35 protein-coding genes and 1 pseudogene (1 of these 36 cut by a window edge) are annotated in these 57,671 nt (G+C 70.9%); 15 read left to right on the top strand and 21 right to left on the bottom strand.

Annotated features, from left to right (window positions below; all coding sequences use genetic code 11):
* A protein-coding gene (locus tag WMF11_RS12450; RefSeq protein ID WP_437908610.1) for a LysR family transcriptional regulator crosses the window boundary here: on the bottom strand, nt 1-907 show its 5' portion. It extends 2 nt beyond the left edge of the window; 907 of the gene's 909 nt are visible here — the first part of the coding sequence; it begins with the start codon at nt 905-907; its stop codon straddles the left edge of the window (only 1 of its three bases is visible, at nt 1).
* Between the two features lie 106 nt (nt 908-1,013).
* On the opposite strand from WMF11_RS12450, the gene WMF11_RS12445 reads away from it, so the two are divergent.
* Nucleotides 1,014-1,922: an NAD(P)-dependent oxidoreductase gene (locus WMF11_RS12445; RefSeq protein WP_437908609.1), complete on the top strand. Its 909-nt coding sequence runs from the start codon at nt 1,014-1,016 to the stop codon at nt 1,920-1,922.
* On the opposite strand, the gene WMF11_RS12440 is transcribed toward WMF11_RS12445, so the two are convergent.
* Nucleotides 1,907-2,884 carry a LysR family transcriptional regulator gene (locus tag WMF11_RS12440; protein ID WP_437908608.1) on the bottom strand — a complete coding sequence of 326 codons (978 nt, stop codon included), beginning with the start codon at nt 2,882-2,884 and terminating at the stop codon, nt 1,907-1,909. The genes WMF11_RS12445 and WMF11_RS12440 overlap by 16 nt on opposite strands.
* A 39-nt stretch (nt 2,885-2,923) precedes the next feature.
* Here WMF11_RS12440 and WMF11_RS12435 point away from each other — a divergent pair, with 39 nt between their 5' ends.
* Nucleotides 2,924-3,463, top strand: a complete 540-nt coding sequence (locus WMF11_RS12435; protein ID WP_437977622.1) for a peroxiredoxin-like family protein — start codon at nt 2,924-2,926, stop codon at nt 3,461-3,463.
* Between the two features lie 41 nt (nt 3,464-3,504).
* Here WMF11_RS12435 and WMF11_RS12430 read toward each other — a convergent pair.
* The 3 genes and pseudogenes from WMF11_RS12430 to WMF11_RS12420 form a co-directional block, all read right to left on the bottom strand.
* Nucleotides 3,505-3,612: pseudogene (locus tag WMF11_RS12430) on the bottom strand (YciI family protein); the annotation flags it as partial.
* A gap of 10 nt (nt 3,613-3,622) precedes the next feature.
* Nucleotides 3,623-5,176 (bottom strand): M12 family metallopeptidase, encoded by a 1,554-nt coding sequence (locus tag WMF11_RS12425; protein WP_437977621.1) that lies wholly within the window; start codon nt 5,174-5,176, stop codon nt 3,623-3,625.
* Between the two features lie 427 nt (nt 5,177-5,603).
* Entirely contained in the window at nt 5,604-6,518 is a 915-nt protein-coding gene (locus WMF11_RS12420) for an AraC family transcriptional regulator (protein WP_437977620.1), read from the bottom strand.
* A gap of 123 nt (nt 6,519-6,641) precedes the next feature.
* On the opposite strand from WMF11_RS12420, the gene WMF11_RS12415 reads away from it, so the two are divergent.
* Nucleotides 6,642-7,247 (top strand): ATP-dependent Clp protease proteolytic subunit, encoded by a 606-nt coding sequence (locus tag WMF11_RS12415; protein WP_437908604.1) that lies wholly within the window; start codon nt 6,642-6,644, stop codon nt 7,245-7,247.
* Between the two features lie 53 nt (nt 7,248-7,300).
* Here the strand turns inward: WMF11_RS12415 and WMF11_RS12410 are convergent, their stop codons facing one another.
* The 3 genes from WMF11_RS12410 to WMF11_RS12400 all read right to left on the bottom strand — a co-directional run bounded on the left by WMF11_RS12410 (nt 7,301) and on the right by WMF11_RS12400 (nt 12,981).
* Entirely contained in the window at nt 7,301-7,678 is a 378-nt protein-coding gene (locus tag WMF11_RS12410) for a hypothetical protein (RefSeq protein WP_437977619.1), read from the bottom strand.
* Nucleotides 7,679-8,131: 453 nt separating this feature from the next.
* On the bottom strand, nt 8,132-11,530 hold the full coding sequence (locus WMF11_RS12405; protein ID WP_437977618.1) for a DUF7452 domain-containing protein: 3,399 nt from the start codon (nt 11,528-11,530) through the stop codon (nt 8,132-8,134).
* A gap of 11 nt (nt 11,531-11,541) precedes the next feature.
* A complete protein-coding gene (locus tag WMF11_RS12400; protein ID WP_437908601.1) occupies nt 11,542-12,981 on the bottom strand; it encodes a DUF1501 domain-containing protein in 1,440 nt (479 codons plus the stop codon).
* A 639-nt stretch (nt 12,982-13,620) separates the two neighbouring features.
* Here WMF11_RS12400 and WMF11_RS12395 point away from each other — a divergent pair.
* Nucleotides 13,621-14,535 (top strand): nuclear transport factor 2 family protein, encoded by a 915-nt coding sequence (locus WMF11_RS12395; RefSeq protein ID WP_437977617.1) that lies wholly within the window; start codon nt 13,621-13,623, stop codon nt 14,533-14,535.
* A gap of 159 nt (nt 14,536-14,694) precedes the next feature.
* On the opposite strand, the gene WMF11_RS12390 is transcribed toward WMF11_RS12395, so the two are convergent.
* Both WMF11_RS12390 and WMF11_RS12385 read right to left on the bottom strand, forming a co-directional pair.
* On the bottom strand, nt 14,695-16,728 hold the full coding sequence (locus tag WMF11_RS12390) for a bifunctional serine/threonine-protein kinase/formylglycine-generating enzyme family protein (protein WP_437977616.1): 2,034 nt from the start codon (nt 16,726-16,728) through the stop codon (nt 14,695-14,697).
* Between the two features lie 75 nt (nt 16,729-16,803).
* Complete coding sequence (locus tag WMF11_RS12385) at nt 16,804-19,176, bottom strand: glycoside hydrolase family 9 protein (protein WP_437977615.1); 2,373 nt, start codon at nt 19,174-19,176, stop codon at nt 16,804-16,806.
* A gap of 314 nt (nt 19,177-19,490) precedes the next feature.
* Between WMF11_RS12385 and WMF11_RS12380 the strand changes: the two genes are divergently transcribed.
* The 3 genes from WMF11_RS12380 (at nt 19,491) to WMF11_RS12370 (ending at nt 27,699) form a co-directional block, all read left to right on the top strand.
* Nucleotides 19,491-19,757 carry a hypothetical protein gene (locus WMF11_RS12380; RefSeq protein WP_437552019.1) on the top strand — a complete coding sequence of 89 codons (267 nt, stop codon included), beginning with the start codon at nt 19,491-19,493 and terminating at the stop codon, nt 19,755-19,757.
* 219 nt (nt 19,758-19,976) lie between these two features.
* A complete protein-coding gene (locus tag WMF11_RS12375; RefSeq protein WP_437977614.1) occupies nt 19,977-25,850 on the top strand; it encodes an AAA family ATPase in 5,874 nt (1,957 codons plus the stop codon).
* Nucleotides 25,851-25,857: 7 nt separating this feature from the next.
* Nucleotides 25,858-27,699: an ATP-binding protein gene (locus WMF11_RS12370; RefSeq protein ID WP_437977613.1), complete on the top strand. Its 1,842-nt coding sequence runs from the start codon at nt 25,858-25,860 to the stop codon at nt 27,697-27,699.
* Nucleotides 27,700-27,733: 34 nt separating this feature from the next.
* Here WMF11_RS12370 and WMF11_RS12365 read toward each other — a convergent pair whose 3' ends face one another.
* Nucleotides 27,734-28,948 carry a metallophosphoesterase gene (locus WMF11_RS12365; protein ID WP_437977612.1) on the bottom strand — a complete coding sequence of 405 codons (1,215 nt, stop codon included), beginning with the start codon at nt 28,946-28,948 and terminating at the stop codon, nt 27,734-27,736.
* Between the two features lie 278 nt (nt 28,949-29,226).
* Between WMF11_RS12365 and WMF11_RS12360 the strand changes: the two genes are divergently transcribed.
* The 3 genes from WMF11_RS12360 (at nt 29,227) to galK (ending at nt 32,327) form a co-directional block, all read left to right on the top strand.
* On the top strand, nt 29,227-30,129 hold the full coding sequence (locus WMF11_RS12360; protein WP_437908594.1) for a bestrophin family protein: 903 nt from the start codon (nt 29,227-29,229) through the stop codon (nt 30,127-30,129).
* A 131-nt stretch (nt 30,130-30,260) separates the two neighbouring features.
* Complete coding sequence (gene aroE, locus WMF11_RS12355; RefSeq protein WP_437552014.1) at nt 30,261-31,085, top strand: shikimate dehydrogenase; 825 nt, start codon at nt 30,261-30,263, stop codon at nt 31,083-31,085.
* Between the two features lie 129 nt (nt 31,086-31,214).
* Nucleotides 31,215-32,327 carry a galactokinase gene (gene galK, locus WMF11_RS12350; protein ID WP_437977611.1) on the top strand — a complete coding sequence of 371 codons (1,113 nt, stop codon included), beginning with the start codon at nt 31,215-31,217 and terminating at the stop codon, nt 32,325-32,327.
* Between the two features lie 70 nt (nt 32,328-32,397).
* Here the strand turns inward: galK and WMF11_RS12345 are convergent, their stop codons facing one another.
* The 5 genes from WMF11_RS12345 to WMF11_RS12325 all read right to left on the bottom strand — a co-directional run bounded on the left by WMF11_RS12345 (nt 32,398) and on the right by WMF11_RS12325 (nt 38,161).
* A complete protein-coding gene (locus tag WMF11_RS12345) occupies nt 32,398-33,390 on the bottom strand; it encodes an NAD-dependent epimerase/dehydratase family protein (RefSeq protein WP_437552012.1) in 993 nt (330 codons plus the stop codon).
* A 24-nt stretch (nt 33,391-33,414) separates the two neighbouring features.
* Nucleotides 33,415-34,419 carry an ABC transporter permease subunit gene (locus WMF11_RS12340; protein WP_437908592.1) on the bottom strand — a complete coding sequence of 335 codons (1,005 nt, stop codon included), beginning with the start codon at nt 34,417-34,419 and terminating at the stop codon, nt 33,415-33,417.
* Nucleotides 34,420-34,421: 2 nt separating this feature from the next.
* The gene (locus WMF11_RS12335) at nt 34,422-35,504 is read right to left on the bottom strand and encodes an ABC transporter permease (RefSeq protein ID WP_437552010.1); all 1,083 of its coding nucleotides are present in this window, start codon (nt 35,502-35,504) and stop codon (nt 34,422-34,424) included.
* A complete protein-coding gene (locus tag WMF11_RS12330; protein WP_437908591.1) occupies nt 35,497-37,035 on the bottom strand; it encodes a sugar ABC transporter ATP-binding protein in 1,539 nt (512 codons plus the stop codon). Before WMF11_RS12330 ends, WMF11_RS12335 begins: the two co-directional genes overlap by 8 nt.
* Before the next feature lie 97 nt (nt 37,036-37,132).
* Complete coding sequence (locus WMF11_RS12325; RefSeq protein ID WP_437552008.1) at nt 37,133-38,161, bottom strand: ABC transporter substrate-binding protein; 1,029 nt, start codon at nt 38,159-38,161, stop codon at nt 37,133-37,135.
* A gap of 817 nt (nt 38,162-38,978) precedes the next feature.
* On the opposite strand from WMF11_RS12325, the gene WMF11_RS12320 reads away from it, so the two are divergent.
* Together WMF11_RS12320 and WMF11_RS12315 are read left to right on the top strand one after the other, a co-directional pair.
* Entirely contained in the window at nt 38,979-39,299 is a 321-nt protein-coding gene (locus tag WMF11_RS12320; RefSeq protein WP_437977610.1) for a hypothetical protein, read from the top strand.
* A 99-nt stretch (nt 39,300-39,398) separates the two neighbouring features.
* Nucleotides 39,399-40,604 carry a vWA domain-containing protein gene (locus WMF11_RS12315; protein WP_437977609.1) on the top strand — a complete coding sequence of 402 codons (1,206 nt, stop codon included), beginning with the start codon at nt 39,399-39,401 and terminating at the stop codon, nt 40,602-40,604.
* Between the two features lie 44 nt (nt 40,605-40,648).
* On the opposite strand, the gene WMF11_RS12310 is transcribed toward WMF11_RS12315, so the two are convergent.
* The gene (locus WMF11_RS12310) at nt 40,649-43,120 is read right to left on the bottom strand and encodes a DUF3656 domain-containing U32 family peptidase (RefSeq protein ID WP_437977608.1); all 2,472 of its coding nucleotides are present in this window, start codon (nt 43,118-43,120) and stop codon (nt 40,649-40,651) included.
* Between the two features lie 376 nt (nt 43,121-43,496).
* On the opposite strand from WMF11_RS12310, the gene WMF11_RS12305 reads away from it, so the two are divergent.
* Both WMF11_RS12305 and WMF11_RS12300 read left to right on the top strand, forming a co-directional pair.
* The gene (locus WMF11_RS12305) at nt 43,497-46,265 is read left to right on the top strand and encodes an MXAN_6577-like cysteine-rich protein (protein WP_437977607.1); all 2,769 of its coding nucleotides are present in this window, start codon (nt 43,497-43,499) and stop codon (nt 46,263-46,265) included.
* 79 nt (nt 46,266-46,344) lie between these two features.
* Nucleotides 46,345-47,223, top strand: a complete 879-nt coding sequence (locus tag WMF11_RS12300; protein WP_437977606.1) for an alpha/beta fold hydrolase — start codon at nt 46,345-46,347, stop codon at nt 47,221-47,223.
* Between the two features lie 81 nt (nt 47,224-47,304).
* Here the strand turns inward: WMF11_RS12300 and WMF11_RS12295 are convergent, their stop codons facing one another.
* A complete protein-coding gene (locus WMF11_RS12295; protein ID WP_437977605.1) occupies nt 47,305-51,870 on the bottom strand; it encodes a thrombospondin type 3 repeat-containing protein in 4,566 nt (1,521 codons plus the stop codon).
* Between the two features lie 499 nt (nt 51,871-52,369).
* Between WMF11_RS12295 and WMF11_RS12290 the strand changes: the two genes are divergently transcribed.
* Nucleotides 52,370-53,182: a CPBP family intramembrane glutamic endopeptidase gene (locus tag WMF11_RS12290; RefSeq protein ID WP_437977604.1), complete on the top strand. Its 813-nt coding sequence runs from the start codon at nt 52,370-52,372 to the stop codon at nt 53,180-53,182.
* On the opposite strand, the gene WMF11_RS12285 is transcribed toward WMF11_RS12290, so the two are convergent.
* The 3 genes from WMF11_RS12285 to WMF11_RS12275 form a co-directional block, all read right to left on the bottom strand.
* Nucleotides 53,158-54,651 (bottom strand): vWA domain-containing protein, encoded by a 1,494-nt coding sequence (locus WMF11_RS12285; protein ID WP_437977603.1) that lies wholly within the window; start codon nt 54,649-54,651, stop codon nt 53,158-53,160. The genes WMF11_RS12290 and WMF11_RS12285 overlap by 25 nt on opposite strands.
* A 376-nt stretch (nt 54,652-55,027) precedes the next feature.
* Complete coding sequence (locus tag WMF11_RS12280; protein WP_437977602.1) at nt 55,028-55,732, bottom strand: glutathione S-transferase family protein; 705 nt, start codon at nt 55,730-55,732, stop codon at nt 55,028-55,030.
* Complete coding sequence (locus tag WMF11_RS12275) at nt 55,729-57,246, bottom strand: isochorismatase family protein (RefSeq protein WP_437977601.1); 1,518 nt, start codon at nt 57,244-57,246, stop codon at nt 55,729-55,731. The genes WMF11_RS12280 and WMF11_RS12275 overlap by 4 nt, the downstream gene beginning before the upstream one ends.
* Nucleotides 57,247-57,671 lie beyond the last annotated feature (425 nt).

The raw sequence follows: 57,671 nt of genomic DNA, 5'->3' as shown, positions 1-57,671 counted from the left end.
AACCCGTCTTTCGCTCCAGTCGCGCGGCGAGCCCTGCGGCGAGGTGCTCGGTCAGCGCGCGGACCGTCGTCGAGGAGAACCGTCCAGGGGGGCTCAGCGCAAAGACGGGAGCCGGCGGCGTCACGAAGCCCTCGAGCAGCGGGACGAGTCGGCCGCGCTTGATATCGTCGCGCACGAGCCAGTCGGCGAGCAGCGCCACCCCGAGGCCCTGTCGCGCCATGAGCGCCACCGCCTCGCTGTTGTTGGCGGCGAAGCGACCACGGACCGGGACCGGGACGCCTTTGCCAGGCTCCCTCCCGAAGCGCCAGACGGTCGACGCGTTCGCCTCGCCGTGAACGAGGCACTCGTGGGTCCGCAGGTCGCTCGGGGCGTTCGGGCGGCCGCGCGCCCTGAGGTACGACGGCGCGGCGACGAGCACGCGACCGCTGTCGGCGAGCTTCCGCCCGCGGGCGCTCGTGTCAGCGGGGACGCCGACGCGAATCGCCACGTCGAACCCCTCGTCGACGAGGCTCACGTACCTGTCGGTCATCACGAGCTCTGCGCTCACCGCGGGGTGGCGTCTCAGGAAGTCGCCGACCAGAGGGACGATGAAGAGCCGACCAAAGACGACGGGGAGGCTCACGCGGACACGGCCGCGCGGCTCCCGGTCGCCCTCGTTGAACTCGCCGCTCAGCTCGTCGAACGCCGCGAGCAGCTCCCGGGCGCGGGCCATCAGACGCTGACCGGCCTCCGTGACGCGAACCGAGCGCGTCGTGCGCTCGACGAGGCTCGCGCCGAACTGCGCCTCGAGCTCGGCGATCCACTTGCTCGCGGTCGACTGCTTGATCTTGAGGTCCCGGGCGGCGGCCGAAAAGCTGCCTCGCTCGGCGAGGCGCGAGAACAACCGCAGCGCTTCAAGTCGATCCATCCTGCCCCTTTCGGAATAAGTCCTAGCAGAAATGCGACATTTCGTCCCCTCCTGGAATGAGTCATTCCTGTCCCGACGATGACTGCGACCCACCAGGAGGCAATCCGTGGCGACTACTGTTGACGAGCTGGAGGACCCGATGGGCAAGCGCATGAGGGTGGCGTTCCTCGGCCTCGGTGCGATGGGCGGGCGGATGGCCTCCTGCCTCGTGAACGACGACATCGAGCTCAAGGTCTGGAGCCGCTCGGGAGTACCGTCGTGGGCGCCGTCGCTGGGCGCGTTCGCCGCGCGAACGCCGGCCGATGCCGCCAGAGACGCCGATGCCGTCTTCGCGATGGTCACGGACGACGAAGCGTCGCGCTCCGTGTGGCTCGACGACGATGTCGGCGCGCTGCGCGGGATGCGCAGCGGAGCGGTCATCGTCGAGTGCAGCACGCTGAGTCCAGGCTGGGTGTCGACGCTCGCCGGGCGCGCGAGGGACGCCGGGCTCGAGTTCATCGACGCGCCCGTCGTCGGCTCTCGCCCACACGCCGAGAGGGGCAACCTGACCTTCCTCGCCGGCGGAGACGCGGCGGTGCTGGAGCCGCTCCGTCCGATCCTCGGTCGCATGGGCGGCGCGGTGAAGCACGTCGGCGCCTCGCCCGCCGGAGCGTACGCGAAGCTCATCGTGAACACCTTGTTCGGCGTCCAGGTCGCGGCGCTCGCCGAAGTCCTCGGGTTCGCGGCGCGAGCGCGGCTCGACACGGCGGCGCTGATGCAAGCGCTGGAGGGGCTCCCGGTCCTGAGCCCCGCCGCCAGCGGCGCCGCGACGGGGATGCTGGCTCGTCGATTCGAGCCCATGTTCCCGGTGGCGCTCGCCGCCAAGGACCTGCGGTACGCGCTCGAGGCAGCGGAGCGAGTAGGCGGCGACCTGCCGGTGAGCCGGGGCGCGAGCGCGGTGTTCGAACGCGGCCTCGCGGGCGGACTCCGCGACGAGAACCTGACGGCCGTCGCCAAGCTCTACGACGAGGAGTGAACCTCGCGCCCCGCCGCGTCGTCGAGCCCGAGGCGACGGCGCATCGCCGCGGCGACCCGCTCGCGTGCCCAGCGGTGCGCGGGATCGGCCTGGAACCGCTCGTGCCACAGCAGCGCGAAGGGGACCGGCGGCAGGGCGATCGGCGCCTCGCGGACGACGAGCCCCAGGACCCCGGCCACCGCCTGCACGAGGGGCATCGGCGCGTTCATCAGGAGATCCGAGCTGGCGACGATCATCAGGCCGGCGAGGAACGACGGCACCTCGACGCCCACCCGGCGGACCAGCCCGCGCCCCGCGAGCTCGTCGCTGATGACGTTCGGACGCTCGTTGCCGATCCGCACGACCACGTGGGCGTGCGCCAGCCAGCGCGCGACCGTGAGCGGGCGGTCGAGCGCCGGGTGTCCGCGCCGGGCCGCCACGCCGAAGCGCAACTCGCCGAGCGGGCGGGCGATGGCGCTGTCGCCGACGAACCCCGCCGGGGCGAGCGCGAGCGGTGGATCACCCGCCGCGAGCGCCCGCCCGAGGTCGGGCGTGACGCTGGAGACCCGCAGGTCGACACCGGGTGCGTCGGCGGCGAGGTCGGCGAGCAGCCCCGGCACGAGCGGGATGAGCAGGTCCGGCATCGCCAGCGCCAGCGTGTGGCGGCTCGTGGCCGGGTCGAAGGACGACGGCGGCGCGACGGCGGCGTCCAGCGCCCGCAGGGCCGCCGCGAGCGGCCCGGCGATCGCCTCGGCGCGCGGCGTGGGCACCAGCCCTTCGTCGCCGCGCACCAGCAGCGGGTCGGAGAGCGCCTCGCGCAGCCGCCGGAGCCGGTGGCTCATCGACGACTGCGTGAGGCCCATGCGCTGGGCGGCCCGGGTCACGTGGCGCTCCTCCAGGAGAACGTGCAGCGCGTGCAGATGGCTGGGGTCGAGCCCGTCGAACATCCCATCGAGTATTACCATGATCGAGATGAAAAGCATCGATGAGCACCATGACGCCGGCCCGCTAGAGTCGAGTCCATGGCCGAAAACGTTCGCTCTCATCGCCTGCGCCCCGGAGACCTCCTCGCCCCGTCAACTGTCGAGACGCTGTGCCACGGGCCGCTCCAGATCCCGTCGGGGGGCCTCCTCCACCTCCAGTTCCGCCGCTTCGCCGGCTGCCCGGTGTGCAACCTCCACCTCCGCTCGTTCGCCCGGGGGCGCGAGCAGCTCGCGGCGGCGGCGGTGCAGACCGTCGCCTTCTTTCACTCCTCCGCGGAGACGATGCGGCCCTACCACGCCGATCTGCCGTTCCCCGTCGTCCCCGATCCGGAGCGCCGCTGGTACCGGCAATTCGGCGTCGAGCGCTCCGCGCTGGCGGCGGCGCATCCGAAGGTCGCGTGGTCGGCGATCCGCGGCATGGTGAGCGCGCGGTCCAACCCGTTTCACGGAGAAGGGGGCAAGGATGGGCTGCCCGCCGACTTCCTCGTCGGCCCCGACGGCGCGCTCCTCGATGTGCACTACGGAGCTCACGCCGCCGATCACTGGGAGCTCGAGCAGGTGATCGCCCTCGCGCGCTGAAGCGGCGGAGCCGCCCGATCAGCGCGGCGAGCCAGGGGAGCTCACAGGAGCTCTCTGGGGAGCTCGCTCCCGCTCATCACCTGCCGCACCTCGATGGCCATGTTGAGCGGCTCGCCGCCGAGCCCGGGCGCGGCGGACGCCTCCGCGGAGCGTCGCCCGTCAGCGCCAGTGGAAGTCCCACTCCTGGTTGGCCGCGTCCGGCCGGCACGCGTACACGCCGACCTGCGCGCCGGGATACGAAGCGCCGCCGAAGATATCGACGCACTGCCCGAGCGACTTGATAGGACCGTTCAGGTAGAAGTACTCGTTGTAGAGGCCTCGGCCGCAACCGTCCCACAAGATGATGGGGGAGCCCGGCACCGGCATGCCACCGGAGACGTTGAGGCAGCGGTCGACGGCGAACGTCGCCTTGATCTCGCCGGCGAGGAAGCTCAACGTCTGGTAAGATGCGGTGTTGATGCACGGCTTCAACGTCGGCCGCGTGCCGAGGGGCGGGGTGCCGGGCGGCACGTCGACGCACAGATCGGTGCCCGTCAGCTGAAGCCTGCTCGCCGCCGTCGCCGTCCAGCGCTCGCGCGCCGACGGCACCTCGCCGCAGCCGCGCACCTCGAGCATCGAGCCGGCCGTCGTGCCGGTGGCGACGACGCACATGTTGCCCATGGCCCGCAGGCGCATGCCTTCGAACGAGAACAGCTCGTTGGGCGCGCCGTCGGTCAGGCCCCACGAGATGAGCGGCGTTCCGGACGTCGGCGAGACCACGCCGCCGCCGACGTTCATGGCGAGCATCTCTCCGCCGATGGTCGCCCGGAGGTGGTGCCCGCCGGACGAGTGCGACAGCTTCGACCAGGTGTCGTTGGGGGCGTCCATGCACTGCCACGCGACGATGTCCTTGCCCCACTCGGTCGTGCCACCATCGATGTTCAGGCAGCGGCCTCCGAGCCCCACGATCGAGCCGCCGTGCTTGCGCCCATAGACGTTCTGTGCGCCGATGACGTCCCAGGGAGACAGCGTGCGATTCGTGTCGGCCAGGTTGCTGCAGTAGGTGGCCGCCATGATCGAGTCGGTGTCGGCCACCGGCGTCGCGTCGCTGGCCCCCGGGTGGGCCACGCCGCAGTAGCCGCTCGGCAGGCAGACCTTGCCGTCTCCGCTCGCGCACTGGGCATTGGACGTGCATTTCATGCATTGCCCCGTCCAGTCGTCGCGGTCGAACTCGTGCGAGAACCCGAGCGCGTGCCCGAACTCGTGCATGGCGACGACCTCGACGCGGCCGTCGGTGGTGTCGAGCGTCATGTGCTGCGCGCCGCTGGGCCCCGGATAGCCGAACCCGCTGTGGCTGCCGCCTCCCGCGGTGAGGTGGACGATGAGATAGCCGTTCGTGTTCGAGCCGCAGGGGCCCCAGTCTTCGAGCTTGATGTCTGCCGCGCGCTGCCACGAGTTGTCGACAGCGTCGCGGGCCCGGGCGAAGTACTCGAAGCGCCGCTGCCGCTCGGCGCTGGATACCGGATCGTCGATGCGATAACACACCGGCACCCAGCCGCCGGGCCAGGGGGTGCCGACCAGCTGGAGCGCGTCGTGGGTCGACGCGATCAGCTCCTCGTTCGCGGCCGCTTCGTCGCCCGGCTCGCTCGTCCCGCAGCCGGCTATGGCGGCGGAGACCACGGCGATGGAGACAGCGGAATGGCGCAGGACGAGCGATGAGAGTCTTCGTTTCATCGAATAGGCTCCTTCGTTCCAGGTCGAGTTGAATCGCACGGACCAGCGAGCGCCCGGATGCGCTGCGCGCCGCGAGCGCCTCGCCGTCGTCGAGAGAGGCTTATGCGCGCCGCCCGCCGCGGCTGACATCACGTGTCGTCTCGCGCATCGCTCGCTCCCCGGCGGCCGCGCCGCCGCAGGCCCGAGGCGCCCCGTCCGAAGAGGGGTATCCCCGGTGGGCTTGCGCTCGCAGGTCCCCTCACGGCCCCCGGACGCGCGGCTGCCGCAGGCCCCGGGCTCGCGGGTCGCAGCCAGCGCGCTCCGCGCTCCGCCGCCGCGTGGATTCGTACCGCCGGCTCAGCGATCCCTGGCGGGACGGTTCAGCGGCGTAAGTAAGGCGGCCTTCCCTGCACAGCCCGCGGGCTCCCGCTCCGCCCAGGCGAAACGCTCACGCCGCGGCGCGGACCGGCGGCAGGCGGAACGCGGCGCCCTCGGAGCGGCTGCGCCTGCGGAACGCGCCCGGCGCCTCGCCCGTGTGCCGCTTGAACGCGCGGCTGAACGCGAACTCCGAGTCGTACCCGACCTCGGCCGCCACGGCGGCCAGCGAGCCGTCGCCCTCGGCGAGCAGCTCGGCCGCCCGCTGCATGCGGAGCTCGGCGAGGTAGCGGAGCGGCGGGACCCCCAGCTCGGCGAGGAACCGCCGCGCCAGCGCGGCGCGGGACAGGCCCGCCGCCTTCGCGAGCGCCTCGACGCTCCAGCGCTCGGCCGGCTTCTCCTGCATGAGCCGGAGCACGCGCGCGACGCGACGGTCGAAGGCGCACGCCCCGCGCCGGTCGAGCGCGCGCGACGCGCGCCCCTCGCGCGCATGCTCGTGGCAGTGCAGCGCGTAGGCGAGCAGCGGCTCGAGCAGCGAGCGCGCCAGCTGGGCCTGCCCCGGGGAAGCCTCCGCGAGCGCGGCGCGCAGCAGGCCCACGACCGCAGAGAGCCCCGGCGCGCGCCGGACCTCGCCCGCAGGCAGGTGGACCACGGGCGCGAGCGCGGCGAGCCCCCCGCCGGGCGCGGCGGCGTAGGTCGCCGAGATCAGCTCCGCCTCGGCGGGAGCGCGCCCGGGCGGCGGCGCGACGCAGCGGAGGCTCTGCTCGCGGGGCCCCGCGCCGCGCGGGCCGAACCCGAGGAGCACGACGTCGCCGGCGTCGAGCTCCAGCGCGCACACGCCGTCCTGCGAGAGGCGAAAGGCGCCCTGCACGACGACGTGGAGGCTCGGCGGATCACCCGCGCCCGCGCGCCAGGGCGCGCCTGGGTGGCCGAGATGCCGGGAGACCACCACGCCGCGGGGAAGCCGCCCCTCCGTCTCGTCCGCCATGCCCCATCGTTGCCCCCGCCGAGGCCGCTCGTCCAGCGCTCGTTCGCGGATCGAGACGCGCGAGCATGACTCCGCGCCTCGCGGTCATGGCGCGCGGGCGAGGGCCGCCGGAAGCTCGGGGCCATGACGCGCCTCGATTCCACGCCGGATTCCACGCCGAACGAAGAAGCGCTCCCCCGCGCGCTGCCCGACAAGATCCAGAGCAGCCTGCTGAGGAGCCGGACCGTCCTGATCTTCGGGGAGATCACCAGCGAGCTGGCGCAGGCGACCACCGCGCAGCTCCTCGCCCTCGCGAGCGATGACGGCGAAAAGCCCATCCGGATCCTGATCCACTCCCCGGGCGGGCACGTGGAGTCGGGGGACACGATCCACGACGTGATTCGCTTCATCCGGCCCGAGGTCAAGGTGATCGGCACCGGCTGGGTCGCCAGCGCGGGCGCGCTGATCTTCGTCGCCGCGCGGCGGGAGAACCGGTTCGCGCTCCCGAACACGCGCTTCCTCCTGCACCAGCCGCTCGGCGGCGTGCGCGGCCCCGCGTCGGACATCGAGATCGAGGCGGCCCAGATCCTGGCCGCGCGCGAGCGGCTCAACCGCATCTTCGCGGCGGCGACGGGGCAGGCGCCCGCCAAGATCGCGCAGGAGACCGAGCGCAACCTGTGGATGACGGCGCGCGAGGCCCAGGAGTACGGCCTCGTGCATCGCATCGTCGAGAGCGCGCTGGAGGTCTGAGCGCGCCGGGGCGGCCCGCGCCGGCGCGATGACGCCGGGTCGCGCGACGTCCCCTACAGAGGGGCGAACGTGCATGCACCGGCGGCGCAGACGGGCCTGGACGCGAGGCACGCAGGCGTGCCGTAGGGGCAGCCCATCCTCCGATGCTCGCGACATACGGTCGCGTCGAGGTGGACGATGAGGCGCCTCATCTGGTGGACGCCCGCCCGGTTGACCACCTCACCACAGGTGCCGCCGCACTCGGTGCTCGTATCGACCATGACGCAATCGTTGTCGGAAGCGCATGCCCGGTAAGCGGCCCGGACACGCTCCACCTGGCCGGAGGCGCGGGCATGCAGCTGCTGGCAGGCCCTCCAGTCCACGTCTCTCTCGTCCTCCGTGCGTTCCGTCGTGTCGGTGAAGCCCGCGATCGCGAGCCCGAATGAAGCCATGGCAAAGAGCGCAGAGATCCCCAGGCGAGTCCGGTTCGTTTTCATGCTGCCTCCATCGCGTGCGTGCTCGTGGTCGCCGGCGACGCGGGCGCACCGCGCGGCGACTCGCCTGTCATGAGGCTCCCCCCGCGGGAACGGAAGGCGCTCGACGGCGCGTGCCACGGCGCGACCTGGGCGGTACGGAACGCAACGGTTCGCCTGCGCCGCGGCGCAAGGGCGAAGCGAGCCAGCACCGGTGCGCGCTCCGCCGCTTGCTGGACGAGGAGATCCGGGATCGGAGCGATGGCGTTGCTATGAAACGGCCCCATGCGCTCGCCCGGCGTCAGCGTGCCGGCGGGGCGCCCTCAGGTGGTCGGCCCACAGCAGCGGCACCGACTCGGCCTGCTGCAGGGCGCATGGAGGTGCCCTGCAGCAGGCCCTCTTCGCCGCGGAAAGGACCTACGGGAAGGGCCGTCAGTAGCCGCGGTGCACGTGGAAGACCAGGTTGTTCGCGACGGTGGTGCCGTCGCGGTTGATGATCGTCCACTTCTGGAGCGTCGTGTCGTAGCGCAGCGCGCTCCGCTTCGTGTGCAGGGTGCCCGTGCCGCTGAAGCTGTGCGTGAAGAAGAGGCGAGCGTCGGGCACACCGTTGATGTTCGGCTCGTCGATGACGAGGGCGTTACCGACCCGTGTCGCCGGGCTCGATGTCACCTTGAAGTCGCCGCCCAGCTTGACCGCGAACAACGCTCCGGGCGGAAGCGTGCCCTGGTCCTCGTTGTAGACGACCCACTTCTGCACGCTCGTATCATACCGGACACCCACAGGATGGTTGTTGTAAAGGCCCGGTGATCCCGGCAGGTTCCAGAGGCGGCTCACCTGCACGGCGATGGACGAGCGCCCGTTGAGCGCTGGATGATCGATGGTCGAGCTCGAGCCCGTGGGCTTGTTGGCAACCGTGACCTCATGGATGAAGACGCTGTCGCTGGGCGACATCGCGCGGACCGAGAAGCGCACGCCCAGCGGCATCGCGGCGAGGTCCTCGTTGTAGACGGCCCACCGCTGCAACAGTGTGTCGTACCAGACGCCCACGTGGTGGTCGTTGCTGACGGTGCCGGCGACGGGTGCCACGAGGAGGATGAGATTCGGCTTCCCGTTGAGCGCCGGATGATCGATGTGGCTCATGCTACCCGTCGTGGACGTCACGTCGTGGAACAGCGAGACGGACCCCGCCTCCTCGTTGCGCGCCGCCTGGCGCATCGCCTCCTTGATGGTGCTCGCCGTGTTCATGTCGACGGTCGTCGGCGTCATCTCCGTGGGATCGGGCAGGCCGTTCGGGCCGGTGGCCATGAACAGATAGGTCTGCGCGCTCTGATTGGCGGGCATGCCTCCCGTGGGGTTCTCGAATACCTGCCCGTTAGGCGCCACGACCTTGAATTTATCTCCCGCCCACAGCTCCAGGCTGTCGCCGAGCTGGAGCACCATGCCCGGCGCAGCCGGCGTGCTCTGCCCCTGCGCGTAGACGAACCGCGCCTGTCCGCTCACTTGCACGATGGTCGCCCCCTCGGCCCAGGCCAGGAAGACGCCGCCGCGCGCCGGCGTCATCGGCATCGGCAGGTCGGTCACCACACGCGGATCCACCGGCGGCGGGAGCGTCGTGAACCAGTCCGAGTCGAACGAGCAGCTGAGGCAGGGCCACGGCCGCGGCAGATCGGGCAGGACCGCTTCTCGGTAGACGCACCCCCCGGAGGGGCAGATCTTCGACCAGTCGATGTTCTGAGGGAACGACTCGTCCGCGCAGTTGACCGAGATGCCATCGAACGCCGTCTGCGGATCGACCCAGCTCTCGCAGGCATCGGAGGGCGTGTCATCGGCGAGCGTGCCGTTGTTCTGCATGTCTCCCACCTGGAGCTGCGGGGGCGAATCGAAGTCGGTCTCGGAGACCCCGACTCCGTGGGGGACGCCCTCCAGCATGAACTGCGGCGTCTTGACGAACACCTCGCAGAGATCTCGCAGGGCGGCATTCCCCAGCGCCGCCGTCGTGTACGCGCTCGCAAACGTCGCGGTCATCGATTTCCCGAGGAACGTGCTGAGGGCCGTCGCCTCGCCGGAACCGGCCGAGAGGCCGCGCCCGAGGAGGCGGAAGCGCAGCGCCTCGACGGCGCCGCGCACGGTGACCCCTCCGGTCATGGCGCGGTCGGTGAGCGCGTCGATCCAGTCGCGCGAGATCGCCGCCGGTCGATCGCAGCGGCCCGCGGAGGCCTCCCACCCGAGCATGGAGTGTTGCGATGACGTCGGGTTCGCCGTGCTCAGGCGCGAGAGATGAAGGCCCATCGCCCCTGCCTGGGAGGGCGTCGGGTACGTGGTCGATTGGGGGAAGTGAGTGACCCAGAGCTTGCCGCCGACCTTCCACTGGAGCGCCGACGCCTTCATCCGAAAGAGCAGATCCGCGGAGCGTCGATGAACGGCGTCGCCCACGTAGTCCTGGGCCGGCGTATCGATGAACGGCTCGAAGACCTTGGGCATCGTCCCCGAGGATTCAGGCAAGCGGTTGAAGTAGGGCGACGTGACGATCTCGGTGAGCAACCCCTTGAGCGACCAGCCCCGCCCGGCGACGTGGTTCTCGGCGAGGTTCCAGAGCAGTTTGTGCTCGTCCGTAGTGCGGGAGGTGAAGTTCGGGATGGTCAGCGGAGCGCCGAAGAACTCCCTCCAGACGTCGTTGGCGAAGGCGGCCGCGAGCCAGAAAGCGCCGAGCGTGCGGCCTTGATTCGCATGGTTCGCCCCCGTGTCGAGATCACCGGAGTCGTACGATTTACGAAGCGCGAGGAACCCCTCCTTCAGCCGATCATCGAGCGCCCACACCGTCGTGCTGCTCGCGTCAGGGAGCAGGAGGCCGGTCCCGCTCGGTGTCTGGGTCGACGTGTCGTTCGAGAAGCTGCCGCAGCTCGCCCCGTCCCAGCCGGCGAAGGGGACGTTCGTCCCCTGGGACCGACGGAAGGAACCGACCCAGTCGGCGTCCGTCGGCGTCTGGAACGAACCGGCGGTCGCCCATGCCGAGAGGCCCGAGAAGACGCGCCCCTCCTGCCCCATCGCCCAGTCGGAACCGGGAGTGAAATAGGACGCCGACGACGACGACACCGAGCTGAAGTGCGTGCGATGGCACTGCAGGCACTCCATCGATTTGTTCGCATAGACCTGCGTGAAATGCTCCGCGATCTGGCGCTGCTTGACGTACGTCTCTGCATCATCGGTTCCATACTGGCGTACCAGCGCGAAGACGAACCCGCGGTAGGCCGGAAAGACGTTGTCCATGAGGAGCGACCCGCGCACGACATCGGCCATGTTGTACGTGCCCGGGGACGCCGGAACAGGGGGCTCCGCCACGGCATCCGACAGGGAGGTGGCGTTCCCGAGGCGCCGCGTGTAGAGGACGACCTTCGCCGCCCTGATCTTGTCGTTATCGCTCGACAGCAGCGGCTGGGAGAAGCAGTCCGACTGGCTGCGCGCTCCCTCCCGATCCACGCGCATGCGGTCGAGCAGCACGCCGGTCCAGCGATCGACGAAGGCCGGATGCTCCATGAGCGCCTCGGCCATGCGGGCGCGGCCGACGCGCGCGGTCATGACGGTGAGGAACTTGAGCTCGCCGAAGCTGCGCACAGGCCTGCCGAGCAGCGCCGGTACGACCTGCTCGACCCAGGCCGCGTTGCCCGCGTCCACTCCACCAGGAGACGTAGGCTCCGGCGCGAGCGCCGCTTGGCTCACGCCGGGAGGGGCTTCTTGCGGCTGCGGCTCGGTCGTGCTGCAGCCCGCCAGCAAACCACCGGCGAGCAGCACGGCGAGCGCTCCCCGCGCCGACTCCAACCTCTTGAATTTCATACGATCTCCTCTCACGCCTGGAAGAACGGCTGCTCGTACGACGACGGCATCCCCGGCGGCAGCTCTTGGAACGCAAAGTTGTCCGTGACGTGCGGATCGATACCGGCCGCGGTCAGCGCCACGCACGCGAGGTTGGCCGGCGTATACCTGCCGGCCGGAGAACCCGCCGTCCAGTCGATGGAGCCGATCAGCTTCGGCTCCCCCGAGGCCGTGGGCTGGATGGGACCACCGATGAGCACGACCACGTAGCCTCGACCGTAGTGGTTGCGGCCAGTGGTTCCTTGCGGGTCCGGGGTGCGGCCGAACTCCGTGTTGAGGATGATCAGCGTGTCGTCGATGCTGACGCGGCTTGCCGCCGGCGTGGCCGTGCTCGTCACCCGAGACAGCTCCTTGAGGAGAAGAAACAGGTTGCCGAACGTCACGCCGGCGGTATGCCCGTGGCCGTCGTACGCCGCAGCGGTGTCAGTTCCGATGCCGACATCGACCATGCCCACGTAACGCGTGCCCTTCGTGTTGAAGAGCCAGGCCGCCATATCGAGGCATGCCGCCGTGGTGTTGCGCGGCGTTCCAGCGGAGCTCACGTTCGTCGAGCAATGCGCGAGCGACGCGCCCTCGCCGCGGAGGCTCGAGTTGAATACGCCCGTGAGGCTCGGGCTCCCGGGCAGGCTGTCGAGCGCGGCCCTGTAAGCGTCGTACCCGCGAGATCGAGATCCGTCGAGGTTGGTCTCATAGAGGTCGGCGTAGTAGCTCGTCAGCGCATCGGCTCCCGCGTTGACGCCGGTCCGCGAGGCCCAGTCGGCCATCTCGCTCACGCCGGAGCTCATGGGGACGAGCACGGGCCGCGCCGCGGAGCCGTGCCCGCCGACCGAGAGCCACGCGGAGAACGCGTCGTCGTCTCCGGGGAAGAAGCGCCCGTTATCGGGCATCAGGACGTAGGACGTGTGCTGTTCCGGGTAGCGGCGCTTGATCGCGGCGCCGAGGCTCGCCGCGCGCCCATCGCCCAGACGACGTCCCGTGAGCGCGAGCGGGATCGCCACAGGATGCGCGTTGAACTCGTGCGTCATCGTGACGACGCGCGTACGGGCCAGGAGGTCGGGCCGGCTCCACAGGGGGGACGTCGCGACGCTCCATTTCATCCCCCCGAGCGTCTGCACGGTCGCTCCAGTTTGGGTACTTCCGCAGTGCGTCAGCAGCGCCGTCGAATTGAATGCGCTGAGCAGGTTGGCTTTGAACAGGGTATCTCGCAGATCGACATGGAACGACTCCCACGCGGAGAGCCCCCCGTAGAGGAAGATCTCGAGGATCTTCTTCGGCCCACCCCACGTGGCCACGCTCGGATACGGGGCCCAGGACTCCCCCACCGGGCCATCTGCCCAGGCGGGCCGGCCGGGCAACGCCGCTGCGGCGGCGAGCGCGCCGGCGCCCGTCAACAGTTTTCGTCGAGAAATCATGCTCTTCTCCTGCGTCTCAACACGGTACTGAAAGAAGCGCCGCGCCCGGCCGCAATCGCGATCGACGTGCCGGGCTGCGCAGCGGACAACGCGCTCGCGGAGTTGCGAGCGCAGCGAGGCCCAGAGCAAGTTCCATTCCTGGTGGGTGAGCTCGGGACGCGGGGTGGCGATCGCTCAACGAGGGCGCGCGAGCGTGGCTCGTGCTTCGACGACGCCGCGGACGCGAGGGCACGTGCGCACGCGCACGCCGGACGAGAGATGAAGACGGGAGGAGGCGTGACATGTCACGGAGCGAGCGTGACATGTCACGGAGCGAGCGTGACATGTCACGGAGCGAGCGTGACATGTCACGGAGCGAGCGTGCCCCCATGGGGACGAGCGGAGCCCTGGTAACACTTCAGACCGGGAGCCCCGCCGGATGCGGCGGGGAGGACGGCGCAGGCGGCAGTGCGGCGGGGGCGGATCGATGCATTGGCGGTCGCGCTGCCGCCTCCGGCCCACAGGCGAGCGAGGGCGCAGCAAAACAGCGCGCGACGCGCCGCGGAGGCCGCCCGTGGGCTGGCGCGGCGAGGGCGAGATCGATTCGAGGTCCGCGCGCCGCGGATTGCCTCCCGGCGCGCGATGCGATACGCGGTATCAATGCATTTCGCTCCTTGGCTCGGACTGGCAGCAATCTGCTTCTTCGTGGCGTGCTCCGGGGAGCGGGACGACCCTCCGGACGGACGCGGCGGCGCCGCCAGTGACACGATGATGGCGGGGAGCGGCGGCGCGGGCGGCGGCAGCCCAGCCGGCGTCGGTGGGGGCGGTGCGGGGGGAAGCGGCTGTGATCCGGAGCTCGCGCGCGCGAACAAGGCCCTCGTCGGGCAGGCCCTCGACGAGCTGCTCGTCGACAAGGATGTCACGGCGGTCGATCGCTACTGGGCCGACCCGTACCTCCGGCACCATCCGGGGGCGCCGAGCGACCTCGCGGCGTTCAGGACCCTGATGAGCTATGAAGTCGCGTCGCTGGGGTTCGGCTACGAGCGCCTGCGCACGCTGGCCGAGTGCGACCTGGTGGTCGTGCATGGCCGCTACTCGGACGCCGGCGTGATCTTCGACATGTACCGCGTCAAAGACGATAAGATCGTGGAGCACTGGGACTCCAACACGGCCGAGGCTTCGGATGCCGCCGGCCCGACGGAGATCGAGGACGAGGCGCTCACGGCGCAGAACAGAGCGCTCGCGCTGAGCTTCATCGACGCCGTGCTCGTCGACGGGGAGCACGCGCGCGTCTCCGAGTTCCTTGACGCGAGCTACGTCGAGCACCGCTATGCCACGGCGACCGGCCCCGCCGCGCTCATCGAGTACGTGGAGAGGGACTACCTCACCTACTACAAGGTGCATCACGTCGTCGCCGATGGAAACTTCGTATTCACCCTCTCCGAAGTGTCGCGCGGCGGAGGCGCCTACGGTATATATGACCTGTTCCGCGTCGACGACGGCGCCATCGTCGAGCACTGGGACTCACGGCGCATCGTGCCCGCCTCGACCGACAGCGAACTCCCGATCTTCTAGAGCGCTTTTCAGCCGAGCCCAGTACGAGCGTCGCAGAGCGGCGGTCACCCGCACAGGAGACGGGTCCAGATCGGCGTTTTCGGCGCGGAAGCGCACTCCGGTGCGCTGAGCACCGAAAACGTCGAGATGGGCCCGTCTCCGAAGCGGGTGACCGCCGCTCTAGGGGTCCTTGGCGCAGCGGAAGCCGATGCTCCAGCCGCGCGCCGTCGAAGCGCTCGGGCGGCGGTGCGCGGAGCGCACATACTGGCTCTCGACCGTATCCCACCCGCCGCCGCGGAGCACACGGCGGGAGTCGTCGCAATCGTCCCTGTCGTAAGGGCAATAATGGCTCTCGGTCCACTCCCAGACGTTGCCGGCCAGGTCCAGGGCGCCGGCGGGCGATCTCCCGGCCGGCGATCGTCCGACGGGGGCGGTCGCCGGGGCCGCGTCGCCGTCGTTGTACATGCGAGGCCACGGCCCCTTCCCTACCTTCTCCAGCCGCTCCGTCAGCATCCGGCTGCACTCGGGCCCGCAGGCGTTGAGGCGCTCGCCCGAGGGCGGCGCGTGGCCCCAGGGGTAGGTCCGGGCGTCCTCGCCGCGCGCCGCGAGCTCCCACTCCGCCTCGGTGGGCAGCCGCTTGCCGGAGGCGGCGCAATACGCCTTCGCCTGGTACCAGTCGACGCAGTTGATGGGGTGGTCCAGCGCCTCGGGGCCGTTGCAGAACTGGCTCCAGAAGGAGCGGCCGCTGGGCGTGAGCCCCTCCGACTCGACGGTCTTCTGCGGGCGATCGCAGGCCTCGCAGTCCGAGTAGGCCTTCACCGTCACCTCGGTGACGTCGAGGCAGAACCGACCCACGGTCACGCCATGTCGCGGCGTCTCGTCGCTGGGCGTCTCCGCGTCCGCGTCGGAGCCCATCTGGAACTCGGTGCCTTCGACGAGCACCATGCCGGCCGGGCAGCCGCCCGATCCGGCCGACGGCTCGCGCAGGAAGAGGTACCCCCCCGCGCCCGCGGCGCACGCGGCGGCGGCGAGCGGCGCGGCGCGGCGGAGGCGCCTCTCGCGCGCGCGCTCGCCGCCTCCGCGGCCCCGCGCCGCGGGCCGCGGGGGCGGCTCGCGCGCGCGCTGGTGGAGCACGGTGTGGCCAGCCGCGGTGTCAGGGACAGGGGCCGCCGTCACAGGGTCGCCCGCGAGCGCGCCTGAGCTCGCGAGCGTGCCCGAGGTGACAGGCTCTCTCGCGAGCTCGTCGGCGCCGCGGGGCGCGCCCAGAAGAGCGACCGGCGCGGCCACGGTCGTGGCGAACGCGGCCGGGTGATGGCGGCCCGCGGGCGCGTCGACCTCCGCCGTCCGGACCTCCAGGCTCGGAAACGCATCGACCATCTCGCGCGCCGACTGGAATCGGCAGGTCGGATCGACGGAGAGCGCCTTGGAGAACCAGTCGTCGATCGACGCCGGCAGGCCCGGCCTCTGCTCGCTTGCGGGGCGGAACCTCCCCTTCAGGACCGCCGCGCCGACGGAGACGAACGAGCTGCCCTGGAACGGCTGCGCGCCGGTCAGCGCCTCGTAGAGGATGACGCCGAGCGACCAGAGATCGGAGCGGAGATCGACGTCCTTGCTCCCCTCGAGCTGCTCGGGGCTCATGTACGGGGCCGATCCGATCACCATCCCGGTCTCGGTGAGCGCGGGGTTCGCCGCCGGCGCCGCCGCGTCGCCCGCCACCTTCGCGACGCCGAAGTCGAGCACCTTGACGAAGAGCGGGTATCCCTGGCCCCCCTCCGTGATGAAGACGTTGTGGGGCTTGATGTCGCGGTGCACGATGCCGAGCTCGTGGGCGCTCTCGAGCGCGCTCCCCACCTGCCGCGCGAGCGACCTCGCGGTGGCGAAGCTGAGGCGGCCGCCGCGCTCGAGGAGCTCGGCCAGCGAGAAGCCGCGCAGGAGCTCCATCACGAGGTACGGCACGGCGCCGTCGACGACGCCGTAGTCCATGACCTGCACCACGTGCGGGTGCGCGATCCGCGCCGTGGCCCTCGCCTCGCGCTGGAAGCGCGCGACGAGGGCAGGACGCTCCGCCGCCCGCTCGGGGCGGATGAACTTCACCGCGACGTCGGTGTCGAGGGCGAGGTGCCGCGCCGCCCACACGACGCCCATCCCGCCCTGCCCGAGAGGCCTCAGCAGGTGCAGCTTGTCCGCGATGACGGCGTCGGGTCGGAGCTCCACGAGGACGAGGCGGATGGTACCACCGGCGCGCCGGCGGCCGCACCGTGGCCGGCGGGAGCCCTCAGGCCAACGTGGCTACGGCTTCGCCTTCTCGTCGAGGAAGCCGGTCACCCACGCGAGCGGCGCGTTCCAGTTGATCGTGATCTCGTTCACGCTCCAGGCCTCGATGTTGTCCACGAAGCACCGCTGCGCGACGCACCCCTTGAGGCCGGCGCTCTGGACGTAAGGATCCTGGAGCGAGGAGTTCGGGCCGCCGGAGACCGCGCCGGGCGGCGCCTTCGGGTACTTGCTGTTCGCCTGGTGCGCCCAGAACCGGTGGTGCGGGTTCTCGAGCGGCTTGTCGCCGTAGCCGGTCACGTACGACTGCCCGAGCGGGTTGCGCCCGAGGATGTAGTCCATGCCCAGCACCACGCCGTCGAGGTACTTCGGCTGCTTGGTGAAGTCGTGGGCGAGCGCCACCACGAGCATGTTGTTCAGCACGGCCGAGTTCGAGCCCCAGTCGTACTTGCCTTCAGGCGTCCGAGCGACGAGCGTCCGGTACCCCTCCTTGTCCGCGATGGCGAGGTACTGGTCGGCCGCCTTCGCGATGCGGCCGCGGATCTGCTGCTGCCACGCCGCGTCCACGTGGCCGGGCACGATCGCCATCGAGATCTGGCCGAGCCCGTCCGTGACCCCCCAGTAGATCTCCATCGGGAACCGCGCGTTGAGCGGCGAGGCCTGCAGGAACTGCTTATATTCCGGCTTCCCCGTCGTGACGAAGAGCTCCGCCGCGGCCCAGTAGAACTCGTCCTTGGCGTCCTTGTCGTCGTAGGGCCCGCCGCCCTTGTCGCCGCCGGGCGGCGCGTAGAGGGCCGGGTTCTGCTTCGCCGCCGCCCAGGCGCGCTCGGCGGCCTTCAGGCACTTGGCCGAGAACGCCGCGTCCACCGTCTTCCAGATGCGCGCGCACTGCGCCCCCGTGGCCGCGACGTTGAGCGTCGCCGCGGTGCTCGGCTTGTGGAGGAAGCGCGCCTGCTTGTCCTCGTGCGGCGCGAGGCCGAGGCCCGTCCACGACTCGTCGTGCATCTTGTGGTGGACCATGCCGGCGAGCGGCTTGCCTTCCGGCACCTGCATGCCCAGCAGGAACTCGAGCTCCCAGCGCGCCTCGTCGAGGATGTCGGGCACACCGTTCTTGCCCTCGGGGATGTTGAGCTTGCCGTCCGCGAAGTCGGCGCTCGAGGCGCCGATGTGCTTCGTGCGCTCGTACCAGTTGAGCAGCGTCCACACCGAGATGCCGCCGTTGACGACGTACTTGCCGTGGTCGCCGGCGTCGTACCAGCCGCGGGACGCGTCGAGCGAATAGTCGCAGCCGCTGTCCTTCAGGCAGGGCGTGCTCTTGTCGTGGAGGTGCCCCGCCGGGCGCGCCAGCTCGGGCTTGCCGGCGAACGGCATCTTGATCTCGATGCCGCTCCGGTTGTGGTAGAAGTACGCGAGCGCGTCGTACTTGAGCTTCTGGTAAAGGCCAGTTCCGATGTCGAATGGAAAGCTCTTGTCCTCACCCACCTTGAGCACGTAGCCCTGGCCAGGCGCCTTGGCGGCCGTGAAGTCGACGAGGTGGACGTGATCGCCGGAGGCGCCGTCCTTTCCGAAGACCTTGGTCTGGCCGTGGGCGACCGACTTGCCGGAGGCGTCGAGCAGCTCCCACGCGACCGGCGCGGTCGCCGCGCTGTTCACGGTGGCGATCTTGATGGCGCCGGGCAGATACCCGACCTGGTTCACGGCGACCTTCGGCGCCGCCGCCTCGGCCACGGGCGCGGCGGCCTTGAACTGGGGGTCGTCCAGGCGGATGTCGTCGATGCAGACCTCGAACGGCTCCTTGGCCGACGCCATGGCGCCGCCGATGTGGAACGCGAGCTCCGCCGTGGCGTCATCGGCCTTCCCCATCGTGAACTTGCCGGAGAAGGTCTTCGGCTCGGTCCCGAGGATCACGGTGTCCGACCAGTACTCCTCGTAAGGCGGCCCCGACATGCCGACCTTCGGCCGCGCCTTCGTGGGCGAGGACGCCCAGGCCTTGTACTCGAGGGTGTAGCTGTGCCCCTTCTGGATCACCATCTCCCGGTGGCGGAACTGGGCGTCCCAGTTGTTTGACCCCTTGTTCGTCACCGTGACGCAATAGGCCCCCTTCTTCACCTCGGCGCTGCCCGCGCCTGGCGCGGTGAACGAGGTGGTCCAGGGCAGGCTCTTGTTGTCGTCGAAGTTGGATGCCTTGAGCAGGTTGGTCTGCGCGGGCGTGGAGCCGCCCGCGGCGCTCGCGTCACCGCCCGCGCCGGGGCCCGCGCCGCCAGGAGGGGCGGCCCCCGCGCCGGGGCCCTGCGTGACCACGCATCCAGCGCTCAGCCCGAGCGCGAGCGCGAGCGCGGACACCCGCCCCGCTCGGCGGAGGATCGACTGCTTGAGAAAAAGGTCCTTCATAAGTCCTCGGTTCACGACTGGGAGCAATCGGCGCATAGAAAGCGGCGATTCCGCCCGTCTTGTCAAGCGCAATCCTTCCCGACGCGCGGGTTCGAGGCGTCGCGGCGGCCGTCCCGTCGACCTTCGCCAGCCGGCGGCGCGCGGCCTGCCATCACCCGCCATCCCGCGCGGCCCTGCGGCGCGCGGCGATCCCGCGCGATCTGCTGCGCGCGGAAGGCCCAGCAAGTTCGCGCTGGTACCCGTGGCGAGGCCGCACTAACCTCCGCCGCACTCGCGCCGTACCAGGATGGCGATCGAGCACCCCAGGAGACGACATGGCAAAGCACAGCTTCTCAGTCCCCTTCAGCGGATCCTCTCAAGACATCGTCGCGAAGGCCAAGACGGCGATCGAGAAGGCCGGCGGCAAGTTCACGGGCAACGAGGGCAAGGGCGACTTCTCGGTGCCGACGCCGGCGGGGACGGTGAAGGGGACGTATGCCGTCTCGGCTCAGAGCTTCTCCGTGGATATCACGGACAAGCCCTTCATCGTGCCCGGCAGCGCGATCGAGTCCCAGGTGCGCAAGTTCCTCGAGACGGCCTGAGCCCTCTCGGAGCGCCCGGCGTCCTTGGCGCGCCTGGCGGCTCATCATCCCGGCAGGGTGGGGGATTTCCTTCACCCCCCCTGCTGATGGACTCGCTGGCCGGCACAACTCTCTTGTGCGGCGCAGCCATTCCCGACCAGACCCTCGACACCAGCGCGTGCGATCGAGCTCATTCACGATAACGAGTGACAAGCGCCCTCGCGTCGTCGAGAATTCGACATGGACTACGTTACGGGGGAGGTCCTGCACACGGATACGTGCGTCGCGCGAGCGGCCGAGTCCAAGAGCGGCGCGCCAGCGATGCCGAAAGCTCCCTGCGGCGAGCCGCCGATTCCGCGCTCGCTCGCGAAGCCGGTCCCCGTGCTGGAGCCCTGGGTCGATGCCTCGCTGGCGCGCGTGCTCGACCAGGGCCCGCTGCCGGTGGGGGGCGCGCTGCGCCTGGGCGCCGCGGTTGCGCGCAGCCTGGGCGAGGTGCACCGGCGCGGCGTCCTCCACCGCGACATCAAGCCGGACAACGTCCTGGTCGACGCCGAGCGGACGCGCGCCTGCTTGATCGGCTTCGGGCTCGCGACCTGGTGGACGCCCCAGCTCGCCGCGCAGAGGTCGCCGGAGGCGGTCTCCGGAACGCTGGCGTACATGGCGCCCGAGCAGACGGGCCGAATGAACCGAGCGCCGGACGCCCGGGCGGACCTGTACGCGCTGGGCGCCACGCTCTACCAGCTGCTGACCGGCGCGCTGCCCTTCGACGCGACCGACGCGCTCGAGCTGATCCACGCGCACATCGCCCGGGCGCCGGTGCCCCCGCACGAGCGGGCGCCGGAGCGGAGCATCCCCGAGGCCGTGAGCGCGATCGTGCTCAAGCTGATGGCCAAGAGGCCCGAGGACCGCTACCAGACGGCGAGCGGCGCGGCCTGGGATCTGGAGCGGGCCGCGCGGGCCTGGGTCGAGACGGGCACCGTGGCGCCGTTTCCGCTGGCGAAGCGCGACTGGGACGATCGGGTCCGAGCCCCCTCGCGCCTGTTCGGCCGGGAGCGCGAGAGCGCCGCGCTCGCGGCGCTGTTCGACCAGGCGCGCGGCGGCGCGACGGTCCTGGCGCTGGTGGCAGGGCCGTCGGGCGTGGGCAAGTCGGCGCTTGTGCAGGCGCTGCAGGGCCAGGTGCGCGCGCGGCGGGGGATCTTCGCCGCCGGCAAGTTCGACCAGCTGCAGCGCAGCACGCCGTACGCGGCGCTGGCGCAGGCGCTGCGGTCGGTGGTGCGGCGGCGGCTGGCGGACCCGGCCGAGGTGCTGGAGCGCTGGAGGCAGGCCTTTCAGGAAGCCGCAGGGCCGAACGGGCAGATCCTCGTCGAGCTCATGCCCGAGCTCGTGCACATCCTGGGCGAGCCGAAGCCGCTGGTCGAGCTCGGGCCGATGGAGGCCAAGCTCCGCTTCCAGACGACGGTGCTGCGCTTCGTGCGGACGCTGGCCACGGCCGAGCACCCGCTGGTGCTGTTCATCGATGACCTGCAGTGGGCCGATGCGGCGTCGCTGGCGCTCCTGGGCGAGCTTCTGAACGAGCCCGCGGGCCAGCACCTGCTCGTGGTGGGGGCCTACCGGGACGAGGCGGTGAGCCCGGAGCACCCGTTGAACGCGCTGCTCTCGGCCTCCGCGGCCCCGGGCGCCGTGACCGGACGGATCGCGCTTTCGCCGCTCGGCGCGGAGGCGGTCGCGGCGATGGTGGCGGACATGCTCGATCGGCCCGAGGCCGAGGTGGAGGAGCTCTCGCGGCTGGTCAAGGACAAGACGGACGGCAGCCCGTTCTTCGTCGGGCAGTCTCTGCAGCTCTTGCACGAGCGGAAGCTGCTCTCGCGCGACGCGGAGACGGGGCGGTGGCACTGGCAGCGAGAGGCGATCGAGCGGGCGGGGATCACGGACAACGTCGTCGCGCTGCTGACCCGCAGGCTGGAGCGGCTGTCGCCCGAGCTGCAGCGGGCGCTGCAGACGGCGGCGTGCGCCGGCGACCGGTTCGACGCGGAGCTCCTGGCGCACCTTTTGGGGCAAGAGGCGGAGGCGGTCAGCGCCCTCCTGGCGGAGGCGGCGCGCGAGGGGCTCCTGGTGCACGAGGCCGATCGGGGGCACGAGGCCTATGCCTTCGTGCACGACCGGGTCCAGCAGGCCGCCTACGAGGCGCTCACGGCAGAGCAGCGGCTGTCGCTGCACCTGTGGATCGGCCGAGCGCTGCGGGCTCGGTACGGCGTCGCGTGCGCCGATGGGGAGCTGTTCGCGACGCTCTACCACCGCAACCGGGCCGCCGAGCGGCTGACGGACGCCCAGGAGAAGCGCGATCTTTCGGAGCAGAACCTGCGCGCGGGGCAGCGGGCCAAGGCCAGCGCGGCCCACGCGCAGGCCGTGGCGTTCCTCGGGACGGCCGCGTCGCAGCTGGGCGAGGAGGGGTGGACGGAGGCCCCGGAGACGACCTTCGAGGTGCACCTGGCCATGGCCGAGGCGCTCTGGCTCGCGGAGCGGGTCGACGAAGCGGAGCGGCTCTTTCAGCGCTGCCTGGAGCGATCGCGGGACGCGCTCGAGCGCGCGCGCGTGGCCAGCGTCCTGATCGTGTTTCTCCATGTCACCGGCCGCTTCGCGCAGGGCATCGAGCTCGGCCTCTCGGCGATGGCGTGGCTCGGGCGGCCGCTGCCGAGGACCCCGGAGGAGCATCAGGCGCTGTTCGACGCGCTCATCACCGAGATCGAGCCCGCCCTGCAGCGCATGACCGTCGAGGACTGGAAGGCGCTGCCGATGAGCACCGACCGCGCCCACGCGCTGCGGTGCAGGATCCTGGAGGTGCTGGGGCCCTGCGCCGCCTTCTGGATGCCCTCGCTGAGCCGGTGCTGCTCGCCGATGCTCGCGCTGGAGACGCTGCGGTACGGGCTGACGAAGAGCTCGTTCGCGGGCTGCGTGTGCACGGCGTTGCTCCTGGCCTACCTCCTGGGGAAGCTGCCTTTGGGGCGCCGGCTGAGCGAGCCCATGCTCGCGCTCGTCGATCGGTACGACGTCGCGCGCGCCACGGCGCGCTTCAACGCCACGGTGGCCGCCATGTACTGGACGCCGCCTCCGGAGATGAGGGAGCTGTACGCGCGCGCGGCGCGCACCGCCGCCGAGGAGCGCGACCTCGTCGCCGAGGCCTTCAGCGAGATCCAGGGGGCGATGTTCGAGCTGATCGCCGGAGATGACCTCGATCGCGTCACGCGCGACCTCGACCGCATGGCCTACCGCGACCCGATGGCCATGGACTTCCGGAACGTCCTTGCCCGCTCGGTCGGCACGCTCACGCAGGCCCAGGCCGCGCGCGCCTTGGAGCAGGCGCTCGAGGAGATCGCGCGACCCGCGCGGGACGCGAAATCGATGGCGCTCCTGACCGCCTCGATGGCCATCGCGGGGTGGACCGGGGTCCATTTCGGCGCTGACGCGTGGGCGGTCGAGGCGGTCCTCGTCGTCGAGCCGGAGTGGCAGGTCTCATGGGGCACTCCCATGCTCATCGCCCTGACGTTCGCGCTCTGCGTCGCCGGAGCGCACGCCCTCCCCACCGCCAGCGCCGAGCGGCGCGCGCTGCTCGAGGATCGGCTGGCCTTTCACGGCGCGCGCCTCGCCCTCTGGGCCCAGGGCTGCCCCGAGAGCTTCGAGGCCGTGCGCCTGCTGATGGAGGCGGGCCGCGCTCGCGCCCGGGAAGAGCACGAGGAGGCCGGGCGGCTGTACGACCAGGCCATCGAGCAGGCCCGCGACCAGGATCGGGTCAACACGGAGGCGCTCGGCCTGCGCCTGGCCGGCGAGCACCGCCTCGCCCGCGGGCACCGCGCCCTGGCCCGCGCCTATCTCTCGGCCGCGCACGACGCCTACCTGCGCTGGGGGGCGCGCGCGGCGGCCGCGCGGCTCGCCCAGCGCTACCCGGACAGCATCGCGGCCTCGGGCCACCCGGCGCTCGCGGGGGACGAGCCGCCGGACGGGGCGCCCGTGCCGACGAGCACGACCATCACCGACCGCACGCTCCACGCGTACCTGGAGATCGCCTCGGCGCTGCGCGCCGCGCAGGCGCTCTCCGGCGACCGCAACCTCGGCTCGCTCGTCAGCCACATGCTCCGCCTGCTCGCCGAGTACTCCGGCGCCGAGCGCGCCGTGCTCGCCCTCACGCGGGGCGGCGAGCTCGTCATCGCGGCGCTGCTCACCGTCAATCCCCAGCAGGTCGAGCTGGCGCTCGACGAGCCCGTCGCCGGCTCGACGCGGCTGCCGGCGACGCTCGTGCAGTACGTCGCGCGCGGCAAGGAGCCGGTGGTGCTCGGGCAGGCCGCGTGCGACAGCCGCTTCGACGAGGACCCTTACCTGCTCGCCCGCCGGCCCGGCTCGGTGCTCGCCGTGCCGCTCGTGCACCAGGGGCGCCTCTCCGGGGTGATGTACCTGGAGCACCCGAGCGTGGAGGACGCCTTCCCCCAGGCCCGCGTCGAGCTGGTGACGCTCCTCGGCGCGCTGGCGGCGACGGCGGTGGAGAACGCCACGTTCTCTACCGAGCTCTCGGCCTACAGCGAGCGGCTGGCGCGCGAGGTGGAGCAGCGCACCGCCGAGCTGGAAGCCGCGAAGCAGGCGGCAGACCTCGCCAGCCGCGCCAAGAGCGAGTTCCTGTCCAGCATGAGCCACGAGCTGCGCACGCCGCTCAACAGCGTCCTCGGCTATGCGCAGGTGCTCGGCCGGCTGCCCGACCTGCCCCCCAAAGCCGCCGACGCGGCCCGCGTCATCCACACCGCCGGCACGCACCTGCTCGGCCTCATCAATGACGTGCTCGATCTGGCCAAGATCGAGGCCGGCAAGATGGACGTGCGCCCGACCGCGGTGGACCTGCCCACGCTCGTCCGGACCGTGGCCAACCTCTGCCGGGTGCGCGCCGTGGAGAAGGGTCTCTCGTTCGCTTACGAGCGTGTCGGCCCCGAGCGGCTGGGGGTGCGCGCCGACGAGAAGCGGCTGACGCAGGTGCTGCTCAACCTGCTGGGCAATGCCATCAAGTTCACCGAGCAGGGCGGGGTGACATTGCGCGTCGAGGTGCTGGAGCCGCCGGAGGACCGATGGCGCACGGTGCGCTTCCAGATCGAGGACACCGGCCCCGGCATCGCCCCCGAGCACCTCGGGCGCATCTTCGAGGCCTTCGAGCAGGTCGGCGACGAGGAGCGGCGCGCCGAGGGCACAGGGCTGGGGCTGGCGATCACGAAGAAGCTCATCGAGCGACTGGGCGGGAGCATCGAGGTCGACAGCCAGCCCGGCCGAGGCACGGTCTTCACGGCGACGCTCCGGCTGCTCGAGGCGACCGCGCCCGAGGGGCGCGCGGGGCTGTCGTGGGAGGCGATCATCGGGTACGAGGGCGAGCGCCGCACGATCCTCGTGGTGGACGACAACGCCGAGAACCGCGCGTTGCTGCGCGACCTGCTGGAGCCGCTCGGCTTCGAGCTGCTGGAGGCCGACGGCGGCGAGCGCGCGCTCGCGCTGGCCCTCGACCGGACGCCGGACGTCATCGTGATGGACCTGGCCATGCCGGGCATGGACGGATACGAGGCGACACGGCGCTTGCGGCAAAGGCCCGAGCTCGCCCGAACGGCGATCATCGCCTCGTCCGCCAGCATTTCGGAGGTCGAGCGGCACAAGAGCCTGAGCGCGGGATGTGACGACTTTCTGTCCAAGCCGGTACAGGCCGGCGCGTTTCTGGAGCTGCTCCGAGGCACGCTCCAGCTCGAGTGGCGGCGCCGAGCGGGGCAGGGCGCGGCCGTGCTCACGCCCGCCATGGCCGATGCGGAGCTCTGCGCGCTCCCCGCCCCACCGGCCCAGGAGCTGGCTCGGCTCGTCGAGCTGGCCGACCGAGGGCTCGTCTCCCAGGTGCTGAACGAGCTCGATCGGCTCGAGGAGGCCGACCGGCAGCTCGGAGCGTGGAGCGGGCAGGTGCGCGCGGTGGCGCGAAGCTTCCAGATCAAGCGGCTCCGCGGTATGCTCCAGGCGCAGCTCCGGTACGGCGTCACGACAGCTCCCCCGACCGCGCAGCCCGAACGACGGCCATGCCGGGCGCGCCCAGGCGAAGAGCCATAGCGGGCGGATGTGTCAGAAGGTTGTCGCGACCGGTTCACGCTGGCGCTACGTTGCCATCGTCTCCAATGAACACAACCTCAGAGCCTGGTGCCCCGTGCATACCATCCTGATGGTCGACGATGTGCCGGAGAGCATGGCCGCGACAGCCGCTCAGCTCGAGGAGCGAGGCTTTCGGGTGGCGGTCGCTCAAGATGGTGAAGATGCGCTGGAGCGGGCCGCGCTCCTTTCTCCCGATTTGATCCTGCTCGATGTGTTGATGCCGGGAATGGACGGCTTCGAGACGTGCCGGCGCCTGAAAGCGTCTGAAAGCACCAGGGGCATTCCGGTGATCTTCATGACCGCGCTGGAAGAGACGGCCCACAAGGTGGCCGGGTTCGAGGCCGGCGGCGTCGATTACGTCATCAAGCCTCTGGAGCTCGACGAGGTCCTGGTGCGGATCAAGACACACCTGGAGCTGTATACGATGCGCGCGGAGCTCGAGGCGCAGAACGTGCAGTTGCGGCGGGAAATCGAGGAGCGCCAGCGATTGGAGGCCGCGCTGCGGTGCGCCCACGACAAGCTGGAGCGGAGAGTGGAGGAGCGCACGGCCGAGCTTGCGGCGGCCAACGATCTCCTGAAACAGGAGAACGGCGAGCGCAAGCGGGCCGAGGAGACATTGCGCGAAAGCCAGGGCATGCTGCAGGCAATCATCGACAATTCGGCGGCCATGGTCTACGTGAAGGACCTGCAGGGCCGATACCTGCTGAGCAACCGCCGTTTCAGGCAGCTGTTCCACGCGACGGTGGAGTCGAACGAGTCGATCAAGTCGATCGTCGGCATGACCGACCACGACCTCTTCCCCCCGGAGCAGGCCGAGCTATTCCGCTCTTTCGACAGGCGGGTGCTGGAGGCCCAGGAGCCCCTGGAGACCGAGGAGGTGGTGCCGCAGGGCGACGGGATGCACACCTATATCTCGGTCAAGTGCCCCCTGTTCGACGCGGAAGGCAAGCCCTATGCGGTGTGCGCCATCTCCACGGACATCACCGAACGCAAGCGGGCGGAGGAAGAGCGGGAGAAGCTGCTGGCCAGCGAGCAGGCGGCGCGTTCCAGGGCCGAGGCCGCCGACCGGATGAAGGACGAGTTCCTGTGCACGCTCGGCCATGAGCTGCGAACGCCTTTGACCTCTATCCTCGGCTGGGCGCATATTCTTCTCCGCACGGACAAGCCCGACGCAGCCAGGGTGCAGCGCGGCCTCGAGGTGATCGAGCGCAACGGCATGGCCGAGCTGAAGCTCGTCGAGACGCTGCTCGACGTCTCCGCCATCCTCTGCGGCAAGGTGGAGCTGAAGCGGCAGCCGGTCAGCATGGCCGAGGTCGTCCAGGCGATCATCGACTCTGTAACTCCAGCCTCGGAGGCGAAGGACGTCTGCATTTCGCTGTCGCTCCGCTCGACGACCGGCCGGGTCTGGGGCGATCGCGGTCGCCTGGAGCAGATCGTGAGCAATCTGCTGAGCAACGCCGTCAAATTCACGCCCGCTGGCGGGCGCGTGACCGTGTCGCTGGAGGAGATGGGAGCGAAGACTCAACTCCGCATCAGCGATACCGGCGAGGGGATAAGCGCGAGTTTCCTCCCCCATGTGTTCGACAAATTTCGCCGTGCAAACAGCTCGACCACCCGCTGGCACAGCGGGCTCGGCCTGGGGCTCTCGATCGTGCAGGATCTGGTGAGAATGCACGGCGGAGAGGTTCGCGCCGAGAGCGCCGGTGAGGGTCGTGGCGCGATGTTCGTCGTGGACTTGCCCCTGATGCCGGTGGTCGACGAGGCCGCCGCTCCGGCTCCGGCCGACGCAGGGGAAGCGCGCTCGGTCTAGCGCTGCTGCGGGGAGGCGGACGGCGCCTGGCCCGTCAGACGCCGTCGCCGGCGAGGTGGACCTTGAGGACGCTCTCTTCCGCCGGCACGCCGAGCCGAAGGGGAAACCCGTAGTGTCCTGTCCCCCGGTGGACGTAGAGCCGATCGGGGCCGCGGGCCCACAGGCCATGATCCGGCATCTTCACGAAGAGCTGGAGGGCGGTCCAGGAGCCTCCGAGGCTGACCAGGCCGAGCTGCCCGCCGTGGGTGTGGCCCGAGAGCACGAGATCGCCCTCCCCCTCGCCGAGGTGGCGGAACGCGCCCGGATCGTGGAGCAGGACGAGCCGGAGCGCGCCCTTCCTGCGCGGGTGACGGGCGCAGACCGCCGCCATGCGCTCGGCGCGATCGCGGTAATGGAAGTCCATCCCGAGGACCTGGACCGGCCCGGCGGCGGTCTCGACGAGCGCCGCGTCGTCCACGAGCAGGCGCGCCCCAGCGCGCTCCAGCGCGGTCGCGACGTGGCGGGGCGACTCGTGATCATGGTTGCCGTGGCACGCGAACACACGCCCCTCCAGGGCGCGGAGCGGGGAAAGCGCCTCGGCGAGGTGATCCGCGGTGTCCTGCGACTCCATGGTCAGGTAATCGCCGGTGAGCACGACGAGATCGGGCTCGCGCTCCACCGCGCGCTCGCAGATGCCGCGGAGCCGAGCGACCGACATGAACGGACCGAGGTGAGGATCGGTGATCTGGACGATGCGGAGGGCCCGGCGCGCGCCGGGCGCCCCGTCGCGCGGGAGCGGGTGGCGGCGCAGCCCGTCGACCGGGGCGCGGTCGATGACGAGCTCGATCTCCTCGCGGCGGGCGGTGAGCGACTGGAGGATACCGACGACGGCGAGCGCGAAGGGCACCCAGAGGCCGTACGGCGTGGCCCCGAGCCCGCTCGCGATGGCCCACGGGAACGACAGGAAGATGGCCGCCACGAAGTAGGACGCGGGGATGCTCACGAGCGCGCGGTAGGCGAGCGGCCGCATCCGGGGGCGCGAGAGCAGGAGGAAGTGCAGGTACACCGCGCCCTGGAGGTACGCGAACCCCGGCGCGAGCGGGCCGACATGGCGGAAGAGCGCGCACGAGATCAGGGTGTGGATGCCGAGCAGCACGCCGACGAACCGCGCGTAGAGCCCGCCCCGGCGGCGCCTCGCCGCTGCTACGACGACGAGCCAGGCCAGGGCGGAGGCCGCCCAGAACAGGACGATGGGGGACGGGAAACTCAAGCGGCAGCTCCAGGCGACTCAGGCGTGCAGAGCCACCGCGGTCTGCCTGCCTGGTCGGACGTCGAGTCTCCCGCGTCCCGCGCGTCCGCGCCAGACGGCAGCGGACCGCTCGATGCACGGATGAGCCGGCTGGAACGGGGCGGCCGCGCGGTCCGGCCGGCGTTGCGGGACAGGCACCTTGCTGATACGGAGGAGGCGCTCGCTGGGGTCGCCGCCCGTGGACGGTACGGCGATGCGGCCTCTCTCCACCATGGCTCCTGCCACGAGGGTCGCGCCCGATGATCCCCTACGCGAGACGCGATTGGCTCCACCTGCTGGTCTCCCCGCGCGGCTCCCTCTCGCCGGGCGTGATGCGGCGCGTGCTGATCTTCGGGGCCATCGCGACGGCGCTGTGGCTCACGGACAGGTATATCCCTCGCGTGGGCCTCTCGATCGGCCTGTACGAGGTCGCGGGCGCGGTGATCGCGCTCATCCTCGCGTTCCGCACGAACACGTCCTATAACCGCTTCTGGGAGGGCCGGACGCTCTGGGGCTCGATCGTGAACGCGAGCCGCAACGTCACGCGCATCGTGAACGCGCATGCGGCGGTGGCCCCGTCGGCGGCGCGCGAGCTCGCCGTCTGGGTGGTGGTCTTCGCCCACGCCACGCGGCGGTCGCTGCGCGGGCAAGCCGAGCGCCCGGAAATCCAGCGGCTCCTGTCCGCGGAGCAAGCCGAGGCGATGGCGGCGCACGTCCACCCGCCGCTCTACGCCGCGCAGCAGGTCTCGGATCGGATCGCGGCGTTCGCGCGGGCCGGGAGCCTCGAGCGCAACATGGCGGTGTGCGCCGAGGAGGAGCTGAACATCCTGGTCAACTGCCTCGGGGGCTGCGAGCGCATCCTCAAGACGCCGACGCCCCTCGGCTACGTGCTGCTCTTGCAGCGCGGCGTGGTGCTCTACCTGGCCACGCTGCCCCTCGCGCTCATCGATGCGATCGGCGCCATGACGCCCATCGTGACGATGATGGTCGCCTACCCCGTCCTGATGATCGAGGCGATCGGCGGCGAGCTCGACGACCCGTTCGGCCACGAACCGAACGACCTGCCCCTCACGCGCATCTGCGACACCATCGAGCGCAACCTCCTCGGGTCGTCGCCGCTCAATCTGGTGATGGCGTCGAAGCCCGAGAGCCACCAGGACTGAGCGCAGCGCGGCGATGGGGGCGCCTTTGGATCCGCGGAGGCGCCGCGCGCTCTTGGCAATCTGCTGGACAGTATCGTAGATCTGCGGCGCTCGCGGGCGTGGCCCCGCGTCGCTCAGGCCTGGACGCACCCATGACCGACCGCTACGCCATCATCGGCAATCCCATCTCCCAGACCAAGTCGCCGGCGCTGCAGACCGCCTTTGCCAGGCAGTGCGGGCAGGACATGGTGTACGGCGCGATCCTCGGCGAGCTGGATGGCTTCGCCGCCGCCGTGCGCGAGTTCCACGAGAGCGGCGGCAAGGGCATGAACATCACCATGCCCTTCAAGCTCGAGGCCTTTGCGCTGGCCGACGAGCTGACGCCGCGCGGCCGCGCCGCCGGGGCGATCAACATGTTCACCTTGCGCGCGGACGGCACCATCCTCGGCGACAACACCGACGGCTTCGGCATCCTGCGCGACATCACCCACAACCTCGGCCGCGAGCTCAAGGGCGCGCGCGTGCTGCTCCTCGGCGCGGGCGGCGCGGTGCGCGGCACCTTGCTGCCGCTCTTCGATGAGCAGCCGGCCGAGATCTTCATCGCCAACCGCACCGCCAGCAAGGCCGTGGCGCTCGCCGCCGAGCTCGGCCCGCATGCCGGCGCCATCCAGCTCGCCGGCGGCGGCTTCGCCGACATTGCCGGGCGCTTCGACGTGATCATCAACGGCTCCGCCTCCTCCATGACCAACGAGGTGCCGCCCCTGCCCGCCGGCGTGTGGAGCGAGCGATCGCTGGCCTACGACATGGCCTACAAGAAGGAGCCGACCGCGTTCGTGCAGGCCGCACGCGCGGCCGGCGTGGGTCAGACAGCCGACGGCCTCGGCATGGTGGTCGAGCAGGGCGCCGAGTGCTTCACGCTGTGGCGCGGCATGCGGCCCGACACAGCGCCTGTGATCGCTGCGCTGCGGGGAGCCTGAGCGGCGCGCCCGGCATGGAAGAGCGATGAGCGATCGAGCGCAACCCAGGACGGCGTCCTCCCGCAGTTGTGGCTTGACGTCTACGAAGCAATTGGGTTCCCTGCTCCCCGTGAACATGGGTGAGCCGCGATGACGGTGAAGGGCAATGGCTTCGAGGTCGTCTTCGGCCGTCCGGCGAAGGTCGTGGCAGAGGCGCCGGGGCGCGTGAACCTGATCGGCGAACACACCGATTATAGCGGCGGGTACGTGCTGCCGACGGCGATCCCGCAGAAGACGCGCGTCGAGCTCGCGCCCCGGGAAGACAGGCTCATCCAGGTCGCGACGACGAACGTGCACGGCGGCGCCCAGCTCTCGTTCCGCGCCGGCGAGGAGGCGCGCCGCGGGCTGTGGCTCGACTACATTCAGGGCATCACCGCGGTCCTCCGCGGCCGGGGCGCATCGATCCCCGGCTTCGACGCGAGGATCGAGTCGACAGTACCGCTCGGAAGCGGCCTGTCGTCGAGCGCCTCGCTGCTCGTGGCGCTCGCCCGCGCCCTGCGGTCGATGCTCGGCCTCGCCATCGACGACGTGGAGATCGCCCAGATCGCGCACGCCGCGGAGCACGACTTCGTGGGCGCGCCGGTCGGGACGATGGATCAGATGGCCGCGAGCCTCGCCGACGAGAGCACGGCGCTCTTCATCGACACGAGGACGCTCGCGTTCGAGCGCATCCCGCTGCCCGCGGAGGCCGAGCTGCTCGTCGTCGACTCCGGGGTAACTCACCAGCACGCCAGCGGCGACTACAAGACGCGGCGCGCGGAGTGCGAGCGCGCGGCCGCGGCGCTCGGCGTCCCGGAGCTCCGGGACGTCGACGCGATCGTGGAGCCGCGCATCGCCTCGCTGCCGGCGCCGCTCGATCGGCGCGCGCGCCACGTCGTGACCGAGAACGCCCGGGTGCTCGCCGCCGTGGCCGCGCTCCGCGCCGGGGATCTGGGCCGCCTTGGCGAGCTCTTCGACGCGTCTCACCGGTCGATGCGCGACGATTTCGAGGTGTCCGTGCCGGCGGTCGACGAGCTGGTGGAGAGCGCTCGGGCGCAGCCGGACGTCTTCGGCGCCCGGCTGACCGGCGGCGGCTTCGGCGGCGCGATCGTGGCCCTTGTGAAGCGCGGGCGCGCGGCGAGCGTTGGGCGGGCCGTCGTGGAGGCCTACGCGCGCACGCCGGGCCGCCGGGCGAAGGTGCTTGTAGGCGGGCCCGTCCCCTAGCGGCGAAGCTCGGTGTCGGCGTGAGGCTCGTCCACCACGGGGAGGGGCCTCCGCGGGGAGGCAGGGCCCATCAACCGGGGTACCACGTGACGCGCGGGTCATCGGGCGCGCGCACGTGGTCGAAGGCGGCGTCCGTGAGCCGCGCCAGGTCGTACTGCGGCCGCCAGCCGAGCAGAAATTTCGCCTTCGAGTTGTCCAGCCAAGTCGAATGGAAGGGCGTCTTCACCCTCACGCTCGGCAGGCCCCGCGTCGCCTCCAGGTAACGCGCCAGCTCCCCGTAGTCCACCGGCTCGTCCATGCAGATGTTGAAGGTCTGCTGGCGAGCCTTCTCATGATTGATGGCCTTGAGGATCGCGGCGACCAGATCGTCCACATGCACGAAGTTACGCTTCACCGGCTCGCCGCGGCGGTCGAGCATCACCGGCACGGCGCCCGAGCGGACGTACCCCTCCGCCGCCTCGGCGCCGACCAGATCGCGCCACCTCGGCCCTCCGAACACGTCGTCACCGAAGGATAGCTGCGCCTTGAAGTCGTCCTTCTCCATGATCCACGGCGCGCGCAGGCAGCATCCGTTGAGCTCATATTGAATATAGTACTGCTCGAGCATGACCTCCTCGAGCACCTTGGACAGCGCGTAACAGCCCGGGTAGGCGCTGTGCCGCTGCGCCTCCGTGACGGGGACGGGGTGCGGATAGAAGAAGTGGCCCATCCCGGCGTCGCCCCCGACCAGGATGAATTGCTCGAACGCAGGGCTGACGCGGCAGGCCTCCAGCAGCCAGAACATGCCTTTGACGGCCACGTCCATGATGCTCTCGGGGGTCTCCTTGCTGGTCGCCAGGTGCAGCACGTGGCTCACCCCCTCGGTCGCCTCGTTGACGACGGTCCTGTCCTCGATGGCCCCACGCAGCACCTCCACGCGCGCCGACCGCTCCAGCATGCGGTTATGGCACAGCGCACGGACCTTCCACCCCTCGAACGCGGGGTTCGACAGGAACTTGCGGATGAACGCCTGGCCGACCTTGCCCGCCGCCCCGGTGACCAGAATTCGCTTGGCCTCGATCATTCTATCGCTCCTCGTTCTCGAGCATCATCCACGACGACCGTACTCTACCCCCCTGGCTGCGGGGGCCGAGCGGATCAGGACCTCTTGCATGACGATGAAGACGAGCAACAGCAGCCCGATGCTGATGTGGTGCCAGGGCGACGGCAGCCGTCCATCCAGGTTGATCACCGCCCGCACCATGCCCGTGATCATCACGCCCATCACGGTGCCGACGACGCTGCCAGCCCCCCCGGTCAGCAGCGTTCCGCCGATCACCACCGAGGCGATGGCCTCGAGCTCCAGGCCGGCGCCGATGTTCGGCTTTCCGGCGCTGTCGATCAGCGCCGTCGTGACCCCGCCGAGGCCCGCGCACAGGCCGCACAGCGCGTACAGACACACCGTCGTGGCGCCCAGCGGCACCCCCATGAGCAGCGCCGCGTGCCTGTCCCCGCCGATGGCCAGGACGTTCCGGCCGAAGCTCGTGCTGCGGCCGACAACCACGCCGAGCGCGAGGACGACCAGGAACAGGAGCGCCGTCGCCGGGACCCAGGTCCGGTCCAGGCCCGGGATCGCCAGCGCGAAGCCGAGCTCATCGACGATCCAGTCCAGCGCAGGGTGATCGATGCCGATGGGCTGCATGCTGACGAGGAACGCCGCGCCGCGGGCGAAGAACATGCCCGCGAGCGTCACGAGGAACGGGGGCAGGGAGAAACGATGGATGAGGTGCCCCGTCATCGCGCCGAACGCGACCGACACCGCGAGGGCGATACAGAACGCCAGCAGCGGGTGGCAACCACCGGCCACCAGCGTGCCGACGAGGACCGTCGTGAGCGCGACGACGGAGCCGACCGAGAGGTCGATCCCCCCCGACAGGATGACGAAGGTCATGCCCACCGCGCAGAGGCCCATCGCCGCGTTCCCCTTGATCAGGTCGACAAGGAAACGCAGGCTCCGCGCCGCGTCGTAACAGACCAGCACCCCCGCGTAGAGCGCGATCAGGAGGACCGCGGTCACCACGAGCGGCAGATCCCGCCGATCCCAGCTGAGCATCGCTACTGCCCCCGCTTGAGCCCGAGCAGCTCGACGAGCCGCCGGCGCGACTCCTCCGAGACCAGCAGGCAGCTGAGCAGCATCACGCCGGCCTTGGGCATCGGCTCGATCTCGGAGGGGACGTGCTGGATGTACATCGTTGTGGAGAGCGTTTGTATCAACAACGCGCCTATCAGGGTGCCCCCCAGATAGAAGCGCCCGCCGGTGAGCGCCGTACCGCCGATCACCGCGGCGAAGATGGCATCCAGCTCCCGCAGGCGCCCCACGCGATCGGGATCGGCCGTGGAGATGTAGGAGGCGGCCACGAGCCCGGCGATGCCGGCGCACAGGCCGGAGAAGCCGTACAACCAGAGCTTGATGCGGCGGTCGCCGACGCCAGCGAGCCGGCTCGCCCGCTCGTTGTCGCCGATCGCTTCCATGAACAGACCGAGCGCCGTCCTCCGGCAGAGCAGCGCGGCGACCACGAACACGGCGGCCACCAGCACCATGGAGAACGGCAAGCCGCCGACGTGACCGTTGCCGATGAACGCAAACGTCGCGTCCGTGTGCGTCACGGGCTCGGCGCGGGTGATGAGCATGGCGACGCCGCGGACACCGACCATGCTGATCAAGGTCACGATGATGGGCTGGATGTTCAGCCCCGTCACCAGCGCGCCGTTGAACAGACCGACGCCGGCGGCGACGGCGAGGGACAGGAACGCAGCCAGGAGCGGCCCGAAGTGGGCCTCCTTCATCAGGATCACGCAGGTGGCGCCGGACAGCGCCATGACCGAGCCGACCGACAGGTCGATGCCCCTGACGGCGATCACCAGGGTCAGGCCGATCGCGAGGAGCATCACCTCCGAGCCCTGGTTGAGCAGGTTGATGGGCGTCCCGTAATAAGCCCCGTCGCGCTCGACGATGGAGAAGAAGTTCTTGGACAGGACGGAGTTGAACAGAAGGAGCGCCAGGAGGCCGAGCAAAGGCCAGGCCTCGCGGCGCCTGCGCAGGAGCAGCAGGGCGCCCGCGCACGCGGTGAAGAGGAGGATCCCGATGCCCGTGGGGTTGGCGTTGGTGGGCGCCGCTTCCGTGATCTTCTCAAGCATCGGGCGGCGCCTCCTTCTGATGGGCGATGGCCTGGATGATGGACGAAGGCGTCACGGACTCTCCCACGAGCTCGCCCTGCTGCTTGCGGTCTCTCAGGACCACCACCCTGTAGCAGTTGCGCGCGACCTCCTCGAGCTCCGACGAGATCAAGACCGTGGCGACCCCCTTCTCGCTGAGCGACTTCACCAGCGCCTCGATCTCCAGCTTGGCGCCGATGTCCACGCCGCGCGTGGGCTCGTCGAGCAGCAGGATCCGCGGCTGCATGGCCATCCAACGCGCGAGCAGCACCTTCTGCTGGTTGCCGCCCGAGAGCAGCTTGACGGGCGTCTCCGGGGACGGCGTCTTGATGCTCAGGGTCTTGATGTAGTGCTGGACCAGACGCTCCCGCTCGTGGCGCGGGAGCACCCGCAGCGCCCCCTGGGAGGCCTGCAAGGCGAGCAGGAGGTTCTCTCGCACGGAGAGGTTCGGGATGATGCCATCCACCTTGCGGTCTTCCGGGCAGTACGCGAGGCCGGCCCGGATCGCGTGCCGTGGCGTCTTGATCTCGGTCGCACGCCCGTTCACCGCGAGCTCGCCGCGATCGGCGGGCTCGATCCCGAAGAGCATCCTGGCGGTCTCGCTTCGACCAGAGCCGAGCAGCCCCGCCAGCCCCACCACCTCGCCGGGCCGCAGCGCGAGCTCGATGGGTCCGATGACCCCCTTTCTCTCGAGGCCGCGCGCGGCGAGCGCCGGCTCCGCGGCGCTCGCCCCCCCTCCCGGACCGGCAGGGCCGGCTGGCGCGGCCCTGTCTTTCGCGCCGAGCTTGACGCCCAGCATCGCCTGGACGAGCTCCAGGCGAGGCAGCGCGCTGCTCGCGTACTGCCCCACCAGGCAGCCATTCCTGAGCACCGTGATCGTATCGCTGACCGCGTAGACCTGATCCAGGAAGTGAGTCACGAAGAGGATCGCCAACCCCTGCGCCTTCAGCCCCCGCATGACGTCGAAGAGCCGCAGCGTCTCCGCTTCATCCAGGCTGGAGGTGGGCTCATCCAGGATCAGGATCCGCGCGTCCACGGCGAGCGCACGGGCGATCGCGACCATCTGCTGCAGCGCGGTGGGCAGCGCCGCGACCGATCGTGACACGTCGAGGTCCAGCGAGAGGCGCGCGAGGGCCTCACGCGCCTTCGCGCGGACGGCGCGCCCGTCGATCAGGCCGAAGCGCCGAGGCTGCCGGCCCAGCATGATGTTGTCCGCGATGGAGAGGTGCGGGATCAGGCTGATTTCCTGGTGCACCGCGCTGATCCCCAGCGATTCTGCGTGGCGGGGAGAGGTCGGCCGGATCACCGTACCGCCGAGGCGCAAGGTCCCGGCGTCGGGAGAATAGACGCCGGTGAGCAGCTTGATCAGCGTCGACTTGCCGGCCCCGTTCTCCCCCATCAACGCCTGGATCTCGCCGGCGCGCGCCTCGACGTGCACGTCGTGCAGAGCGCGAACTCCGGGGAAGGATTTGCTGAGGCCCTCGACAGAGAGCAAGGCTTTCGAGACAGGCATGCGGCTGCTGCTCCGTACGTGAGCGCCGCGGACGAGCGAGCTCACGAGCGTGATGGCGCCCGCGCCGCCCCAGCGGGGCGCCGGCGCCGATCTCTCCTCAGTAGGGCCGCGAGCCGATGGCCGCCGCCGCCTGCTCGCGTTCGAAGATCTGGCCAGGGACGATCGTGCGCTTCGGCACCTTCTCGCCACGCACGATCTTGTCGATCGTGTCGAAGAGCAGGGGGCCGTGCAGGGGGTTGCACTCGACCGTCGCGTTGAGCTTCCCCTCCATCATGGCCTCGAATGCCGGCTTCACAGCGTCGATCGATATCACCTGGATATCCTGCCCGGGCTTCAACCCTGCCGCCTGGATCGCCTGGATCGCCCCGAGCGCCATGTCGTCGTTGTGGGCGTAGACGGCGTTGATCTCGCCCTTGTGGGCCGAGAGCAGCGTCTCCATCACGGCCTTTCCCTTGGTGCGCGTGAAGTCACCGCTCTGGCTCGCGATGATCTTCATGTCCGGATGCTTCGCGATGGCCTCGGCGAAGCCGGTCTTGCGCATCACCGCCACGTCCGCCGCCGGCGTGCCCACGAGCTCGATGATCCGCGCCTTGCCGTTCGTCTGCTTTGCGAGCCACTCCCCTGCCCGCCGCCCCTCCCAGACGAAATCCGCGACCATCACCGTCTCGTACAGATCTTCCTCGGCGTCCACGCCCCGGCTCGTGAGCACCACCGGGATCCCGGCGCGCTTGGCCTCCTTCAACGTCGGCTTCCAGCCCACGGATTCTTGCGGCGCGATGACGATGACGTCGACGCCCTTGGTGATGAACCCGTTGACGGCGTTCACCTGGTTGTTGTGCACGTTCTGACCGTCTGCGAAGAGGAGCTGCACGTGGCGCTTCTCCGCTTCCCCCTGGATCGACTTGCTGTGCGCGATCCTCCAGGAGCTCTCGGCGCCCGTCTGCGAGAAGCCGACGACGATCTCGGTCAGCGCCTTCGGCTTCCGCCGCGCGGTCTCGGCGCCCGGCGCCGGCGTCTGGCCGGCGCGCGCGGCGTCGCTCTCCTCGCGGGAGCAGCCGGCGGCGACGGACGCCGAGCCCAGGATGGCCAGGAACATCCTCCGTGACACGTGGTTCTGTGGGTTCATGTTCTTCAACATAGATCACGCCGCCCCAACGGTTGTCCACCGGCAGCGTCGCCAGCGCCGCCGGATCTTTGAAGGAATCATCTCCGGTGAACAGCACTCGAGATGTCACGACAGCCGCCGAACAAGCGCGGATGCGGTGTTCTCTGGTGGAGCACCCTCGGCTCGATGCCAATCCCCACCGTTCGGCGATCGCCTCCGCGACGACCGACCCAACGGAGTTGGTGCAAAAATCGATCAGACGACGAATGCCTCGGTACGCGTGGAAGCCCGAGCAAGGCACAGCAACAAGGATGCTCCTCGGCAGCAATGTGAACGATCACATGGGCAGCGTCAATTCCAATCGACCGGTCTGCAACGAGCCCGAGCCCGAGGGAGCGCGAGGCTGGCGGGGCTCCTCCGGAGCGCCGCGGCGAGAGGCGCGGGCGCGTTACCGCCGGCCCGATCGAGGAGCGCGAAACCGTTCAGCGCATCGGCGGCGGGTGCGCGACGCGGGGTGTGGCGTCCGCATCGCCAGCTCGACGTCGCCGCGCGCCGGAGGTGGCGCTCCAGCGCCTGTGTGACCGAGGCCCGATGCCCGCCCCTCTTGACGCGGCGCTCCGGAGGAGACCTGTCTGCCATCGGGGCGCGAGGACGGTCGCTGGCGGTCGTTTCAAGTTGACATCGAGAATGTGAACGTTCACATGCCGTCTCCGGCGCCCCGCCTCGACCCGCTCGGCCACGGGCCGGACGACAAGGCGAGAGGAGGAGAGTACTCCACACGCCAAACGATCGGCGCCTCCGAAGAGCTGAACGCTGAACCCCGAGGTCGGCCCCGAGCGTGGTGTTCTCCAAGGCGTTGTTCGATCTGCAGCTCTCGTTCGCGGAGAAGGTGCGAGCCCTGTCGGGGATGTCCCTGGCAAAGGCCCTCTTCGAGTACACGAACCTCTATGTCCGGTTCGGCCTCGGGCGCGAGCTCGACGCGCAAGACGAGGCGTGGCAGGCCCATGTAGCCGGCCTGCCCGGCGCAGGAGGCGGGGAAGCGGGCCGCGATTACCCACAACCTCGGCGGCGATCCCAGGGGCACGCGCCTGCTGCTCCTCGGCGCGCTCCGGCGCGCCTTGGCACAGAACGCACCACGCGCAGCCACGTAAGCACATGAAATCACTCGTCTCTAGCCCCGGTACGCGCCGTGCATCGCGGCATCCCCGGCCGCGTCCGACGTCGGCGCGTGACGACCCTGGCGGCCGAGGAGATCCACATGCACACCCGTTTCCGCTTCGCTTTCATGGTGGGAGGCCTTCTCGCGCTGGGAGCGTGCTCGGGCGGATCGAGCTCAGCAGAGGGCGGTGACGGGGAGATCCCCGGGAGGGGCACCGGCGCTGACCCAGGCGTCGACCCCGACGCGGGCTTCGGCACAGGCGCCGCGGTCGGCTCAGCCGCTTCGGGAGGTGTGTCGGATGGAAGCGGTCCTCCGAGCGAAGGCTCCCCCGGCGGAAGCCTGGGCACAGGAGGAGGCGGCGGCGCAGGCGGCGCAGGCGGCGCAGGCGGCGCAGGCGGCGGAGCCAGCATCGAGCCTGGCACGCTCACCGCCGGCGTCTGGGACGACAATCGCAACTTCGACTTCTTCCTCTCGTACCGGAGCACGCTCTATTCGCAGCAGCTCCCGGGCCTCTTGCCCTTCACGGAGGCCGATCACCAGGCCGCGCACAGCCTCTTCGCGGCGCCTCCAGGAAAAAAGGAGACGCTCGACGTCTCGCTCGTCATCGACACGACCGGCAGCATGAGCGACGAGATCACGTATCTCCAGACGGAGTTCATCGCGCTCTCCGACTCCATCTTCGCCAGGTACCCGAACGCCCAGCAGCGCTGGTCGCTCGTCCTGTACAAGGACACCGAGGACGACTACATCGTCCGGTGGTTCGACTTCCGCTCCGATCCCGACGAGTTCCAGGAGAAGCTCGCCGAGCAGGCAGCCGGCGGCGGCGGCGACTTCCCGGAGGCGCCGGACATGGCGCTCTCCAAGGCGGCCGACCTCTCCTGGCGCACGGGCGGCGACACCGCGCGGCTCGCCTTCTGGGTCGCGGACGCGCCCCACCACGAGGAGAACGCCGCAGCGATGGCGAGCGGGATACGAGCCCTGAAGGACCTCGGGGTGGCTGTCTATCCCGTCGCGTCGAGCGGCGTGGATGAGCTCACCGAGCTCAGCATGCGCTCTGCCGCGCAGGTCACGGGAGGCCGATACCTCTTCCTGACGGACGACTCCGGGGTTGGCGGGGCGCACAAGGAGCCGACGATCCCCTGCTATTTCGTCACCAAGCTCGATCGCGCGATCCTGCGCATGGTCGACATCGCGCTCTCGGGCGTGTACCGCGAGCCGGAGCCGTCCGAGATCCTCCGCACCGGCGGTGATCCCCAGGACGGCGCGTGCCAGCTCGCGTCAGGCGGCGAGGTGCTCGTGTTCTGATCGGACCGCCGCTCGTCGCCCCCGCTTGCCCATGGCCGTTCCTCTCACGCCTGCAGCACGCGCAGCGATCCGCGCACCACCCCGTAGCTGCCCTCGGCCCGCAGCCCGCGCGCGACCTCGGCCGGCGCCACCTCCCCGGCGAGCAGCCGCCGGTACGCCTCCACCACCCGCCGCGCCCCCTCGGCGTCCTCCCGCACCAGCTCGATCCGGAACCGCCGCACGCCGCAGCTCGCGAGCCTCGGCACGAGGTGCGCCGCGCTCTGCGGCGCCGCGTGGAACACCGTGTTCCGACACCCCACGTCCGCCTCGAGCGGGTGATCCATGCCCGCCCGGTCCCGCAGCGACAGCGCGTGATGGTCGCACGGGCGGCCGCAGGTGCGGTGATCCTTGCCCTCGGACAGCGTCGCCGCGATCACGCAGTGCTCCATGTGGAAGAGCGGCATCGGGTGGTGCACAACCACCTCGGCGAACGGCCCGAACGGCGAGTCCAGCAGCGACTCGAGCTGGGCGGCGTCGAGGTCGAACGACGGCGTGAACGCGGCGAGCCCCCGCGAGAGCACCTCGCGCGCGGCCAGCTTGTTCGTGACGTTCAGCGAGAAATCGCCGATCCGGGGCACGCCCGGCGTCTCATCGAGCAGCGCGCCGAGGCCGCGGACCAGGATCGCCGCCGGCCCGAGCGAGAGCAGGTAGCGGTCGATCTTCTCCTCGCCCGGCTTGCGGATCCGCGGCGGCGCCACCCCGACGGAGGCCCCGGCCGCCATCAGCTCGCGCGCCGCGGCGCCGAGGCCGACCATCTCCAGGAAATCGAGGTAGACGCCGCTCGCGCCGGCGTCGAGCGCCGCCCGCGCCTGCGCCACGTTGCGGCACAGCACGAAGAGGCCCGGCGCCGGCGGCGGCGCGTCCGGCGGAGCGACCCCGGCGACGAGCGCCTCGGCCGAGAGCGGCGCCGACGGATGGGGGCGGTGCGACGCCTCGATCAGCGCCGCGACGAGCGCCCGGCGGGCGCGGTTGAGCGCCGACGGCGGCACGAGCGCGGGCCCGTCGAGCGACAGGCCGACGCCGCGCAGGGAAAACGGCGTGTCGCCCAGCCGATCCAGCTGCTTCCGCAGCGTGGCCTCGTCGAGCGGCGTTCGATCGGCGCGGCCGAGCGGGGTGTCGACCTCGACCGACGCCGACGCCCCGCCCTCCGTCGCCGCCGAGAGCCGGGGGCGCTCGCCGAGGCGGCCCTCGAGGCGGACGTCGATCGCCACCCGGCGCTGGGCGCGGTCGAGCGCCTCGCGGACCGCGCGCGTGGCGACGGGGTCGCTCGTGCGAAAGACCCGGCGCCCGCGCAGCCCCCGCGCGCCGCTCAGCACGTCCTCCGGCAGCCGCCGGTCCGGGCCGAGCCAGACCTCGACGTCGCCCCCCGCGGGCGCGCGCTCGACCTCGCGGCCATCCGCCCACAGGCCCCAGATGCGGCCGCCGATCTCGCCCTCGCCGGCGAACCCGCCCTCCACGAGGATCCCCTCGCCGCGCGCGAGCGGCCTGGCGGCGCGGACGACCAGCACCTCGTGGCCGCGCCGGCGCGCGGCGCCGCGCGCCTCGCCGACCTCGATGCCGCGGTGATCGCAGGTGCGGCCATCGACGAGGCGCTGGTGGTCGACGCCGCGCAGGAAGCCGGGGCCCGAGCCCCGCGAGAACGCCTGGAGCGCCGCCTCCCGGTCCGTGACCCCGGGGCCCGCCCCCTCGCCCAGCGCCGCGTCGATCGCGGCGCGGTAGAGCCGCGCGGTGGCGCCGACGTACTCCGGGCCCTTGAGGCGCCCCTCGATCTTCACCGAGGCGACGCCCAGCGCGACGAGGTCGGGGATGACGTCGGTGGCGTCGAGATCCTCCGGCGACAGGAGGTAGGCCGCGTCGCCGAGGTCGCGCAGCGCGCCATCGACGACGAGGCGGTACGGCAGGCGGCAGGCCTGGGCGCAGGCGCCGCGGTTGGCGCTGCGGCCGCCGATGGCCTCGCTCGTCAGGCACTGCCCCGAGTAGGCGATGCAGAGCGCGCCGTGGACGAAGACCTCGAGCTCGACGTCGGTCGCCCGGCGGATGGCGGCGATGTCGTCGAGCGAGAGCTCCCGGGCGAGGATGACGCGCGCGGCGCCGAGCGATCGCGCGAGCTCGACGCCGGCCGCGTCGGTGCAGGTCATCTGCGTGGAGGCGTGGATCGGGAGCCCGGGCGCGATCGCCCGCGCGAGGCGCATCACCCCGAGGTCCTGGACGATGACCGCGTCGACGCCGGCCGCGGCGCACGCCTCGATCGCGCCGCGGACCGCCGGGAGCTCGTCGTCGAACACCAGCGTGTTCAGGGTGACGTAGCCCTTCACGCCGTGGGCGTGGAGGAAGCGCACCGCCTCCTCGAGCTCCGCCGCGTCGAAGTTCGCGGCCCGCGCGCGGGCGTTGAAGGGCGACGCGGCGCCGCCGCCCGCGGCGCCCCCCCGGAGGCCGAAGTAGACGGCATCGGCCCCGCCGCGCACGGCGGCTTCCATGGCGGCGCGATCACCGGCGGGAGCGAGGACTTCAGGGCGCGCGGGCCGCGACATGCGGGCGGTTCTAGCAAGGGGTGGCGCGGTTGTCGCTCTTGTCGCTCCCTGGCGCGGGCCAGCCCTACCGAAGAGCCCGCCGGACGGCGCGCCTTGACCTCGCTTCGCGACGTGAGGCACGATCGTGAAGCGGCCTACCCGGCCGAGGTGCCGTCGGGTCGCCGGCCGGCGCAGCGAGGCCTCGACGACAGGGTCGGATGAGCGGAGCGGCCACGTCAGCCATCAACCACCAGCGCGGAGCCCGGGAGCCGAACGTCGGAGAGGCGCGCGCGTTCTCCGCCGGCTCGCGCGCGTCGACGGCGCGTGCCGCAGGGGGATCTCGATGAACAGACACGGATTTCGCTTCGGACGCGCGCTCTCGAGGGCCGCGCTCTGGCTGCCTGCCGCGATCCTCGCGGCGGCGTCCGCGTGCGGCGGCGACGACGCCCCGGCGCCGCGCTGCGAGGCTCCCTACTCGGTCTGCGGCGGGGCCTGCGTGGCGCTGCACGCCGATCCGGAGCACTGCGGCGCGTGCGGCCAGGAATGTCGGGCCGGGGAGGCGTGCGTGAAGGGCGCCTGCGAGCCGCTGGGGACCGGCGGCGGCGGCGGCGGCGGCGACGGAGGTGGCGGAGGTGGCGGTGGCGGCGGTGGCGGCGGCGGGCCATCCGAGTGCCGCGAAGGCCGCTACGTGAAGCTCTGCGGCGACGAGTGCGTCGACACGCGCACCGACCCGGACCATTGCGGCAAGTGCGGCGCGGCGTGCGCGCCGGGGCGCGCGTGCTCCGGATCCGTCTGCCGGCAGACCTGCCTCCCGGGCCTCACCGACTGCGCTGGCAGCTGCGTGGACCTCGCCGCAGATCCGCAGCACTGCGGCCGGTGCGATCGCGCCTGCGACCCCGGGCGCCCCTGCGAGGGCGGCACCTGCGCGTGCAGCGCGGAGCCCTCCCAGGACATCGGCTCCGCCGTCCCGCAGCGGGTGAGCGGCACGACGATCGGCGCCGACGACGGCCGCTGGCTGACCTGCTCGGGGCCTGGCGCGGCCGATCAGGCGTTCCTGTTCACGGCGCCTCACACGGGGACATACCTGTTCGACACCTTCGAGGCCCCGTACGACACGGCGCTCGGCGCGCTGCGGGCGGACACGTGCGAGGAGCTGGCCTGCAACGACAACGCGGGGAGCGTCCAGTCGCAGATCGCCGTCGATCTCGCCGAGGGCGAGCGCATCCTCGTGGTGGTGAGCGGCGCGCGCGACGCGCAGGGCGACTTCACGCTCCGCGTGGCCGAGCTCGGGCCGGTCCAGTGCGCGCCGACCGCCCTCGATCCCGTCGTCCCGCAGACGGTGACGGGCACGACCGTCCTGCGCGAGGACACGGTGGTCGCCGAATGCGACATCAGCGCGACCCCGGACGCCACGTACACGTTCACGGCCCCGTCGGACGGCACGTACGTGTTCAGCGGGCGCGCCCCGTCGGACCTGATCGTCGAGGTCCGCGAGGGCGGCACGTGCACGGGCCGCTCGCTCCGCTGCCGCTACGGCTCCGGCGTGTCGAACGCGTCCGCGACGCTCGAGGCCGGTCAGACGGTGCTCGTCGCGGTGGCGGATCCGGCCGGCCCGCTGGCGAGCTTCACGCTGGAGATCGTCGAGGGCCCTCCGTGCCCGGCCGTCCAGATCGGCGCCACCCTGCCGCAGACGGTGACCGGGAACAACGAGCACCTCCGCGACGTGATCTCGGCCTGCGCGACCTTCTCGACCGGGGGCGAGGCGACCCACGGCTTCACCGCGCCGCGCGAGGGCATCTACACGTTCGACGCGAGCGGCTCGAGCTTCCCCGTCCTCATGGAGGCGCGCCGCGCCTCGTGCGACGGCGATCTCATCGCGTGCGCCGACGGCCTGTTCGAGCCGGCGCGCATCACGCTCTCGCTCGCGGCCGGCGAGACGGTCATCCTCGTGGTGGACACCGCGGGCCCGACGGGCGACTACCGGCTCGAGGTCGACGAGGTGCCGTGCCCGCTCATCGATCTCGGCCGGATGGTGCCGCAGACGGTCACGGGCACGACCGCGGATCTCGCCGATCACCTCGCGCCGGACTGCGCCTCTCGCGGGGCCCCCGAGGCGACCTATCGCTTCACCGCCCCGGCCGACGCGCTGTACATCTTCGACACGGAGGGCTCGGCGCTCGATACGGTCCTGGACGTGCTGAAGGGCTCGTGCTCTGGCCCCTCGCTCAGGTGCAATGACAACGTGGACCCCGCGGGGGTCGTCACCCACTCGCGGGCGAGCCTGTTCCTCTCCGCCGGCCAGACGGTGATCGTCTCCGTGGACAGCGTGTCGGCGAGCGGCGATTACATGCTCAACATCACCCAGCGGGAGGCGCCGCCGTGCCCTCTCTTCGCGCTCGACGCCGTGGTCCCGCAGACGGTCACGGGCAGCACCGAGGGCTATCCCGATCTCCTGGCGCCCTCCTGCGCCACGGTGCCCGGCGGCGAGGCGACGTACAGCTTCACCGCGCCTGTAGATGGCTTCTACCGCATGAACACCGTGGGTTCCACGGTCGATACAATCCTGTCCGTGCGCGACGGCGGCTGCAAAGGCGACGAGATGGCCTGCGTCAAGGACAGCAGGGACTCGAGCAAGCTCGTGTGGCTCGACGCCGGCCAGACCGCCCTGATCAGCGTCGACAGCCACGGCGCGGAGGGCGACTACATGCTCAACGTGGACCTCTTCGACGGCACCGGCACGTGCGATAAGCCCATCGAGCTCGCGCCCCTCGCCTCCCAGACCGCGACGGGGACGACCAAGGGGAGCCTCGCCAAGGTGGACGCGAGCTGCGGCGGCATCGACGCGCCTGAGGTGGTCTATCTGTTCACCGCGCCGGAGGCGGGGACGTACACGATCGACACGGCCGGCTCCGACTACGACACCGTGCTCGCCGTCTTCAACGGGAACTGCTACGGCGAGGAGATCGCGTGCAGCGACGACGTGCACGGGGAGGACCTGCACCTGTTCACGTCGGAGGTCACGGTGTCGCTCGACGCAGGGCAGACCATCGTCATCGCGGTCGACGGCGCGTTCGAGGCATCCGGCGTTTACGAGCTCAACATCCATCCGTGACTGCGCACCGCGCACCGCCGCCGTCGAGCGGCGCGGAGCGCCTGGCATCCTCGGTGCAGGTCAACTACCTTGGGGCCCCATGATCAGCGGCGTGGTGGAGCCGGTCCGGCTCGGGAAGACGGCGCTTCCAGACGGCCGGCAGCTGGGCTGGGCGGAATGGGGACCTGAGGACGGCATCCCCGTGCTGCTCTGCCCCGGCGGCGCCACGGGCCGGTCGATGGGGTTCGGGGGTGACGTCGTCGACGGGCTCGGCGTGCGGCTGATCTCCGTGGATCGCCCGGGGCTCGGGGCGTCGGACCAGGCCCCGGGCCGCACGCTCGGCGACTGGGCGCAGGACATACGGCGCTTCCTCGAGGCGCGGCAGCTGTCCGGCGTGGCGGCCGTCGGGTTCTCGGCGGGCGCGCCGTTCGCCCTGGCCTGCGCCGCGGCCGGCGTCGTGGATGGCGTGGCCGTGGTCGCGGGGACCGATGAGCTGGCGAATCCGGTGTTCGCCGATGCGCTGGCGCCGGACGTGCGGCGGCTCGTGGAGCTGGTGGCGACCGAAGCTGGGCGCGCGGAGGCGTTCTTCGGCGGGTTCAGCGCCGAGGCGATGTGGGGCTTCGTCATCTCGACGCTCCCGGACGTCGACCGCGCGGTGTACACCGCCCCGGTGTTCGAGCGCGCTTACCGGCGCGCGATGGATGAGGCGTTCTCGCAGGGGCCGGCCGGCTACGCGCGCGACACGGTGCTCACGATGAGCCCGTGGCCGTTCGATCCGGCGAGCATCCGCGCGCCGGTCGATCTGTGGTACGGCGCGCGGGACACGAGCGCTGTGCACTCGCCGGACTTCGGGGCGTCGCTCGCGGGGCGGCTGCGCGCGGCAGAGCGGCGCGTGCTCCCGGAGGCGGGAGGGTCGCTGCTGTGGACGCATGCGGAGGAGATCCTGCGTTCGCTGCTCGGGCGCACGCGCGGGCGGTGAGCCCCTGGCGACGATCGGAGATGACCCTGGCCGCCGTGGCGGTCGCTGCCGACGGCGGAAGCGGCCAGGGTCAGAGGGCGGTCAGTAGAAGCACACCTCGAGCGAGGGGCGGTTGGTGAGAATGCCGTGCTCGCTCGAACGGTAGCTGGTGAGCGCCGTCAGGTCCTCCTCCAGGAGCAGACCGTGGTTCGGGTGCACGCCGTCGACCCACGCCTGGACGAGCGCTGTCAGGTCGACGGTCGCGACGCCCGACGACGCCCCGACGAACGTCGCCTCGACGGCCGGCTCGAAGCCGTCGGCGAAGCTGCTCCAGGTGACGGTGGACTCCTCCCAGGCGCTGCTGATGCGGTGCACCCGGATCTCGCCCGTGCCGGAGCTGTAGAGCGTCGTGCTGAACGTGGCCGACTCGACCGTGGCGCCGTACGGGATGGAGTCGAGCGCGAAGCGATACAGCGCGTTCTTCTCCGCGCCGCTGCTCAGCCCCGTGTGGAGGTAGGGTGAGCTGCCCTCGTTGTAGCTCGGGTACAGCGCCCAGATCGTCGAGTCCGCCACCTGGCCGTGGACGCCCCGCCGGATCGTCACGCAGGTGACGTCGCAATAGCCGTCGCCGTCCGCGTCGGGGCAGCCGACGGTGCAGTCGGCGTCGCAGCCGTCGCCGCCGTCGGTGTTGCCGTCGTCGCACTCCTCGCCGTCGTCGACGATGCCGTCGCCGCAGACAGGCGCGTCGGCGACGCTCGCATAAGCGAAGACGAACGTGTTCGGCTCCCCGAGCTCCGGTCCGCCGGCGGTGTTCGGCTGGCCGAACGAGTAGGCCTCGGCCGCGACGGCGGCCAGGGCGCTCCGGGCGTCGTCCTCGGTGCCGGCGGCGCCGTAGAACGTCTTGAAGACCTTGCTCTCGCCGGGCGCGAGCTCGCCGAAGTCAAAGTCGAAGAGCGCGCCGTGATCGGTCGGGCCCGCGTCGGTCACCGGGCCAGGCTGAAAGCTGCTGAACGAGAACGGGTTGGCGCTGTTGAATCCATTGGTGTCCGTGCGGAACAGCTCCGGGGCCGTCCCCATATCGATGGTCACGTACTCGTCGAACGGCGTGGGATAGGTGTCCCAGTCCATGACGCGCCGGTAACGCAGATCCACCGGATCCGGGCTGATGTTGTCGATGGTCACGACCACCTCGTAGAGCCAGGGGGTCAGCGCCGACGGGCGGTAGTCGTGGGTGACGATGAACGTCGAGCCCACCTGGACCGTGGAGACCGCGGTGCTCCCCGTGGACGAGAAGCTCAGGACCGTCATGTTCACGGCGCCGCCGTCCTGGGACACGTTCGCGTAACCGGTCACCCCGGAGGTGGCGTCGCCGACGCCCCACCCTTCGGCCTGCGCGCCCGGCTCGACCGACGGGTTGGTCGTGGGCAGGTAACGCAGCCCCAGGTACCCGAGGCCCAGAGGATCCCCGGGGAACGGGTGGTTCAGGTGGCCCTCGCAGTTGACGCCGAGCTGGACGCTGCCGTTGTCGATGATCGCGCCGCAGGGATCGCAGGCGTCGCCGTGGCCGTCACCGTCGCGGTCCGCCTGGTCGGGGTTGTAGCTGAACGGGCAGCTGTCATTCCCGTCGCAGAGCCCATCTCCATCGCTGTCGTACGCCCCCGATCCTGCGCAGGAGTCGCAGGCGTCGCCCACGCCGTCGCCGTCGCTGTCCGCCTGGTCGGGGTTGGTGTTGTCCACGCAGTTGTCCGCCGAGTCGCAGGTCCCGTCGGAGTCCCAGTCGGAATCCCCGGCGGCGTAGCAGGCGTCGCACGCGTCGCCTCGGCCGTTCCAGTCGCTGTCTTCCTGGCCGGGGTTCGGCGTCTCCGCGCAGTTGTCGCAGACGTCGCCCACGCCGTCCTCGTCGGCGTCGCTCTGATCCGGGTTGAAGAAGTAATAGCAGTTGTCCGCGCCGTCGCAGAGCCCATCGCCGTCGCTGTCGTACAATCCCGATCCTGCGCAGTAGTCGCAGACGTCGCCGATGCCATCGCTGTCCGCGTCGCTCTGGTCCGGGTTGTAATAGTAGTAGCAGTTGTCTGTCCCATCGCAGGAGCCATCACCGTCGCTGTCGTACGACCCCGATCCTGCGCAGTAGTCGCAGACGTCGCCGCGCCCGTCGCCGTCGCTGTCCGCCTGGTCGGGGTTGGTGTAGCCCGCGCAGTTGTCCACCGTGTCGCAGACCCCGTCGGCATCCCAGTCGGGATCTCCGGAAGCGTAGCAGGCGTCGCACGCGTCGCCTCGGCCGTTCCAGTCGCTGTCTTCCTGGCCGGGGTTCGGCGTCTCCGCGCAGTTGTCGCAGGCGTCGCCCAGGCCGTCGCCGTCGGCGTCGCTCTGGTCAGGGTTGGCGGCATAGTAGCAGTTGTCCGCTGAGTCGCAGGCCCCATCGCCGTCCGAGTCGGTGCTCCCGGCGGCGTAGCAGGCGTCGCACGCGTCGCCTCGGCCGTTCCAGTCGCTGTCTTCCTGGCCGGGGTTCGGCGTCTCCGCGCAGTTGTCGCAGGCGTCGCCCAGGCCGTCGCCGTCAGCGTCGCTCTGGTCGGGGTTGGAGACGTAATAGCAGTTGTCCGCCTCTTCGCAGAGCCCATCGCCGTCGCTGTCGTACACCCCCGGGCCCGCGCAGTAGTCGCAGGCGTCCCCGATCCCGTCGCCGTCCGCGTCGCTCTGGTCAGGGTTGTAATAATAACAGTTGTCTGCCCCATCGCAGGACCCATCGCCGTCGCTGTCGTACGACCCCGATCCTGCGCAGTAGTCGCAGGCGTCCCCGATCCCGTCGCCGTCCGCGTCGCTCTGGTCAGGGTTGTAATAATAGCAGTTGTCCGCCCCATCGCAGGCGCCATCGCCGTCGCTGTCGTACGCCCCTGATCCTGCGCAGTAATCGCAGACGTCGCCGATGCCATCGCTGTCCGTGTCGCTCTGGTCAGGGTTGTAATAGGTGAAGCAGTTGTCTGCGCCATCGCAGGCGCCATCACCATCGCTGTCGAACCACCCCGATCCCGCGCAGGAATCGCAGACGTCGCCGGCCCCGTCGCCGTCGCTGTCCGCCTGGTCGGGGTTGAAGTTGAAATAGCAATTGTCCACCGTGTCGCAGGCCCCGTCGCCATCCGAGTCGAAAACCCCGGAGGCGTAGCAGGCGTCGCACGCGTCGCCTCGGCCGTTCCAGTCGCTGTCTTCCTGGCCGGGGTTCGGCGTCTCCGCGCAGTTATCGCAGACGTCGCCCACCCCGTCGCCGTCGCTGTCCGCCTGGTCGGGGTTGGAGGCATAATAGCAGTTGTCGGCCGAGTCGCAGGCGCCGTCGCCGTCCGAGTCGAAGCCCCCGGAGGCGTAGCAGGCGTCGCACGCGTCGCCTCGGCCGTTCCAGTCGCTGTCTTCCTGGCCGGGGTTCGGCGTCTCCGCGCAGTTGTCGCAGACGTCGCCCACCCCGTCGCCGTCGCTGTCGCTCTGGTCCGGGTTGTACGCATAGTAGCAGTTGTCCGCGCCATCGCAGGCGCCATCACCGTCGCTGTCGTACACCCCCGGCCCAGCGCAGTAATCGCAGACGTCGCCCACCCCGTCGCCGTCGCCGTCGCTCTGGTCAGGGTTGTAATAGGTGTAGCAGTTGTCCGCGCCATCGCAGGCGCCATCACCGTCGCTGTCGTACGAACCCGATCCTGCGCAGTAGTCGCAGACGTCGCCGGTCCCGTCGCCGTCGCTGTCGGCCTGGTCGGGGTTGGTGTAGCCCACGCAGTTGTCGACCGTGTCGCAGACCCCGTCGGTGTCCCAGTCGGTGCTCCCGGCGGCGTAGCAGGCGTCGCACGCATCACCGCGGCCGTTCCCGTCGCGGTCTTCCTGGCCGGGGTTCGGCGCCTCCGCGCAGTTGTCGCAGACGTCGCCCACCCGGTCGCCGTCGCCGTCGCGCTGGTCCGGGTTGTAGGCGTAGTAGCAGTTGTCCGCGCCATCGCAGAGCCCATCGCCGTCGCTGTCAGACACCCCCGACCCCGCGCAGGCGTCGCAGACATCGCCCACGCCATCGCCGTCGGCGTCGCTCTGGTCCGGGTTGTAGTCGTAGTAGCAGTTGTCGCTCCCATTGCAGAGCCCATCGCCGTCGCTGTCAGACACCCCCGGCCCCGCGCAGTCGTCGCAGGCGTCGCCGAACCCGTCGCCATCCACATCGCCCTGATCCGGGTTGGCGGTCGCGCCGCAGTTGTCGCATCCCTGGCCCGCGCCCACCGCGAGGCCGTCGCCATCCACGTCCGCGCTCCCCACGGAGCCGACGTCGAACGTGTAGCTGCCGCAGAGCTCCCGATCGGCGCAGCTCGGGCGGGTGTTGGCCGGGTCGCCGTCGAACAGGCACGCTGACGCCGCCCCCTCGTCCGACGCGACGTCGACGCGCACGTGGCCCCACGCAACGGCATCGTCACCGACCGTCTCGACCTGGAAGTCGTTACAGCTCGCGGGGTTGTAGAGCTCGAGCAACGCCGGATCGGTGATGCTCACCTGGAGCGGCGTGCTGTTGCAGAAGCAGTCGTTCGAGCTGGGTACGGTGTCGAGCAGCGCGCCGTTCATGTACAGCGCGAAGCTGTTCACGCCGCAGTCCGCGTGGCCAATGGTGTACGTGATCGCGGTGGTGGCCGCGTGCGCCGCATCGGGCAGCAGCACGCAGCCGAGTAACAAGCCAAGCGTACGGAATAACAAGAAGCCAATTTTGCCGCGACGGCGCATGGTTCCTCCTGGGTCTCGGGGCGCTCGCACCGGAGCGCACGGGGGCAAGGTGCAGATCCGATCGCCCGGCAAACACGCCTATCACAGGTGCCGTCACAGCGACGATGACAAACGATTACAGCCGTCGACGACGCCAGCGGGTCGCAAAGGCGCCTTGACGACCGTCCCGCACATTCGTGACCACGGCGCACCCTGGGCACCGCGGCCGGCGCATCACCTCCTCCAGGGACCTGCGCAGACACGGGCGATATCGACTTCGTGCTGCGGGGTTGACAGCGGACCACACATGCGGCGGCGCGAGGCCCGCGCTCGGGACGGGAGCTCCGAGCGGAGCCCGGCCCCCGACCCGATCCCGGCCTTCGTGTCGAGCGGGGCGACTTTCTCCGTCGCGAGTCTCGCGCGGAACATCCTGCGCGCGCCGCTGTCCCGCCGGTCCATGCCTCGTTCCGTGGCCCGGTTCTTCGTCCTCGCGTACGCCATCACATGGCTCTGCCAGCTGCCCCTGCTGCTCCAGCAGTGGGGCGCCGGCATCCCTCCCGGCGTCGCCATGGCGCCGCTCGTGCTCGGCGCTGTCGGCCCCTCGCTCGCGGCCATGGTGTGCGCCTGGAAGGAGGGAGGTCGAGCGGGGCTCTCGGGGCTCCTGTCACCCCACCCCGCCCCGGCGGGCTGGGGCTACGCGCCGCTCGCGCTGTGCATGCCGGCGGCGCTGCACCTCCTCGGCCTCGCGCTGCTGGCGCTCGCCGGCGGGAGCCTTCCGGCGACGCTCCTATATACGCCTGTCACACCGGAACACCGCGGTATCGCCGTGCTCGCCCCGCTGGGGGAGGAGCTGGGATGGCGCGGCTATGCCCTCCGGCGGCTCCTTCCGGCGCAGGGACCCGTGCGCGCCAGCCTCGTCCTCGGCGTCGCGTGGACCTTCTGGCACCTGCCCGCCCTGTGCCTGCCGGGCGTGCCCTGGTGGTCGTGGGCGCTCAGCCTCGTGTTCATCACGTCGCTCAGCGTGCTGATGACGGCGCTGCACCTCCGATCCGGCGGCAGCGTGCTCGTCGCGTGGGCGGCGCACCTCGGCATCCACCTCGACAACGTCTCTCGCGCGCACATGTCCGGCGACGGCGCCGCGCCGCTCCTGGTCACGACGATCGCCGCGCTCGTGGCCGCGGTCATCACCGCTCGGTGGATGCAGATGCAGGCACGAGGCGCCGTATCGCGAGCCGACGGAGAGCGTCAGTTGTCGCTGAACTCACCATAAAGATCTCCTCGAGGGGCGTCCGCCTTCATGAGGTCCAGGAGCGCGGGCCAGAACGCCGCCTCCGCGTCGATGCCGGCGTCTCCGATCGCCGCCGCGTCGGCCGCGAAGCGCTCGAGCGCGGGCTCCAGGGTGGCAATCGCCGCGGCGGGGTCCGAGCCGTACGCTTGCGCCGCGTCGTGCATCGCTTGCACGAGGAGCGCGAGCGCCACCGTCTTGTCGACGCTCGCCTGCGGCATCACCACGCCGCGCTCGTCGAGCGCCTCGCCGTCATAACGCGCCGAGAGGGAGCTCGTGACCGGCTCTCCCGAGCCGTCGACGTAACTGAGCGCGACCTCCACCTCCGACCCGGCGATCTCCTCTGGCGACGCCGGCGTGAGGGACAGGAGCAGCGCCCCCTTGCGCTTGCTGAGGAACACGCTCGCCACGTCGAGCGAGGCGATCGACGTCGCGCCGGCCTCCCCTGTGGGGAAGCCATACGCGTGGGAGAGAGAGAGGCCCGGCGAAGGGGTCGCGACGAGGCTGAGATCATGGGCGATCGGCGTCGCCATCCACGGCCAGTTGTCTTCCATGAAGGGCCCTACCTCGCCGGCGTCCATCAGGCTGAAGGCGTTGGCTCCGCGCAGGTGCGACATCCGGTTCATGACCTCGACGCCCAGCCCCAGGCCCAGGCCGAAGACGGTGATCCCGATGCCGTCTTCCGCGCCCTCCGCGACCAGGCGCTCGAACTCGCTGCCGTCGATGGCTCCCACGTTCGGCTGAACGTCGGTGAAGAGCATGACGCGGACCTCGTCGGCCGTGCCCTTCGCCTCGCGCGCGAGCTCGTACGCCCGAATGAGGCCTGCCTCCATGTTGGTGGAGCCGTTCTCCGAGAGCTCGTCGATGGTCTCCTTGATCTCGGGGTCGTCCCCTTGCGTCCAGTCGAGCGGCGTGCTCACCGACGAGCCATACGTGACGAGCGCGAAGCGGTCGTCCGCGTCGAGGCTGCTCGCCACATTCCCGAGGAGCGAGCGGGCGATCGCCGCGGGCATCCCGCCTTCGCCATCGCCGTAGCCCCACGACATCGAGCCGGATACGTCGACCGTCGCGACGATCGCCATCGACGGCCGCTTGAACGTCTCGGGATCGATCGTCGACGACATGCCGACCTGCACCCACGCGGCGCTCTCGCCCTGCGCGTCCGGGGCAATCCCCATCGCCGCGCGCACGCAGAGGAGCGTCGCGCACGGCGCGCCCTCGAGCGGCAAATCGTGCTCCGAGAACATCGCCTCGACGACGAACGCCTCGGCCGGCGGCACCCTGCCGTTCTCGACGAGGCCCCGTGCGAGGCCCATATCCTTCACACCCCCCGGCGTCGCGCCGAACTCGCCGGAGCCGCCGAAAGAGGCCATGTCGCTCCCGCCGATTTCTGCGCAGCCGACCATCGCGATTCCCGACGCGACCGTCATGATGAAGCCAAAGAATCGGTTCATGCCATCCCTCCTTCGAACGCCGGGCGCTCAGGTTCGCGCAGGATCGCGACACGTCCTCGCCCCGCGTCCTGCCGCGCGGCGTGCAGCTTCAGTGCCAACGCCGCGACGCACGCTTGGTCTGGTTCGGGCGCCCATCGACGCGCCATTCCGGCACGATGCATGACAGCGGCGTCAGAGCGCAGGCGCGCTCCGGTGAGCCACCCCTCGCGACGACCGCGCCGGCTCAAGCACCCTGAATCCATCGGACTCACGCGTTTGCGGAGCCGGGCGCCGCCCAGGTCGGGCTGTGGGTGACTTCAGATTATCTGAGGCTATCGCCGACCTGCTCACGCATCGAGCGGGCCGCCTTCAGCCGACGATCAGCGGGGCGGCCGCGCTACGTCGCGGCGGCGAGCGCCCGCGCCTGGGCGAACAGGTCGGGGCGCGCCCGGTCGTGGGACCAGCCCTCGGGGTACGAGGCAACCGCCGAGGGGCGATCCCGCACGCGGCGCTCGTAGGCGTCGAGCGCCGGATGACCGGCGAGCGACAGCCCGCGCCGCTGCATGTAGGCGAGCACCGGGTAGAACGCGCAGTCGGCGAGCGTGAAGGCGTCCGACGCGATGAACCGTGTCTTCTGGGCCCGCGCGTCCCACAGCGCGAGCTCCCGCTCCACCCCCGAGAGCGCGCCCAGGATGGCTGCTCGCCGGTCCGGCGACACGGCCTCCGGGCCAGCCTCGAAGAGGCCCTCCAGCGGGTCGTAGACACACGCCGTGGCCTCGGACTCCTGCGCGAAGGCGAGCGCGCGGGCGAGCGCCCCGGGCTCGGCGAGCGGCGGGAGGAGCGGCGGGTCGGGATACCGCAGCTCGAGGTACGTCAGGATCGCCAGCGACTCGTTCATGGCGGCGCCGTCGGGCTCCACGAGCACCGGGGCCTGGCCCCGCGGGTTGAGGGCCAGGAACTCCGGGGTGCGCGTCTCGCGGGGCTCCCGCATCACGCGGAGGCGGCGCGCCTCGAAGGCGAGGCCCTTCTCGTGAGCCGCCATCAGGACGCGCCAGCTCGAGATCGAGCCGTTCACGAAGTACACCGTGCGCTGAGCGCTCATCGGTCGCCCCCGGGCTCGTGCGACGCGCGGAGCGTGCGAAAGTTGAGCGCCTCGAAGCCCGGGCGGTACGCGGCGACATCGAAGGTGGGGTCGACGTTCTCGGCGCGGAAGAGCTGCAACATCCGCTCTGCCTCGCCGCGCTCCGCCGCCTCGCGCTCCGGCTCGGGGACCGCGGCTCGGGCTCGGGCGCGCGCCTCGGCCTCGGGGCGATCGGACGCGGGCGCGCCGACGCCCCAGACAGCGCCGGTCGCCGGATCGTGAAACGTGCCGATGTGCCGGAACGTGAGCGAGATGCGCGATGGCGACACATGGCCGTCGCCCTCACCCTCCGTGTCCCCCTCCTGGCGAATGGCGTGATAGAAACGGCGGTTCGTCTCCAGGTCCATGACGAGCAGCGAGCCGTGCGGCAGAGGGACCTTCTGGACAGCATTCCCGTCCTCGGCGCGCTTGGGCCGGAGCACCATGGTGCGCTGTCGTCCGAGCGAGACATTGACGATGAACGACGGGCGCACGAGGTCGAGCGTCTTGTCGGAATGCTCGCTGATCCAGTCGCGTCCCGTGCGGTAGAGCTGGAGCAGGCAATGGTTGAGCGGGTGTCCGACGCGACGCTCGACCTCCCTGCGAATGCGGTCGACGGCGGGGGTGAAGGGGCAGAGCTCGGGCTGCTCGTCGACCGGGTGGCGATAGAGCGGCATGGCGCCGTCGGGCGAGCGCTCGCCCTGGATCGCGACCAGGCGGGGCACCTCCCCTCCGCGGTGGCGCATCGTCGTCCAGGCGACCTCGCGCTCGACAGCGGCGAAGGCGCCGGCGTCCCCGGCGAGGCGCTCGTCGAGGGCGCCGCACCACAGCGCCGTCTCGCCCGCGCCGATGCCGGCGATGTGCACCGGCCCGGGTCCGTCCGAGAGCAGGTCGGCCCAGCTGCGGCGCCGGCCGCCGAGGCCCTCGATCTCGCGCAGCGCCACGGCCTGTTTGCCCGCGGTCCCCGCCGCGGTCGCGTCCCCGAGGATGTCGACGTCATAGCCGAGCCGGCGCGCGTCGCGGGCGGCGGCGAGGACACACACGTTGGTCGCGACGCCGCACAGGACCACGCCGGTCACGCCCGCCTCCGCCAGCCGGGCGTGCAGCTCGGTGTCGCGGAACGCCGAATACCAGCGCTTCTCGACGTGCCATTCCGCGGTCCCCGCGGGGCGCTCGGCGCGCACCGGGACGAGCGCCGGGAACAGCTCGGCGCCCCACGTGCCGCGGGCGCAGCACGCGCTGCCGGTGTGCGTCTGCCCGCGGAGCGCGTCCGGCGCCGCGTCGATCTCGCCGTAGACCGACGTCACCCACACCACGACCCGCCCCTGCGCGCGCGCCGCGCGCGCGAGCCAGGCCACGGTCTGCGCGAGCTGGTGCGGATCGCAGTGGCGCTTCGAGAACGCGCCTCCCTCCGCGAGGAAGTCGTTCTGCATGTCGATGATCAGCAGCGCCGTGCGCGCAGGATCCTGGGAGGGCGCCCCAGCTCTCACGTCCATCGTGTCCTGGTACCACCGGCCGGCTGCTCGGCCAAGCTCCGCGGCCGCGACGCGGGGCACACAGCAGAGAGCGCCAGGCCGAGCTCACCCAGGATCAACGAGGCTCCAGCGTCGAACACGGTAGCGTGGGCCTCCATGACGATCGAAGAGGTCGAAGCTGGGACTCGACAGCTCGTCGAGAGGGCCAACGACACGGATGTCGTGGTCTTCGCGAGGCACGCGGCGGGTTTTGCAGCAGATGCAGCGGATACGACGCTGGCTTGGCCCTTGCTTCAGCTCGCGCCCGAGCTCTAGGATGAGGAAGTGGTGAAAACCCGACGGCGGCGCACCTCGCGAAGGGGGGTCTTCTGGCACGTGCAGTGCCTCGGCTTGATCATGAGCGCGCGGGCATTCGCTCAGGCGCCCGACTCGAGCGCCTTTGAGCC

The organism is Sorangium sp. So ce295, from assembly GCF_051527405.1.
In the GTDB taxonomy this organism is placed as follows: domain Bacteria; phylum Myxococcota_A; class Polyangia; order Polyangiales; family Polyangiaceae; genus Sorangium; species Sorangium cellulosum_B.
The sequence above is the reverse complement of the archived record's forward strand: the minus strand, read 5'-3'. Positions and strand labels throughout refer to the sequence as shown.

What these genes read in the sequence shown, in the direction of transcription:
- WMF11_RS12440 (WP_437908608.1), bottom strand. Translation starts at nt 2,884, where the DNA reads ATGCTTTTCATCTCGATCATGGTAATACTCGATGGGATGTTCGACGGG.
- WMF11_RS12435 (WP_437977622.1), top strand. Translation starts at nt 2,924, where the DNA reads ATGGCCGAAAACGTTCGCTCTCATCGCCTGCGCCCCGGAGACCTCCTC.
- WMF11_RS12425 (WP_437977621.1), bottom strand. Translation starts at nt 5,176, where the DNA reads ATGAAACGAAGACTCTCATCGCTCGTCCTGCGCCATTCCGCTGTCTCC.
- WMF11_RS12420 (WP_437977620.1), bottom strand. Translation starts at nt 6,518, where the DNA reads ATGGCGGACGAGACGGAGGGGCGGCTTCCCCGCGGCGTGGTGGTCTCC.
- WMF11_RS12415 (WP_437908604.1), top strand. Translation starts at nt 6,642, where the DNA reads ATGACGCGCCTCGATTCCACGCCGGATTCCACGCCGAACGAAGAAGCG.
- WMF11_RS12410 (WP_437977619.1), bottom strand. Translation starts at nt 7,678, where the DNA reads ATGGCTTCATTCGGGCTCGCGATCGCGGGCTTCACCGACACGACGGAA.
- WMF11_RS12405 (WP_437977618.1), bottom strand. Translation starts at nt 11,530, where the DNA reads ATGAAATTCAAGAGGTTGGAGTCGGCGCGGGGAGCGCTCGCCGTGCTG.
- WMF11_RS12400 (WP_437908601.1), bottom strand. Translation starts at nt 12,981, where the DNA reads ATGATTTCTCGACGAAAACTGTTGACGGGCGCCGGCGCGCTCGCCGCC.
- WMF11_RS12395 (WP_437977617.1), top strand. Translation starts at nt 13,621, where the DNA reads ATGCATTTCGCTCCTTGGCTCGGACTGGCAGCAATCTGCTTCTTCGTG.
- WMF11_RS12385 (WP_437977615.1), bottom strand. Translation starts at nt 19,176, where the DNA reads ATGAAGGACCTTTTTCTCAAGCAGTCGATCCTCCGCCGAGCGGGGCGG.
- WMF11_RS12380 (WP_437552019.1), top strand. Translation starts at nt 19,491, where the DNA reads ATGGCAAAGCACAGCTTCTCAGTCCCCTTCAGCGGATCCTCTCAAGAC.
- WMF11_RS12375 (WP_437977614.1), top strand. Translation starts at nt 19,977, where the DNA reads ATGGACTACGTTACGGGGGAGGTCCTGCACACGGATACGTGCGTCGCG.
- WMF11_RS12370 (WP_437977613.1), top strand. Translation starts at nt 25,858, where the DNA reads ATGTGTCAGAAGGTTGTCGCGACCGGTTCACGCTGGCGCTACGTTGCC.
- WMF11_RS12360 (WP_437908594.1), top strand. Translation starts at nt 29,227, where the DNA reads ATGATCCCCTACGCGAGACGCGATTGGCTCCACCTGCTGGTCTCCCCG.
- aroE (WP_437552014.1), top strand. Translation starts at nt 30,261, where the DNA reads ATGACCGACCGCTACGCCATCATCGGCAATCCCATCTCCCAGACCAAG.
- galK (WP_437977611.1), top strand. Translation starts at nt 31,215, where the DNA reads ATGACGGTGAAGGGCAATGGCTTCGAGGTCGTCTTCGGCCGTCCGGCG.
- WMF11_RS12345 (WP_437552012.1), bottom strand. Translation starts at nt 33,390, where the DNA reads ATGATCGAGGCCAAGCGAATTCTGGTCACCGGGGCGGCGGGCAAGGTC.
- WMF11_RS12340 (WP_437908592.1), bottom strand. Translation starts at nt 34,419, where the DNA reads ATGCTCAGCTGGGATCGGCGGGATCTGCCGCTCGTGGTGACCGCGGTC.
- WMF11_RS12335 (WP_437552010.1), bottom strand. Translation starts at nt 35,504, where the DNA reads ATGCTTGAGAAGATCACGGAAGCGGCGCCCACCAACGCCAACCCCACG.
- WMF11_RS12330 (WP_437908591.1), bottom strand. Translation starts at nt 37,035, where the DNA reads ATGCCTGTCTCGAAAGCCTTGCTCTCTGTCGAGGGCCTCAGCAAATCC.
- WMF11_RS12325 (WP_437552008.1), bottom strand. Translation starts at nt 38,161, where the DNA reads ATGAACCCACAGAACCACGTGTCACGGAGGATGTTCCTGGCCATCCTG.
- WMF11_RS12315 (WP_437977609.1), top strand. Translation starts at nt 39,399, where the DNA reads ATGCACACCCGTTTCCGCTTCGCTTTCATGGTGGGAGGCCTTCTCGCG.
- WMF11_RS12310 (WP_437977608.1), bottom strand. Translation starts at nt 43,120, where the DNA reads ATGGAAGCCGCCGTGCGCGGCGGGGCCGATGCCGTCTACTTCGGCCTC.
- WMF11_RS12305 (WP_437977607.1), top strand. Translation starts at nt 43,497, where the DNA reads ATGAACAGACACGGATTTCGCTTCGGACGCGCGCTCTCGAGGGCCGCG.
- WMF11_RS12300 (WP_437977606.1), top strand. Translation starts at nt 46,345, where the DNA reads ATGATCAGCGGCGTGGTGGAGCCGGTCCGGCTCGGGAAGACGGCGCTT.
- WMF11_RS12290 (WP_437977604.1), top strand. Translation starts at nt 52,370, where the DNA reads ATGCCTCGTTCCGTGGCCCGGTTCTTCGTCCTCGCGTACGCCATCACA.
- WMF11_RS12285 (WP_437977603.1), bottom strand. Translation starts at nt 54,651, where the DNA reads ATGAACCGATTCTTTGGCTTCATCATGACGGTCGCGTCGGGAATCGCG.
- WMF11_RS12280 (WP_437977602.1), bottom strand. Translation starts at nt 55,732, where the DNA reads ATGAGCGCTCAGCGCACGGTGTACTTCGTGAACGGCTCGATCTCGAGC.
- WMF11_RS12275 (WP_437977601.1), bottom strand. Translation starts at nt 57,246, where the DNA reads ATGGACGTGAGAGCTGGGGCGCCCTCCCAGGATCCTGCGCGCACGGCG.